The organism is Kitasatospora sp. NPDC059327, from assembly GCF_042752535.1.
GTDB lineage: Bacteria > Actinomycetota > Actinomycetes > Streptomycetales > Streptomycetaceae > Kitasatospora.
Genome location: NZ_JBHYYB010000001.1, coordinates 5,984 through 63,654, shown reverse-complemented (window position 1 = coordinate 63,654; position 57,671 = coordinate 5,984). Strand labels below are relative to the sequence as shown.

Annotated in this window: 22 protein-coding genes and 2 pseudogenes (1 of these 24 cut by a window edge); 11 read left to right on the top strand and 13 right to left on the bottom strand. The window is 74.9% G+C overall.

Translation table 11 applies throughout. From position 1 onward, the window contains the following. The 4 genes and pseudogenes from ACFXHB_RS00135 to ACFXHB_RS00120 all read right to left on the bottom strand — a co-directional run. Positions 1-7,351, bottom strand: the 5' portion of a protein-coding gene (locus tag ACFXHB_RS00135; RefSeq protein WP_380570969.1) for a type I polyketide synthase. Its footprint begins 3,479 nt before the window's first position; the window shows 7,351 of its 10,830 coding nt (coding positions 1-7,351); the start codon lies at positions 7,349-7,351; its stop codon lies beyond the left edge, outside the window. A gap of 36 nt (positions 7,352-7,387) precedes the next feature. After that, a pseudogene (locus ACFXHB_RS00130) lies at positions 7,388-16,870 on the bottom strand (type I polyketide synthase); the annotation flags it as partial. Positions 16,871-17,003: 133 nt separating this feature from the next. Next, positions 17,004-31,283: an SDR family NAD(P)-dependent oxidoreductase gene (locus ACFXHB_RS00125; protein ID WP_380570968.1), complete on the bottom strand. Its 14,280-nt coding sequence runs from the start codon at positions 31,281-31,283 to the stop codon at positions 17,004-17,006. A gap of 288 nt (positions 31,284-31,571) precedes the next feature. Next, positions 31,572-32,555, bottom strand: a complete 984-nt coding sequence (locus tag ACFXHB_RS00120; protein ID WP_380570966.1) for a zinc-binding alcohol dehydrogenase family protein — start codon at positions 32,553-32,555, stop codon at positions 31,572-31,574. 111 nt (positions 32,556-32,666) lie between these two features. Between ACFXHB_RS00120 and ACFXHB_RS00115 the strand changes: the two genes are divergently transcribed. Further along, positions 32,667-33,236 (top strand): TetR/AcrR family transcriptional regulator, encoded by a 570-nt coding sequence (locus ACFXHB_RS00115; RefSeq protein WP_380570964.1) that lies wholly within the window; start codon positions 32,667-32,669, stop codon positions 33,234-33,236. A 27-nt stretch (positions 33,237-33,263) separates the two neighbouring features. Here the strand turns inward: ACFXHB_RS00115 and ACFXHB_RS00110 are convergent, their stop codons facing one another. Next, positions 33,264-33,965, bottom strand: a complete 702-nt coding sequence (locus ACFXHB_RS00110) for an SDR family NAD(P)-dependent oxidoreductase (protein WP_380570963.1) — start codon at positions 33,963-33,965, stop codon at positions 33,264-33,266. A 240-nt stretch (positions 33,966-34,205) separates the two neighbouring features. On the opposite strand from ACFXHB_RS00110, the gene ACFXHB_RS00105 reads away from it, so the two are divergent. Next, positions 34,206-35,249, top strand: coding sequence for a ketoacyl-ACP synthase III family protein (locus ACFXHB_RS00105; RefSeq protein WP_380570962.1), 1,044 nt, complete (start codon positions 34,206-34,208; stop codon positions 35,247-35,249). A gap of 150 nt (positions 35,250-35,399) precedes the next feature. Here ACFXHB_RS00105 and ACFXHB_RS00100 read toward each other — a convergent pair whose 3' ends face one another. Further along, positions 35,400-36,761 carry a LuxR C-terminal-related transcriptional regulator gene (locus ACFXHB_RS00100; RefSeq protein WP_380570961.1) on the bottom strand — a complete coding sequence of 454 codons (1,362 nt, stop codon included), beginning with the start codon at positions 36,759-36,761 and terminating at the stop codon, positions 35,400-35,402. Positions 36,762-37,665: 904 nt separating this feature from the next. On the opposite strand from ACFXHB_RS00100, the gene ACFXHB_RS00095 reads away from it, so the two are divergent. Then, complete coding sequence (locus ACFXHB_RS00095; RefSeq protein ID WP_380570960.1) at positions 37,666-41,007, top strand: tetratricopeptide repeat protein; 3,342 nt, start codon at positions 37,666-37,668, stop codon at positions 41,005-41,007. Here ACFXHB_RS00095 and ACFXHB_RS00090 read toward each other — a convergent pair. Further along, the gene (locus ACFXHB_RS00090; RefSeq protein ID WP_380570959.1) at positions 40,936-42,603 is read right to left on the bottom strand and encodes an FAD-binding oxidoreductase; all 1,668 of its coding nucleotides are present in this window, start codon (positions 42,601-42,603) and stop codon (positions 40,936-40,938) included. The two genes, ACFXHB_RS00095 and ACFXHB_RS00090, sit on opposite strands and share 72 nt — an antisense overlap. A 221-nt stretch (positions 42,604-42,824) precedes the next feature. Here ACFXHB_RS00090 and ACFXHB_RS00085 point away from each other — a divergent pair, with 221 nt between their 5' ends. Continuing rightward, a complete protein-coding gene (locus ACFXHB_RS00085) occupies positions 42,825-43,166 on the top strand; it encodes a hypothetical protein (protein WP_380570958.1) in 342 nt (113 codons plus the stop codon). A 139-nt stretch (positions 43,167-43,305) separates the two neighbouring features. Here ACFXHB_RS00085 and ACFXHB_RS00080 read toward each other — a convergent pair whose 3' ends face one another. Beyond that, entirely contained in the window at positions 43,306-43,896 is a 591-nt protein-coding gene (locus ACFXHB_RS00080; protein WP_380570957.1) for a hypothetical protein, read from the bottom strand. 448 nt (positions 43,897-44,344) lie between these two features. On the opposite strand from ACFXHB_RS00080, the gene ACFXHB_RS00075 reads away from it, so the two are divergent. Continuing rightward, complete coding sequence (locus ACFXHB_RS00075; RefSeq protein WP_380570956.1) at positions 44,345-45,697, top strand: NtaA/DmoA family FMN-dependent monooxygenase; 1,353 nt, start codon at positions 44,345-44,347, stop codon at positions 45,695-45,697. Beyond that, positions 45,694-46,914: an LLM class flavin-dependent oxidoreductase gene (locus ACFXHB_RS00070; RefSeq protein ID WP_380570954.1), complete on the top strand. Its 1,221-nt coding sequence runs from the start codon at positions 45,694-45,696 to the stop codon at positions 46,912-46,914. Before ACFXHB_RS00075 ends, ACFXHB_RS00070 begins: the two co-directional genes overlap by 4 nt. A 169-nt stretch (positions 46,915-47,083) precedes the next feature. On the opposite strand, the pseudogene ACFXHB_RS00065 reads toward ACFXHB_RS00070, so the two are convergent. Both ACFXHB_RS00065 and ACFXHB_RS00060 read right to left on the bottom strand, forming a co-directional pair. Next, positions 47,084-47,542: pseudogene (locus tag ACFXHB_RS00065) on the bottom strand (GNAT family N-acetyltransferase); the annotation flags it as partial. 70 nt (positions 47,543-47,612) lie between these two features. Beyond that, positions 47,613-48,308: a class I SAM-dependent methyltransferase gene (locus ACFXHB_RS00060; RefSeq protein ID WP_380570953.1), complete on the bottom strand. Its 696-nt coding sequence runs from the start codon at positions 48,306-48,308 to the stop codon at positions 47,613-47,615. Between the two features lie 358 nt (positions 48,309-48,666). On the opposite strand from ACFXHB_RS00060, the gene ACFXHB_RS00055 reads away from it, so the two are divergent. Then, positions 48,667-49,845, top strand: coding sequence for an ROK family protein (locus tag ACFXHB_RS00055; RefSeq protein ID WP_380570952.1), 1,179 nt, complete (start codon positions 48,667-48,669; stop codon positions 49,843-49,845). 177 nt (positions 49,846-50,022) lie between these two features. Here the strand turns inward: ACFXHB_RS00055 and ACFXHB_RS00050 are convergent, their stop codons facing one another. Further along, positions 50,023-50,796, bottom strand: a complete 774-nt coding sequence (locus tag ACFXHB_RS00050) for a GntR family transcriptional regulator (protein ID WP_380570951.1) — start codon at positions 50,794-50,796, stop codon at positions 50,023-50,025. Positions 50,797-51,081: 285 nt separating this feature from the next. On the opposite strand from ACFXHB_RS00050, the gene ACFXHB_RS00045 reads away from it, so the two are divergent. From ACFXHB_RS00045 to ACFXHB_RS00030, 4 genes are all read left to right on the top strand, one after another. After that, positions 51,082-51,885 (top strand): exodeoxyribonuclease III, encoded by an 804-nt coding sequence (locus ACFXHB_RS00045; RefSeq protein ID WP_380570950.1) that lies wholly within the window; start codon positions 51,082-51,084, stop codon positions 51,883-51,885. 298 nt (positions 51,886-52,183) lie between these two features. After that, entirely contained in the window at positions 52,184-52,603 is a 420-nt protein-coding gene (locus ACFXHB_RS00040) for an XRE family transcriptional regulator (RefSeq protein ID WP_380570949.1), read from the top strand. A 269-nt stretch (positions 52,604-52,872) separates the two neighbouring features. Continuing rightward, positions 52,873-53,265, top strand: a complete 393-nt coding sequence (locus tag ACFXHB_RS00035) for a hypothetical protein (RefSeq protein ID WP_380570948.1) — start codon at positions 52,873-52,875, stop codon at positions 53,263-53,265. Further along, positions 53,220-53,822 (top strand): DUF6545 domain-containing protein, encoded by a 603-nt coding sequence (locus ACFXHB_RS00030; protein ID WP_380570946.1) that lies wholly within the window; start codon positions 53,220-53,222, stop codon positions 53,820-53,822. Before ACFXHB_RS00035 ends, ACFXHB_RS00030 begins: the two co-directional genes overlap by 46 nt. A gap of 146 nt (positions 53,823-53,968) precedes the next feature. Here the strand turns inward: ACFXHB_RS00030 and ACFXHB_RS00025 are convergent, their stop codons facing one another. Beyond that, positions 53,969-56,209, bottom strand: a complete 2,241-nt coding sequence (locus tag ACFXHB_RS00025) for a tetratricopeptide repeat protein (RefSeq protein ID WP_380570945.1) — start codon at positions 56,207-56,209, stop codon at positions 53,969-53,971. 121 nt (positions 56,210-56,330) lie between these two features. After that, the gene (locus ACFXHB_RS00020) at positions 56,331-57,539 is read right to left on the bottom strand and encodes a hypothetical protein (protein WP_380570944.1); all 1,209 of its coding nucleotides are present in this window, start codon (positions 57,537-57,539) and stop codon (positions 56,331-56,333) included. Between the last annotated feature and the right edge of the window lie 132 nt (positions 57,540-57,671).

The following is a 57,671-nucleotide window of genomic DNA, read 5'->3' as shown; positions in this document are numbered from 1 at the left end:
ACACCAGACGGCACGCGTCCGCCAGATCGAACACCCCCGCCACATGCGCCGCCGCGATCTCCCCCACCGAATGCCCCACCAGCACCTTCGGCGTCACCCCCCACGAGGAGAAGAGACGGAACAGCGCCACCTCCAACGCGAACAACGCCGGCTGCGCCAACCCCGTACGGCCCAAGCCCTCACCCGAGGAGACCGCATCGGAGACCGGCACATCCAGGCCCGCGCACACCTCCTCGAACGCCGCCCGGAACACCGGAAACGCCTCGGACAACTCACGGCCCATGCCCACCCGCTGACCACCCTGGCCCGCGAACAAGAACCCCACACCGGCACGCACCCCACCCGGCGAAGCCACCACCGGCTCGGCGGAAGCGAGTTCGGAACCGTGAGCACCCAACAACACCGCCCGATGCTCGAACACCGACCGCGACGCCACCAACGACCAGCCCACATCCACCGGATCGACGCCACCACCCTCGGGCGCCAGCCCAGCCACCCGCGCCACCTGCGCCACCTGCGCCACCTGCGCCACCTGCGCCACCTGCGCGTCCAACGCCTCCACCGACCTCGCCGACACCACCCACGGCACCACCGGCATCACCGCACGATCACCCGCGACGGCGACGGCCGGATCCCCCTCTTCGAGGATCACGTGCGCGTTCGTGCCACTGATCCCGAAGGACGACACCCCCGCCCGACGCGGCCGCTCACCCGGCAACCACTCCCGGGCCTCACTCAGCAACTCCACCGCACCCGCCGACCAGTCGATGAACGGTGACGGTTCCTCCGCATACAGGCTCCGGGGCAGGACGCCGTGCCGCATCGCCAGCGCCATCTTGATCACACCGGCCATCCCCGCCGCGTGCTGGGTGTGTCCGATGTTGGACTTCACCGACCCGAGGTAGAGCGGCCGGTCCGCGTCACGGTCACGCCCGTACGTCGCCAGCAGGGCCTGGGCCTCGATCGGATCACCCAGCTTCGTCCCCGTCCCGTGCGCCTCCACCGCGTCCACCTCGGACGCCGACAGACCCGCAGCCGCCAACGCCTGCCGGATCACCCGCTCCTGCGAAGGACCGTTCGGCGCCGTCAACCCGTTCGACGCACCGTCCTGGTTGACCGCGCTGCCGCGCAGGACCGCCCAGACCCGGTGCCCGAGCCGCCGCGCGTCCGACAGCCGCTCCAGGAGCAGCACGCCCGCACCCTCCGACCAGCCCGCGCCGTCGGCGGCCGCCGAGAAGGACTTGCACCGGCCGTCCGGCGCCCCGACCCGCTGCCGCGAGAATTCCACGAACAGGGTCGGGGTGGACATCACGATCACACCGCTCGCCAGGGCCAGCGAGCACTCACCGTTGCGCAGCGCCTGCGCCGCCAGGTGGATCGCCACCAGCGAGGAGGAACAGGCGGTGTCGACCGTCAGCGTCGGACCGGTGAAGCCGAAGGTGTAGGCGATCCGGCCGGAGGCGATGGCGCCCGCGCTGCCGGTCAGCAGATAGCCCTCGAACTCGGGGGCCTTGGCGAGGATGCCCGCGTGGTCCTGGCCGCTGATGCCGGCGAAGACGCCGGTCTGACTGCCGCGCAGCGCCTGCGGGTCGATACCGGCGTGCTCGAACACCTCCCAGGTCGTCTCCAGCAGCAGCCGCTGCTGCGGGTCCATGCTGAGCGCCTCGCGCGGGGAGATGCCGAAGAAGCCCGCGTCGAAGCGGTCGACGTCGTCGAGGAACCCGCCTTCGACGGTGTAGGTCTTGCCGGGCGCGTCCGGATCGGCGTCGTACAGGTCCTCGATGCTCCAGCCGCGTTCGGCCGGGAACGGCCGGATGGCGTCGACTCCGTCGGTGACCAACTGCCAGAGGTCCTCGGGCGAACCGACCCCGCCGGGGTAGCGGCAGGCCATGCCGACGATGACGACGGGGTCGTCGTCGACCGGGGAGCCGGCCGGGGCCGCGGCGGCCGCCGGAACCGCCGCGGCCGCGCCGCCGAGTTCGGCGTCGAGATGGGCGGCCAGCGCGGCCACGCTCGGGTAGTCGAAGACCAGGGTGGCGGAGGGCTTCAGGCCCGTCACGTTCCTGAGCCGGTTGCGCAGTTCGACGGCGGTCAGCGAGTCGAAGCCCAGCTCGGTGAACGGCCGGTCCGCCTCGATGGCCGAGGCGTCGCGGTGCCCGAGCACCTCGGCGACCTGGACCCGGACCAGGTCGGCCAGGACGCGGGAGCGCTCGGCGGGGGTGAGCCCGGCCAGCCGGCCGGTCAGCGCGGAGGCGCTCTCGCCCTTGCCGGCGGTGCCGCGGCGCGCGGTGGGCCGGACCAGGCCGCGCAGCAGGGGCGGGAGTTCGGCGCCGAGGCCGCGCAGGACGGGCAGGTCGAGCCGGGTGGGCAGGGTCCAGGGGTGGCCCTCCCGCAACGCGGTGTCGAACAGGGTGAGTCCCTCCGCGTCGGTGAGCGGGCGCATGCCGGCCCGGGCGATGCGGTCGCGGTCGCCGTCGGTCAGTTCGCCGGTCATCGCCCCGCTCGACTCCCACAGCCCCCACGCCAGGGTGGTCACCGGCAGGCCGAGCCGGGCGCGGTGGGCGGCCAGCGCGTCCAGGAAGCCGTTGGCCGCCGCGTAGTTGGCCTGGCCCGCGCCGCCGAAGGTGGCGGCGGCCGAGGAGTAGAGGACGAAGGCCGTCAGGTCGAGGTCACGGGTCAACTCGTGCAGGTGCCAGGCCGCGTCGGCCTTCGGGCGCAGCACGGCGGCGAACCGCTCCGGCGTGAGCGCGGTGACGAGCCCGTCGTCGAGAACGCCGGCGGTGTGCACGACCGCGCGCAGCGGCCGGTCGGCGGGGACGGCGGCGAGCAGCGCGGTGAGCGCGGCCCGGTCGCCGACGTCGCAGGCCGCGACGGTGGCCTCGGCGCCGAGGGCGGCCAGTTCGTCGCGCAGGGCCCGCGCTCCGGGCGCGGCCGGTCCGGAGCGGCTGACCAGCAGCAGGTGGCGCACCCCGTGCTCGCGGACCAGGTGGTGGGCGAGCCGGGTGCCGAGCGCGCCGGTGGCACCCGTGACGAGGACGGTGCCGTCGGGGTCGAACGGGCCCGGGTCGGAGCCGACGCCGGTGTCCGGGCCGGCGTCCGCGCCGGCCGGGGTCGCCGGGCCGGCGGGCGCGTCGGCAGCGGGCGCGTCGGCAGCGGGCACCCGGGCCAGCCGGGGCACCAGGACGGCACCGTCGCGGAGCAGCACCTCGGGCTCGTCGACGCTCAGCGCCGCCGTCCAGAGGTCCGCCGGGGGTGCCGCCGGGCCGCTGTCCGCGTCGACCAGCAGGAAGCGCCCGGGGTGCTCGGTGGCGGCGGCCCGCAGCAGGCCCCGGACGCCCGCGGCGGCGAGGTCGGTGCCGTCGACCGCGCCCCGGGTGACGACGGCGAGCCGGGTGCCGGCCAGCCGCTCGTCGGACAGCCAGGCGGCGAGCAGGGCGGCCGTCCCGGTCACGGCCGCGTGGGTGGCGGCGAGCGGGTCGCCGTCGTCACCCGGCGCCGGGCCGGTCAGGACCAGCTCGGGCGCCGGTGCCCCGTCGTCCAGTGCCCGGCGCAGCGCGGCCAGATCCGGGTACCCGGTGCCGCCGGGGAACACCGCCGACAGGTCCGCGGCGGCGAGCAGGGCGGGCCGCGCGGGCGCCGGCCGGGTGGCGGTGGCCGGGCGCCAGTCGATCCGGAACAGGTCGTCGTGCTCACGGCTCGCGCCGCGCAGGGCCTTCGGGTCGACCTCGCGCCAGGTCAGCGTGGCCACGGTGGCGACGGGCGCGCCGTCGGCGTCGGCGAGGGCCAGCGCGACGGAGTCGGGCCCGGTCGGGGTGAGGCGGACCCTGAGCCGGGTGGCGCCGGCCGCGTGCACCTCGACGCCGCTCCACGCGAACGGCAGCCCGCCGTGCCGGCCGTCGTCGACGACACCGCGCAGCAGTGGGTGCAGGGCGGCGTCGAACAGGGCGGGGTGGAGCACGAACCGGGCCGCTTCGGTGGCCTGCTCGGGGCTGAGCGCGGTCTCGGCGAAGAGTTCGCCGTGCCGCCGCCAGACCCGGCGCAGGCCCTGGAACTGCGGGCCGTAGCCGTGGCCGAGCCCGGCCAGCCGGGCGTAGACGCCGTCCAGGTCCACCTCGACGGCGCCGGGCGGCGGCCAGGCGCCCAGCTCGGCGGGCGGCGTGCCGCCGGGGCCGACCACTCCGGTGGCGTGGCCGGTCCAGACGGGCTCCGGCAGCCCGTCGGCCGGTTCGGGCCGCGAGTGCACGGACGCCTCGCGCTGCCCGTGCTCGTCCGCCGGGCCGACGACGACCTGGATCTGGACGGCGCCCTGGGCGGGCAGCAGCAGCGGCGCGGTCAGGGTGAGGTCCTCGATGCGACCGCAGCCCAGCCGGTCACCCGCCGTGGTGACGAGTTCCAGCAGCCCGGTGCCGGGCAGCAGCACGGTGTCCAGGACGGCGTGGTCGGCCAGCCACGGGTGGCTGCTCAGCGCCAGCCGCCCGGTCAGCACCACGCCGCCGCCGGCCAGTTCGACCGAGGCGCCCAGCAGGGGGTGCCCCGCGAGCCCGAGGCCGGCGGCCGTGACGTCGCCCACCGATCCGTCGGACCGGAGCCAGTAGTCGGTGTGCTGGAAGGCGTAGGTGGGCAGCTCGGCCGGCCGGCGCGGGCCGTCGAACAGGGCCGCCCAGTCGACCGGCACGCCCCGCACGTGCAGCGCGGCCGCGTTGGACAGCAGCTGCTGCAGGCCGCCGTGCCGGCGGCGCAGCGAGCCGACCACGACGGCGTGCCCGGCGCCGTGCTCCTCGGCCGTCTCCCCGATGCCCGGGGTGAGCACCGGGTGCGGGCTGATCTCCACGAAGGTGCTGTGCCCGGAGGCCAGCAGGGCCGCGGTGCCGTCGGCGAAGCGCACCGTGCGGCGCAGGTTCTCGTACCAGTAGTCGGCGTCCATCCCGGCGGTGTCCAGCCACCCGCCGGTCACCGTGGACCAGAGCGGGACGTCGGCCGGACGCGGCGCGAGGTCGCGGAGCTCGGTCAGCAGCCGGTCGCGGATCCCCTCGACGTGCGCGGAGTGCGAGGCGTAGTCCACCGGGATCCGGCGGACCCGGACGTCCTCGGCGGTCAGGGCGGCGAGCAGGTCGTCGAGCGCGCCGGCGGAACCGGAGACGACCACGGCCCGGGGGCCGTTGACGGCCGCCACGGAGAGCTCCGCGCCGTACGCGGTCAGCCGCTCCTCGACCTCGGCGAGGGAGAGCGGGACGGACGCCATGCCGCCGAGTCCGGCCAGTTCGGTCAGGGCGCGGCTGCGCAGCACCACCACGCTGGCCGCGTCGCGCAGGGAGAGCGCGCCGGCCACGCAGGCGGCCGCGATCTCGCCCTGCGAGTGCCCGATCACCGCGGCCGGGGAGACCCCGATCGCCCGCCAGGCCGCCGCCAGCGACACCATGACCGCGAACAGGGCGGGCTGGACGACGTCGACGCGTTCCAGGGAGGACGCGTCCTCGGTCTCGGCCAGCAGGTCGAGGACGGACCAGCCGGTCAGTTCGCCGAGGACCTCGTCGCACTCGGCCATCGCGGCGGCGAACGCCGGGGAGCCGCCGAGCAGTTCGGTGGCCATGCCGAGCCACTGCGAGCCCTGCCCGGGGAACACGAACACCGTGCCGCCGGGCGCGCCGGCCGTACCGGTGACGGCCGCCGGGGCGCCGTCGGCCACGGCGGCCAGCCCGGCCGTCAGCTCCGCGTGGTCCGTGCCGAGCACGACCGCCCGGTGCTCGAAGGCGGTACGGGTGGCGAGCAGTGCCAGGCCCGCGTCGGCGAGGTCGGGGGCGGGCCACGCGGCCAGCCGGGCCGCCTGCGCCCGCAGGGCGGCGGCGCTGCGGGCGGAGAGCACCCAGGGCACCACGGCGGGCGGGGTGCGGTCCGGCCCGGGTGCCTCCTCGGACGCGGGCCCGGGCGCGTGCCCGCCCGCCTCCTCGGGTGCCGTTCCGGGCGCCTCCTCAGGCGCCTCCTCCAGTACGACGTGCGCGTTGGTGCCGCTGATGCCGAACGAGGACACCGCGCCGCGCCGGAGGCGGGCGCCCGGCGCCCAGGCCTGCTCGCGGTCGAGCAACCGGACGGCGCCGGTCTCCCACTCGATGTGCGGCGAGGGGGTGTCCACGTGCAGGGTGCGGGGCAGGACGCCGTTGCGCAGCGCCATGACGAGCTTGATGATGCCGGCCACCCCGGCGGCGGCCTGGGTGTGACCGATGTTGGACTTCACCGACCCCAGGTAGAGCGGCCGGTCGCCCTCCCGCTCGCGCCCGTAGGTGGCCAGCAGCGCCTCGGCCTCGATCGGGTCGCCGAGCCGGGTGCCGGTGCCGTGCGCCTCGACCACGTCCACGTCGGCCGCGGTCAGCCCGGCGTTCGCCAGCGCCTGCCGGATCACCCGCTGCTGCGCCGGGCCATTGGGCGCGGTCAGCCCGTTCGACGCGCCGTCCTGGTTGACCGCCGAGCCGCGCACCACCGCCAGCACCGGGTGCCCGTTGCGCCGGGCGTCCGACAGCCGCTCCACCAGCAGCAGGCCGACGCCCTCCGACCAGCCGACCCCGTCGGCGGCGGCCGAGAAGGACTTGCACCGGCCGTCGGAGGAGAGCCCGCGCTGGCGGGAGAACTCCACGAAGACCGCCGGGGAGGACATCACGGTGACCCCGCCGGCCAGCGCCATCGTGCACTCGCCGGCCCGCAGCGCCCGGATCGCCAGGTGCAGCGCCACCAGGGACGAGGAGCAGGCGGTGTCCACCGTGATCGCGGGACCGGTCAGACCCAGGTTGTAGGCGATCCGCCCGGAGGCGATGCTCGCCGCGCTGCCGTGCCCGAGGTAGCCCTCGAAGCCGTCCGGCGCGGTCAGGAAGCGGGCCCCGTAGTCCGCGTACATCACCCCGGTGAAGACGCCGAGCGGCTGCTCCCGCACGGCGGCCGGATCGATCCCGGCCCGTTCGAGCGTCTCCCAGGCGGTCTCCAGCAGCAGCCGCTGCTGGGCGTCGACGCCCATCGCCTCACGCGGGCTCATGCCGAAGAACTCGGCGTCGAACTCCCCTGCGCCGTGCAGGAATCCACCGTCCGTGCTGTACGTCTTGCCGGTCCGGTCCGGGTCCGGGTCGAACAGGTCCGACGGCCAGCCCCGGTTGGTGGGGAACGGGGTGATCGCGTCACCGCCGTCGGCCAGCAGCCGCCAGAGGTCCTCCGGCGAGGCGACCCCGCCGGGGAACCGGCACCCCATCCCGACGATCGCGATGGGCTCCTGGTCCCGCTCCTCGAACTCCCGCAGCTGGTGCCGGGCCTGGTAGAGGTCCGCGGAGACCTGCTTCAGGTAGTTCAGCAACTTCTCGTCGTTCGCCATGTCTTCCGCCCCGATCGGTGTCGCGTTCGGACGTGCTCAGCTGAGGGAGATCCCGAGCTCCCTGGTGACGAAGTCGTAGACCTCGTCCGCGGAGGCGTCGGCCAGCCTCTCGGTGACCTGGGCCGCCTCGGTGTCGGCCGTCCACCGGGAGAGCAGCGCGCGCAGCCGCTCCACCGCCTGCCCCCGGGTGGACGCGTCGAGGTCGGTGGTGCCCGTGGCGGCCTCCAGCGCCTCCAGGCGGTCCAGCACGGGATGGCCGGCGTCCGGTGCCCGGTCCCGCAGTTCGGCGCGCAGATAGCCCGCCAGCGCGGTCGGGGTCGGATAGTCGAACGCCAGGGTGGCCGGCAGGCGCCGCCCCGCCAGGGCGGTGAGCCGGTTGCGCAGGTCCACCGCGGTCAGCGAGTCGAAGCCCAGCTCCGCGAAGGTCCGGTCCCGGTCGAGACCGTCGGCCCCGGCATGCCCGAGGACGACGGCGATCTCCCGGCCCACCACGTCGTCGATCAGCCGGTCCCGGTCCTGCGGCGCGGTGCGCGCCAGCAGGTCCACCAGGGACTCCGCGGGCGTCCCGGCGGCCGCACCGGCCCGGCGGGGCCGGCCGACCAGGCCGCGCAGCACCGCCGGCAGGGCATCGCCCTGCGCCCGGAGCGCCTTGCTGTCCAGCCGCATCGGCAGCAGCCAGGGCTGCCCCGTCCCCAGGGCCGCGTCGAACAGGTCGAGGCCGGTCGCGTCGTCCAGGGCGATGACCCCGGCCCGCGCGAGCCGCCGCAGGTCCGCCGCGCCCAGCCGGCCGGTGATCCCGCTCTCCCGCGCCCACAGGCCCCAGGACAGGGACAGCGCCGGCAGACCCCGGGCCCGCCGGTACAGGGCCAGCGCGTCGAGGTAGCCGTTGGCGGCCGCGTAGTTGCCCTGCCCGGGCGCCCCGAAGGTGGCCGCGACCGAGGAGAACACGACGAACGCCGACAGGTCCAGGTCGCGGGTGAGCTCGTGCAGGTGCCGGGCGGTGTCCGCCTTGGGCGCGAGCACCTCGGCGACCCGGTGGCGGGTCAGCGACCCGATGACACCGTCGTCGGCGACCCCGGCCAGGTGCAGGACGCCGGTCAGCGGGTGCTCCGCGGGCACGGCGGCCAGCAGACCGGCCAGGGCGGCCCGGTCCGTCACGTCGCAGGCCGGCACGTCCACCTCGGCGCCCGACTCGCGCAGCTCCCGGACCAGTTCGGCGACGCCCGGACCGTCCGGGCCGCGCCGGCCGGCCAGCAGGAGCCGGCGCACCCCGTGGGCGCGCACCAGGTGGCGGGCGACCAGCCCGCCCAGCACGCCGGTGCCGCCGGTGATCAGCGTCGTCCCGGTCGCCGGGAACGACACCGGGGCGCTCTCCCCGGCCGCCGACCGGACCACCCTGGGCACCAGGACGGCGCCCGCCCGCAGGGCCAGCTGCGGCTCCCCCGAGGCCACCGCCCCCGGCAGCAGCGGCACCGCCCGGTCCAGGTCGTCGACGTCGACCAGCACCAGCCGGTCGGGGTGCTCGGTCTGGGCCGACCTCAGCAGGCCCCAGGCGGCCGCCCCGGCGAGATCCGCCGGGTCCGGCCCGGCCGCGCGGGTGGTGACGACGACCAGCCGGGCCCCGCTCAGCCGCTCGTCCGCCAGCCACGCCTGCACCAGCTCCAGCGCGTCACCGACCGTGGCGGACGGATCGGCCGGGTCCCCGGCGGCCAGCGGCGCCAACACCACCGACGGCGGCGGCGCCCCCGCGTCGAGAGCCGCGCCCAGGGCGGCCAGATCGTCGTAGTGGAAGGGGAGTTCGTCCCTCGGTGCGCCGAGCGCCGCCCAGGACGCGGTGCCCCCCGACGCCGGTTCGACCGGCTGCCACTCCACGGCGAACAGGGACTCGTGACCGGTGGACCGGACGGCGTCGGCCGTCACCTCCCGCCAGGTCAGGGAATCGATCCTGGCGACCGTCCGGCCCCCCTCGTCCACCATGTGCAGCGACACCGTGTCCGGACCGACCGGTGCGATCCGCACCCACAGCCGCGATGTCCCCGGCGCGAACACGCTCACCCCGCTCCAGGCGAACGGCAGGCCGGCCGGGCGCTCCTCGTCCACGACGCCCGGCAGCAGGGGGTGCACGACCGCGTCCAGCAGCGCAGGGTGGAGGACGTAGTCACCGGCCGCACCCGGGCGACCCGCCGGCAGCTCGATCTCCGCGACGACCTCGTCCCCGGACTGCCAGAGCCTGCGCAGGCCCTGGAACACCGGACCGTAGTCGTAGCCCCGTTCGGCCAGCCCCTCGTACAGGAAGGTGAGATCACGCTCCGCCGCACCGCCGTCCGGCCGGTCGAAGCCCGCCCCGGGGTCGGCCCCGGCGACGCCCAGCGAACCGGTCACATGGCGGGTCCACTCGGGATCGGCGTCGTCGGCGGCCGGCCGCGAGTACACCGCCACGGCCCGGCTGTCGGACCCGTCCGCCGCCTCGACCACCACCTGGAGCTGGACGGCCCCCGAGCGCGGCAGCACCAGCGGCGCGGAGAGCACCAATTCCTCCAGCCTCGGGCACCCGACCCGCCGGCCGGCCGTCAGCGCCAGCTCCACGAACGCCGCGCCGGGCAGCAGCACCGAACCCAGGACCGTGTGACCGGCCAGCCAGGGGTGGGTGCCGAGCGAGATCCGGCCGGTCAGCACCGTTCCCCCGTCGGGGAGTTCGACCACCGCCGCGAGCAGCGGATGCGCCGCGTCGGTGAGACCGGCGGAGGTCACATCACCCGCGAGGGGCTCCAGCCAGTAGCGCTCGCGTTGGAAGGCGTAGGTCGGCAGCTCGACCCGACGCGGCTCGTGGCCCGCGAACAGCACCGGCCAGTCGACATCCGCACCGTGGACGAAGGCGTGCGCGAGCGCCGCCACCGCCTGCCGTCCCTCCGGCCGGTCCGCGCGCAGCGTCGGGGTGGCGTTGTCGACGAGGCTGGCGAGGACGGCGTCGGGGCCGAGTTCGACCCAACTGTCCACACCGGAAGCGGTGATGGCGTCGGCGAAGCGGACCGTGCGGGCCACGTGCTCGACCCAGTACCCCGGGTCGCACCACTCCCCGTCCACCGGGCCGCCGGTGACCGTGGAGACCGCCGGGAGGCGGGGCGGGTGGAACTCCAACCCCGCCACCACCTCACGGAACTGCGCCAACATCGGCGCCATCAGTGGGGAATGGAAGGCGTGACTCACCTCCAGGCGCTTGCTGCGACGACCCGGCAACGCCTCCAGCACCGTGCGGACCTCGTCCTCCGCGCCGGACACCACCAGCGAGGTCGGCGAGTTGACCGCCGCGATCCCCGTACTCTCCAGGCCTTCGAGGAGCGGGACCACCTCGTGCTCCGCCGCCTCCAGAGCCACCATCACCCCACCCGCCGGCAACGCCTCCATCAACCGAGCCCGAGCCGACACCAGACGGCACGCGTCCGCCAGATCAAGCACCCCGGCCACATGCGCGGCCGCGATCTCCCCCACCGAATGCCCCACCAGCACCTTCGGCGTCACACCCCACGAGGAGAAGAGACGGAACAGCGCCACCTCCAACGCGAACAACGCCGGCTGCGCCAACCCCGTCCTACCCAAGCCCTCACCCGAGGCGATCACCTCGGAGACCGGCACATCCAGGCCCGCGCACACCTCCTCGAACGCCGCCCGGAACACCGGAAACGCCTCGGACAACTCACGGCCCATGCCGATCCGCTGACCACCCTGGCCCGCGAACAAGAACCCCACACCAGAGCGCGCCGCACCCGGCGCGGCCACCACAGCCGGACCCGAACCCAACAGCACGGCCCGGTGCTCGAACACCGCCCGCGACGCCACCAACGACCAGCCCACATCGACCGGATCGACACCACCACCCTCGGGCGCCAGCCCAGCCACCCGCGCCACCTGCGCGTCCAACGCCTCCACCGACCGCGCCGACACCACCCACGGCACCACCGGCATCACCGCACGATCACCCGTGACGGCGACGGCCGAATCCCCCTCCTCCACGATCACGTGCGCGTTCGTGCCACTCGCGCCGAAGGAGGAGATGCCGGCTCGCCGAGGCCGGTCGCCCGGCGCCCAGGCCCGCGCTTCACTCAGCAGCTCGACGGCCCCCTTGGACCAGTCGACATGGGGTGTCGGCTCGTCCAGGTGGAGCGAGCGCGGCAGGACGCCGCTCCGCAGCGCCATCACCATCTTGATCACACCCGCCACACCCGCGGCCGCCTGCGTATGCCCGATGTTCGACTTCACCGACCCCAGATACAGCGGCCGGTCCGCCTCACGATCACGCCCGTACGTCGCCAACAACGCCTCGGCCTCGATCGGATCACCCAGCTTCGTCCCCGTCCCGTGCGCCTCCACCGCGTCCACCTCGGACGCCGACAGACCCGCAGCCGCCAACGCCTGCCGGATCACCCGCTCCTGCGAAGGACCGTTCGGCGCCGTCAACCCGTTCGACGCACCGTCCTGATTCACCGCGCTCCCCCGCACCACCGCCAACACCGCATGGCCGTTGCGACGCGCGTCCGACAACCGCTCCACCAACAACACACCGACACCCTCGGACCACCCCGTCCCGTCCGCACCCGCCGAGAACGACTTGCACCGACCGTCCGCCGCCAACCCCCGCTGCCGCGAGAACTCCACGAACGTCCCCGGCGACGACATCACCGTCACCCCACCCACCACACCCAACGAACACTCACCGTTGCGCAACGCCTGCACCGCCAGATGCAGCGCCACCAGCGACGACGAGCACGCCGTGTCCACCGTCAACGCCGGACCGGTGAAACCGAAGGTGTAGGCGATCCGGCCCGCCAGGACGCTGGCGGCGTTGCCGGTCATGAGGTAGCCGTCGACCCCGGCCGGGACCCGCGTCATGGAGGTCGCGTAGTCCTGGCCGTTGCCGCCGACGAACACCCCGGTCTGGCTGTCGCGCCGCGCCACCGGGTCGATACCGGCGTGCTCGAACGCCTCCCACGCCGTCTCCAGCAGCAGCCGCTGCTGCGGATCCATGCCGATCGCCTCCCGCGGGGAGATGCCGAAGAAGCCGGCGTCGAAGTCGGTCGCTCCCCGGAGGAAGCCGCCTTCGGTGGTGTAGCTCTTCCCCGAGGCCGTGGCGTCCGGGTCGTAGAGGTCCTCGATGTTCCAGCCGCGGTCGGTGGGGAACGGCTCGATCATGTCGGCGCCGTCGGCGACGGCCCGCCACAGGTCGTCGGGTGAGCCGATCCCGCCGGGGAAGCGGCAGGCCATACCGATGATCGCCATCGGTTCGTCGGTGACCGCGGCGGCCGGGGTGACGGCCCGGTCCCCGTCGTCCGCGCCGAGCAGTTCGGACCCCAGATGATCCGCGACCGCCTCGACCGTGGGTCGGTCGAAGGCGAGCGAGACGGGCAGCCGCAGACCGGTCCGCGCGTTCAGACGGTTGCGCAGGTCGACGGCGGTCAGCGAGGTGAGGCCGAGTTCGGTGAAGGCGCGGGCGGTCTCCAACGGCCCGGACTCCGGATAGCCAAGCACCTCGGCGACCTCGGTCCGGACCAGACCGACGAGCGCCCGGCGGCGGTCCGTCTCCGCCAGTGCGGCCAGCCGGTCGCGCAGCGCCCGGGCGTCCGCCCCGAGCAGGGCCCTGACCTCGGGCAGGTCCGCGACGAAGCGGTGGGCGCGTGCCACCGTCGGCGCGGAGACCACCTGCTCCCAGTCGACATCGGCGACGACGGCGTGCTCCCGCCCGGCGCTCAGCAGCCCCAGCGCCTCGCGCAGACCGACCGGGCGGAACCCGAGGGCGCCCTGGCCCTCCTCGTCCGAGCCGACGGCCACGGACAGCCCACGCAGCCCCAGACGCCGGCGGTGCTGGACCACGGCCTCCGCCGCGGCCTGGGTCACGGTGGGCGACGCGGCGCCGCCGATGACGCCGACGGCGGAGAAGAGGATCAGCAGCGTCCCGGCGCCGGCCCACTCGTGCAGCTCCCACAGCTGTTCGGTCCGGCCGGTGACCAGTCGCTGCCACGCCTCGGCCGGCAACGCGCCGGTCTCCCAGCCGGATTCGTCGAGGAGGACGACGGAGCTTCCGGCGAGCTCCGCCCGCGTGGCGGCATTCCACCGGGCGCGCTCGACGCCCTCCGGAAGTGCGGGCGCTCCACCGGCGTCGCCGGCGTCGTCCACCGTGCCGACCAGCACGACGCGGTCGGCGCCGGCGCCGCGCAGCCAGTCCACGAGCACGCCGGTCCTGCTCCCGAGGTCACCGACCACCGCGACCGTTCCGCTCAGGTTCACGGCGCTGCCGCCCGGCCGTGCGGGCCGCAGCCGCCGGGTGAGCACCGTCCCGGCCCGCACGGCCAGTTGGTCGTCGGCGTCCTGGCCCGCGACCAGCACGTCACGCAGCCGGCACCAGTCCTCCTCGCCCGGTGCGGCGGGCAGATCGACGACGCCGCCCCAGCTCGCGGCCCGCTCCCAGGCGAGCACCCGCCCGACCGCCCACGGGCCGACCCCGCCCGGATCCACCGTCGTGTCCTCGGCGTCGACCGCCACGGCGTTGCGCGTGAGGCACCACAGCGGTGTGCTGTCCAGAGCCCGGGCGACCGCCACGAGCGCCCCCGCGCGCGGGCCGAGCAGCGACACCGCGCCCGCGAGGGGTGTCTCACCGACAGCCCGGCGCACCAGACCGGCGACCGCCTGCTCGTCGAGTTCGACGCCGGGCTCGATCGCCAGGCGGATGACGTTCTCGACGACGGCCGCCAGACGCCGCACAACCTCCGCCTGCTGGTCGTCCCGGTCCTGCCCGTCCTGCCCGGACGGTGTGAGGACCAGCCACGTCCCGGGCACGGTGGTGTCGCGGCGCGGAAGGTCGAGCGGCCGCCAACTCACCTCGTGGAGCAGGGAGTCACGGGAGGCCGGGCCGCCGGTTCCGGTGCGGGTCGTCGGCTTCAGCCAGTAGCGCTCGCGTTGGAAGGCGTAGGTCGGCAGCTCGACCCGACGCGGCTCGTGGCCCGCGAACAGCACCGGCCAGTCGACGTCCGCGCCGTGGACGAAGGCGTGCGCGAGCGCCGTCACCGCCTGCCGTCCCTCGGGGCGGTCCGCGCGCAGCGTCGGGGTGGCGTTGTCGACGAGGCCGGCGAGGACGGCGTCGGGGCCGAGTTCGACCCAACTGCCCACACCGGAAGCGGTGATGGCGTCGGCGAAGCGGACCGTGCGGGCCACGTGCTCGACCCAGTACCCCGGGTCGCACCACTCCCCGTCCACCGGGCCGCCGGTGACTGTGGAGATCGCCGGGAGGCGGGGCGGGTGGAACTCCAACCCCGCCACCACACTGTGGAAGTCCGCCAGCATCGGGGCCATCAACGGGGAATGGAAGGCGTGACTCACCTCCAGGCGCTTGCTGCGACGGCCCGGCAGGGCCTCCAACACCTGGGCCACCTCGTCCTCCGCGCCGGAAACCACCAGCGAGGTCGGCGAGTTGACCGCCGCGATCCCCGTACTCTCCAGGCCTTCGAGGAGCGGGACCACCTCGTGCTCCGCCGCCTCCAGAGCCACCATCACCCCACCCGCCGGCAACGCCTCCATCAAACGCGCCCGAGCCGACACCAACCGGCACGCGTCCGCCAGATCGAGCACCCCGGCCACATGGGCCGCCGCGATCTCCCCCACCGAATGTCCGACGAGGACCTTCGGCGTCACACCCCACGAGGAGAAGAGACGGAACAGCGCCACCTCCAGGGCGAACAACGCCGGCTGCGCCAACCCCGTCCTACCCAAGCCCTCACCCGAGGCGATCACCTCGGAGACCGGCACGTCCAGGCCCGCGCACACCTCCTCGAACGCCGCCCGGAACACCGGAAACGCCTCGGACAACTCACGGCCCATGCCGATCCGCTGACCACCCTGGCCCGCGAACAAGAACCCCACACCAGACCGCACCGCACCCGGGGCCGCCACCACCGGATCCGAACCCAGCAACACCGCCCGCTGCTCGAACACCGACCGCGACGACGCCAACGACCAGCCCACATCGACCGGATCGACGCCACGACCCTCGGGCGCCAGCCCAGCCACCCGCGCCACCTGCGCGTCCAACGCCTCCACCGACCGCGCCGACACCACCCACGGCACCACCGGCATCACCGCACGATCACCCGTGACGGCGACGGCCGGATCCCCCTCCTCCACGATCACGTGCGCGTTCGTGCCACTGATCCCGAACGACGACACCCCCGCCCGACGCGGCCGCTCACCCGGCACCCACTCCCGGGCCTCACCCAGCAACTCCACCGCACCCGCCGACCAGTCGATGAACGGTGACGGTTCCTCCGCATACAGGCTCCGGGGCAGGACGCCGTGCCGCATCGCCAGCACCATCTTGATCACACCGGCCATCCCCGCCGCGTGCTGGGTGTGTCCGATGTTGGACTTCACCGACCCGAGGTAGAGCGGCCGGTCCGCGTCACGGTCACGCCCGTACGTCGCCAGCAGGGCCTGAGCCTCGATCGGATCACCCAGCTTCGTCCCCGTCCCGTGCGCCTCCACCGCGTCCACCTCGGACGCCGACAGACCCGCAGCCGCCAACGCCTGCCGGATCACCCGCTCCTGCGAAGGACCGTTCGGCGCCGTCAGCCCGTTCGACGCACCGTCCTGATTCACCGCACTGCCGCGCACCACCGCCAACACCCGGTGCCCGAGCCGCCGCGCGTCCGACAACCGCTCCAGGAGCAGCACGCCCACGCCCTCCGACCAGCCCGCGCCGTCGGCGGCCGCCGAGAAGGACTTGCACCGGCCGTCCGGCGCCCCGACCCGCTGCCGCGAGAACTCCACGAACGTCCGGGGGGTCGACATGATCGTGACCCCGGCGGCCACGGCCAGCGGGCACTCCTCGTTGCGCAGCGCCTGCGCCGCCAGGTGGACGGCCACCAGCGAGGAGGAACAGGCGGTGTCGACCGTCAGCGTCGGACCGGTGAAACCGAAGGTGTAGGCGACCCGGCCCGACATGACGCTGGGAGCGCTGCCGGTGAGGACGAGTCCCTCCACCTCGGCCGGGGTCTCGTCGACGCCGGGGCCGTACTCGTGGCCGCTGGCGCCGACGTAGACGCCGGTGCGGCTGCCGTGCAGCGCCACCGGGTCGATTCCGGCGTGCTCGAACGCCTCCCACGCCGTCTCCAGCAGCAGCCGCTGCTGCGGGTCCATCGCCAGCGCCTCGCGCGGCGAGATCCCGAAGAAGCCCGCGTCGAAGTCGGCCGCGCCGTAGAGGAATCCACCGTCCCGGGCGTAGCTGCGGCCGGCCGCCTCGGGGTCGGGGTCGTAGAGGCGGTCGAGCTCCCACCCACGGTCGGTCGGCAGGCCTCCGACGGCGTCGACGCCGTCGGCGACCAACTGCCACAGGTCCTCCGGCGAGGCGACCCCGCCGGGGAACCGGCAGGCCATGCCGACCACGGCGATGGGCTCGTTCGCCTTGCCCTGGACCTCTTCGAGCTGCCTCCGCACGTCACGCGCGTCGGCGATCGAACGCTTGAGGTATTCGCGGAGCTTGGATTCGTCGGACACGCGAGGTCACTCCCTGGTCGGGTCACATACGGCAGGGCGATGGAACGGCGGGCACTGGAGCAGCGGGAGACAGCGGAGCAGCGGAGCAGCGGAGCAGTGGTAGGGGACGGAGGGCCTACGGCCGGTCCTGGTCGACCAGGGCGAACAGTTCGTCGTCGGTCGCCGCGTCGAGGTCGTCGGTGCCCTCGCCGTCCGTGTCCTGGTCCGGAACCGCGCAGGCGTCGAGCAGTTCCCGCAGGCGGGCGCCGACGCGCCGGCGGGCGTCGGTGTCGGCGCGGAGGCCCGACAGGGCGTCGCCGACCGCCCGGAGGCCGGCCATCACCGGGTCCTCGTCCTCCTCGGGGAGGGCGAGCCTGCCGAGGATGTGGTCGGTGACCCGGGCCGGGCTGGGGTGGTCGAAGACGAGGGTCACGGGGATCCGGAGTCCGCTCAGGGCGGCCAGCCGGTTGCGCAGTTCGACCCCGGTGAGCGAGTCCACGCCGAGTTCCTTGAAGGCGCGCGCGCCCCGCACCTGGGCCGGGTCGGAGTGGCCGAGGACGGCGGCGACCTGGGCGGTGACCAGGTCGAGCAGTGTGTCACGCCGGTCCTGGGCGGACAGCGGGGCCAGCCGCTCGGCGAGGGACTGCCCCCCGTCGCCGCCGACTGCCGCGGTGCGCCGGACCACGGCGGTGCGCACCAGGTCCCGCAGCGGCGCGGGCACCCCGGCGGGCTCGGCCCGCAGGGCGCGGGTGTCGAGCCGGGCCGGGACGACGACGGGTTCGCCGGCGGCGAGCGCGGCGTCGAACAGGTCGAGCCCCTGCGCGGCGGTCATCGGTACCAGCCCGCCGCGGGCCATCCGGGCGCGGTCGGCCTCGGCGAGGTGTCCGGTCATCCCGCTGGCGTCCTCCCAGAGGCCCCAGGCGAGCGAGAGCCCGGCCCGGCCGCTCGCGGCGCGGTGCCCGGCGAGGGCGTCGAGGAAGGTGTTGGCGGCGGCGTAGTTGGCCTGGCCGGCGGCGCCGTTGACGCCGGCGATGGAGGAGTAGAGGACGAAGGCGGCCAGGTCGAGGTCGCGGGTGAGGTCGTGCAGGTGCCAGGCGGCGTCGATCTTCGGCCGCAGGACGCGGTCGACCTGGCCGGCGTCGAGCGAGGTGAGCACGCCGTCGTCGAGGACTCCGGCCGCGTGGACGACGCCGGTCAGCGGGTGCTTCTCCGGGATGCCGGCCAGGAGGTCGGCCAGCGCGGCGCGGTCGGCGATGTCGCAGGCGGCGAGGGTGACATGGGCGCCGGCCTCGCCGAGTTCGGCGGCCAGCCGGCCGGCGCCGTCGGCGGCCGCGCCGCTGCGGCTGGCCAGCACGAGGTGCCGGACGCCGTGGGCCCGGACGAGGTGGCGGGCGATCATCCCGCCGAGCACACCGGTGGCTCCGGTGACCAGGACGGTGCCGTCGGGGTCGAGCGCGGGCGCCACGGTCAGGACGTTCTTGCCCACGTGCCGGGCTTCGCGCAGGTGCCGGAAGGCGTCCTTGGCCCTGCGCACGTCCCAGGCCCGGACCGGGGAGAGGGTCAGCGCTCCGGCCCGGAACAGGTCCAGGACCTCGCGCAGCATCCGCCCGATCCGCTCCGGTCCGGCGTCGACGAGGTCGTAGGCGCGGTAGGTGACGCCGTCGTGGTCGCGCGCGACGTCGGCGGCGGCCCGGATGTCGGTCTTGCCCATCTCGACGAACCGGCCGCCCGGCACCGTGAGCCGCAGTGAGGCGTCGACGTACTCGCGGGCCAGCGAGTTCAGCACCACGTCGACGCCGCGGCCGCCGGTGGCGGTGCGGACGCGGTCCTCGAAGTCGAGCGACCGCGAGGAGGCGCGGTGCGCCTCGTCGACGCCAAGGTCGCGCAGGACCGTCTGCTTGGCGGGGCTGGTGGTGCCGTAGACCTCCGCCCCGAGGTGGCGGGCCAGTTGGACGGCCGCCATCCCCACGCCGCCGGTGGCCGCGTGGATCAGCACCCGCTCCCCGGCGCGCAGCCCGGCGAGGTCGACCAGCCCGTAGTAGGCGGTCAGGTGGACGACCGGCACCGACGCGGCCTGCGCGAACGACCAGCCGGCGGGCATCGGGGCGATCATGCGCCGGTCGGCGACCGCGACCGGGCCGAAGGCGTGGAAGAACATCCCCACCACCCGGTCCCCCGGCACGAACTCGGTGACGTCCGGGGCGACTTCGGTGACGATCCCGGCCCCTTCGCTGCCGAGGACGATCTCGCCCGGGTACATCCCGAGCGCCATCAGGACATCGCGGAAGTTCAGCCCGGCCGCCCGGACGGCGACCCTGACCTGGCCCGGCTCCAGCGGCCGGTCGGCGGTGTCGGCGGGCACCAGCGTCAGGCTGTCCAGCGTGCCGGCCTCCGGGATCTCCAGCCGCCAGGCGGCGGTGTCCGGCACCGGGAGGGCCGGCCTGCTCGCGGCCGGCACCAGCCGGGGGACGAAGGACTCGGCGCCGCGCAGCACCAGTTGCGGCTCGTCGGTGGCCAGTGCGGCGGGCAGGGACCGGGCGGCGGCCTCACCGTCGAGGTCGACGAGCCGGAACCGGCCGGGGTTCTCGGTCTGGGCGGTGGCCAGCAGGCCCCGGACGCCGGCCTGGACCGGGTCGGCGGCGAGGGCGTCGACCGTCACCACGACGAGTTCCGTGCCGTCCAGCCGGTCGTCCGCGAGCCAGGACCGGACCAGGTCGAGCGCCCGGTGGACGGCCCGGCGGGCGCCGCCCGCGACGTCCGCCGCCGGGTCGACCGGGTCCAGCGGGGACGCCGACAGGTCCATCGGGGCCAGGACGACGGTCGGCCGGGGCCCGGGGGCCTGGGCCAGGGCCGCCGGGTCGGGGAACGCGACGGGTGTGCCCAGGTCGGCGGGCCACCAGGAGGGCAGCGCGCCGAGCACGGCCCAGCGGGTGGTGTCGGTGTCCGCCGGCGCGGGCCGCACCGGGACGAGGTCGACCAGGTGCAGGGCGTCGGCCGTCCCCGCGGCGGCGGCGAGCGCCTCCCGGGCCGCCGGCCGCAGCACCAGGGAGTCGACGGTCAGCACCGGCGCGCCGGTGCCGTCGGCGAGTGCCACCGACACCGCGTCGGCGCCGGCCGGGCTGATCCGGGCCCGGACCCGGGTGGCGCCGGAGGCGTGCACGCGCACGCCCCGCCAGGCGAACGGCAGCCCGCCCTCCCGGTCGTCGGCGAACAGCAGGGGGTGCAGCGCACTGTCGAACAGGCCCGGGTGCACGAGGTGCCCCTCGGGCTGTTCGCCGTCCAGCACGGCCTCGGCGTAGAGGTCCGCGCCCAGCCGCCAGAGCCGGCGCAGCCCCCGGAAGCTCGGACCGTACCGGTAGCCGTCGGCGGCGAGCCGCTCGTACACCCCGTCGAGGTCCATCTCGGTGGCGCCGGCGGGGGGCCAGGAGCGCAGCTCGACCGGGAGGCCGCCGGTCGAGCCGAGCACGGCTTCGACGTGGTCCGTCCACGGCGGCGCGGTGTCGTCCGTCCCGGCGCGGGAGTGGACGGTCACCCGGCGGCGGCCCTCCTCGTCGGCCGGCGCGACCACGGCCCGGACCAGGACCGCGCCGTGCTCCGGCACGACCAGCGGGGCGGTCACGGTCACCTCCTCCAGGCAGGGCGAGCCGACCCGGTCGCCGATCGCGGTCAGCAGGTCGGCGAAGGCCGTCCCGGGCACCAGGACGCGGTCGAACACGGTGTGGTCGGCCAGCCAGGGCCGGGTGTCCAGGGCGAGCCGGCCGGTCAGGACCAGCCCGCCGTCCGGGAGGTCGACGGCGGTCCCGACCAGCGGGTGGCCGGTGCCGGTCAGCCCGGCGGCGGTGACATCGGTGTCGGTGGCGACCGGGCCGAGCCAGAACCGCTCCCGTTGGAACGGGTAGGTGGGCAGGTCGACGGGCGGTCCGGCGACGGGCCCGACGACGCGGGTCCAGTCCACCGGGACCCCGCGCACGTACAGTTCGGCCGCGCTGCGCAGGAACTGGTCGAGGCCGCCCCGGTCGCGCCGCAGCGATCCGGTGGCCGCGACGCCGGCCCGGTCACCGCTCTCGGCCCGGTCACGGATCCCGACGGTGAGCACCGGGTGCGGGCTGCACTCCACGAACACGCCGTGCCCGGTCGCCAGCAGTTCGCCGACCACCTCGTCGAGCCGGACGGTGCGGCGGAGGTTCTCGTACCAGTAGCCGGCGTCCAGCTCCGCCGTGTCGACCGGCCCGCCGGTGACGGTGGACCACATCGGCACGGTGCCGGAGACCGGGGCGACCGACCCGAGTTCGGCGAGCAGCCGTTCCCGGAGCGGCTCGACCTGGACGGAGTGCGACCCGTAGTCGACCGGGATCCGGCGCACCTGGACCCCTGCCGCGAGCAGTTCCGCCTCGAAGGCGTCCACCGCGTCGATCCAGCCGGACACCACCGTCGCGCGCGGCCCGTTCACCGCGGCCACCGAGAGCCGGCCGTCGCGCCCGGCCAGGGCCGCCGTCACCTCGGCCGCGGGCAGCGGGACGGACAGCATGCCGCCCGAGCCGGCCAGTTCGGTCAGGGCCCGGCTGCGCAGCACCACGATCCGGGCGGCGTCCGCGAGCGAGAGGCCGCCCGCCACGTGGGCGGCCGCGATCTCGCCCTGCGAGTGCCCGACCACGGCGGCGGGGTGGACGCCCAGGGAGCGCCAGAGCTGCGCCAGCGACACCATCACCGCGAACAGCGCGGGCTGCACCACGTCCACCCGCTCCAGCGGGGGCGCCCCCTCGGCGCCCGTCACGACGTCCAGCACCGACCAGCCGGTGAGTTCGCCGATCACCCGGTCGCAGGCGGCCAGGGCCTGCTCGAACACCGGGGCGGTGGCCGCCAGTTCGCGGGCCATGCCGATCCACTGGGAGCCCTGGCCGGGGAAGACGAAGACCACCCCACCGGGTTCCTCGGTCCGCTCGCCGAGCACCGCCCGGGCGTGCGGTTCACCGGCGGCCAGCGCCCGCAGGGCCGCGTCCAGCTCCTCGGGGCCGGCACCGACCACGACGGCACGGTGCTCGAACGCCGACCGGGTGGCGAGCAGCGCGGCGGCGACCCGCACCGGGTCGTCCGCCGAGCGGCCGGCGAGCCGGGCGGCCTGCGCCCGCAGGGCGGGCAGGCTCCGGGCGGAGAACACCCAGGGCACGACACCGGGGGCCGGGGCGGCGGCCGGAGCGGCGGCCGGAGCGGCCGGTGCCTGCTCGACGATCACATGGGCGTTGGTGCCGCTGATGCCGAACGAGGAGACCGCGCCGCGTCGGGGCGCGCCGTCGGCCGTCCAGGGCCGGCTGCCCGCGAGCAGCTCCACCCCGCCCGCCGTCCAGTCCACGTGCGGTGACGGCTCCTCGGCGTACAGGCTCCGGGGCAGCACCCCGTGCCGCAGCGCCATGACCAGCTTGATGATGCCGGCCACCCCGGCGGCGGCCTGGGTGTGCCCGATGTTGGACTTCACCGACCCCAGGTACAGCGGCCGCTCCCCCGTGCGTTCGCGCCCGTAGGTGGCGAGCAGCGCCTCGGCCTCGATCGGGTCGCCGAGCTTCGTCCCGGTGCCGTGCGCCTCGACCACGTCCACGTCGGCCGCGGTCAGCCCGGCGTTCGCCAGCGCCTGGCGGATCACCCGCTGCTGCGCCGGCCCGTTCGGCGCGGTCAGCCCGTTCGACGCGCCGTCCTGGTTGACCGCCGAGCCGCGCACCACCGCCAGCACGGGGTGCCCGTTGCGCCGGGCGTCCGACAGCCGCTCCAGCACGAGCACGCCGACGCCCTCCGACCAGCCGACGCCGTCGGCGGCGGCCGAGAACGGCTTGGACCGCCCGTCGGGGGCCAGGCCGCGCTGCCGGGCGAACTCGACGAAGGTGCCGGGCGTCGACATCACCGTCACCCCGCCGGCCAGCGCCATCGTGCACTCCCCCGCCCGCAGCGCCTGTGCGGCGAGGTGCACCGCCACCAGGGACGAGGAGCAGGCGGTGTCCACCGTGATCGCGGGACCGGTCAGCCCGAACGCGTAGGACAGCCGGCCGGACAGCACGCTGCCGGTGTTGCCGGTCAGCAGGATGCCTTCGAGGTCCTCGGGCATCCGGTCCACGCTGGGCGCGTAGTCGTGGTACATCTGCCCGGCGAACACGCCGGTCCGGCTGCCGCGCAGGGTGGCCGGGTCGATCCCGGCCCGCTCCAGCGACTCCCACGCCGTCTCCAGCAGCAGGCGCTGCTGCGGGTCCATGCCCAGCGCCTCCCGCGGCGAGATGTCGAAGAACGCGGCGTCGAAGAGCGCCGCCGAGTGCAGGAAGCCGCCGCCGGTGGCGTAGGTGCGGCCGGGGCGCTCCGGGTCCGGGTCGAACAGGTCCGACGGCCAGCCCCGGTCGGTGGGGAAGCCGGACACCACGTCGCGTTCCTCGGCGACGACCCGCCACAGGGCCTCCGGGGAGTCCACCTCGCCCGGGTAGCGGCAGGCCATCGCGACGATGGCGATGGGCTCGTCGGCCCGGGTCGCCGGGCCCGGTGCGGCGACGGCCGCGGGCTCTCCGGTCAGCTCGGCCAGCAGATGGCCGATCACGGCCCGGGGGGTCGGGTAGTCGAAGACCAGCGTGGTCGGCACCCGTGACCCGAGCGCGGCGGCCAGCCCGTTGCGGAGTTCGACGGCGGTCAGCGAGTCCAGTCCGAGGCTCTGGAAGGTCCGGTCCAGGTCGAGGGCGTCGGGGTCGGCGTGGCCGAGCACGGCAGCCGTAGTGTCCCGCACCAGCGCGGCCAGCGCGGCCGCCCGGTCGGCGACCGGCAGCGCCGCCGCTCCGGCGAGCGGCCCGGCTCCCGCGCTCCGCCGACCCTCGGTCCCGGGGCGCAGCAGGCCACGCAGCAACGGCGGCACCGCGACGCCCGGGACGGCGGCGGGGTCGAAGCGCATCGGCACGACGAGCGCGCGGTTCTGCCGCACCGCCAGGTCGAACAGCCGGACCCCGGTGTCGTGCGGCAGCGGCAGCACACCGGTCCGGGCCATCCGGGCCAGGTCGGTGTCCGTCAGGGTGTCGGCCATGCCGCCGGCCTGCGCCCACAGGCCCCACGCCAGGGAGGTGGCCGGCAGACCGGCCCGCACCCGGTGCTCGGCCAGCGCGTCGAGGAAGGCGTTGGCCGCCGCGTAGTTCGCCTGCCCGGCCGCGCCGATCTGGGCGGAGACCGAGGAGTAGAGCACGAAGGCGGTGAGGTCCAGCGCCCGGGTCGCCTCGTGCAGCGCCCACGCGGCGTCGACCTTGGGCCGCAGGACGGCCTCGACCCGCTCCCCGGTCAGGGCGGTGACGATGCCGTCGTCCAGCACACCGGCGGCGTGGACGACCGCCCGCACCGGGTGGGCGGCCGGGACGTCGCGCAGGACGGCGTCGAGTGCCGCCCGGTCGGCGGCGTCGCAGGCGACGACGGTCACCTCGGCACCCAGGGCGGCGAGTTCGTCGCGCAACCGGGCGGCCGACGGAGCCGACGGGCCGCTGCGGCTCAGCACCAGCAGGCGCCGGACCTCGTGCTCGCGGACCAGGTGCCGGGCCAGCGAGGCCCCCAGCTCACCGGTGCCTCCGGTGAGCAGCAGCGTCCCGGCCGGGTCGAACCGGAGTTCCGGTGCGTCGGCCTCGGGCGTGAGCCGGGCCAGCCGGGGCGCCAGGACGACACCGTCGCGCAGCGCCAGCTCCGGCTCCGGCTCCGGCTCTGCGGACCCCGGCACCGGCACCTGAACCGGCACCGGGAGGGCCGCCGGATCGGGCCGGCCGGTCACGGCGACGAGCCGGAAGCGGCCGGGGTGCTCGGTACTCGCCGACCGGATCAGCCCGCGCACCCCGGCGGAGGCCAGATCGCGCTCGTCGAGCACGAACACCAGGCAGGCGTCGGCGAACCGGTCCTGCGCCAACCAGGCCTGGACCAGTCGCAGGGCCCCCCGGGTCAGCGCGTGGGCCGACGCCACGACGTCCTCCCCGCCGGCCGGTACCGACACCGCGACGAGCGCCGGCACCGGATCGGACAGCTCGGCCGGATCGGCGTCCCAGGCCAGCTCGGTGCACGGCTCGGCGTCGGCCCAGCCGGTCCCGACCGGTGTCCAGTCCACCTGGAAGAGGTGCCGGGCCGAGGCATCGGCGCCGCCGCGCGCCTCCCGCCAGGTCAGGGAGTCCACGGTCAGCACCGGGCGGCCGGACGCGTCGGCGAGGTGCAGGGCCACCGCGTCGGGCCCCACCGGGCTGATCCGGACCCGCAGGCGGCCGGCTCCGGTCGCCTGGACCTCCACGCCCTGCCAGGCGAACGGCAGCAGGCGCGGCCCGTCCCCGGTGGCGGCGCCCGGCAGCCACGGGTGCAGGGCGGCGTCGAGCAGCGCGGGGTGGACGACGAAGGCATCCGCGCCGGAGGGGGCGGCCGGCTCGACCTCGGCGCAGAGGTCCGCGCCGACCCGCCAGAGCCGCCGCAGGCCCTGGAAGGCCGGGCCGTAGGCGTAGCCGTGCTCGGCCAGCCGCCGGTAGACGTCCGTCGTGTCGACCTCGGCGGCCTCCGGCGGCGGCCACGCACCGGCGGCGGACGGCCCGACGGCGGACGCCGCGACGGACGGCGTGGCGGACGGCGTGGCGTTCGCGCGGCCGAGCAGGCCGTCGGCGTGGCGTGTCCACTCCTCCTCGGGGTCGCTCCGCGAGTCCACGGTGAGGTCCCTGCGCCCGGCGGCGTCCTCGGCCGACACCGTCACCCGGATCAGCGCGACGCCGTGCTCGGCGAGCGTCAGCGGCGCGGTCACCGTCAGATCCTCGATCCGTGGCGCACCGACCCGGTCACCGGCGGCGACCGCCAGCTCCACGAAGGCCGCACCGGGCAGCAGCAGGCCCCCGGGTACGACATGGTCGGCCAGCCAGGGGTGGGCGCCGAGCGAGATCCGGCCGGTCAGCACCGTTCCCCCGTCGGGGAGTTCGACCACCGCCGCGAGCAGCGGATGCGCCGCGTCGGTGAGACCGGCGGAGGTCACATCACCCGCGAGGGGCTCCAGCCAGTAGCGCTCGCGTTGGAAGGCGTAGGTCGGCAGCTCGACCCGACGCGGCTCCCGGCCCGCGAACAGCACCGGCCAGTCGACATCCGCACCGTGGACGAAGGCGTGCGCGAGCGCCGCCACCGCCTGCCGGCCCTCCGGCCGGTCCGCGCGCAGCGTCGGGGTGGCGTTGTCGACGAGGCCGGCGAGGACGGCGTCGGGGCCGAGTTCGACCCAACTGTCCACGCCCGACGCGGTGACGGCGTCCGCGAAGCGGACCGTGCGGGCCACGTGCTCGACCCAGTACCCCGGGTCGCACCACTCCCCGTCCACCGGGCCGCCGGTCACCGTCGAGACCGCCGGAAGCCGGGGCGGGTGGAACTCCAACCCCGCCACCACGTCCCGGAACTGCGCCAACATCGGGGCCATCAGCGGGGAATGGAAGGCGTGACTCACATCGAGCCGCTTCGTCCGACGACCCGGCAACGCCTCCAGCACCGTGCGGACCTCGTCCTCCGCGCCGGACACCACCAGCGAGGTCGGCGAGTTGACCGCCGCGATCCCCGTGTGGTCCAGGCCTTCGAGGAGCGGGACCACCTCGTGCTCCGCCGCCTCCAGAGCCACCATCACCCCACCCGCCGGCAACGCCTCCATCAAACGCGCCCGAGCCGACACCAGCGTGCAGGCGTCCGCCAGATCGAACACCCCCGCCACATGCGCCGCCGCGACCTCCCCCACCGAATGCCCCACCAGCACCTTCGGCGTCACACCCCACGAGGACAGCAACCGGAACAGCGCCACCTCCAACGCGAACAACGCCGGCTGCGCCAACCCCGTACGGCCCAGCCCCTCACCCGAGGCCACCACCTCCGCCACCGGCGCGTCCAGACCCGCGCACACCTCCTCGAACGCCGCCCGGAACACCGGAAACGCCTCGGACAACTCACGGCCCATATCGACGCGTTGACCACCCTGGCCCGCGAACAGGAACCCCACCCCAGAGCGCGCCGCACCCGGCGCGGCCACCACAGCCGGACCCGAACCCAACAGCACGGCCCGGTGCTCGAACACCGCCCGCGACGACACCAACGACCACCCGACATCCACCGGATCGACGCCACCACCCTCGGGCGCCAGCGCAGCCACCCGCGCCACCTGCGCGTCCAACGCCTCCACCGACCGCGCCGACACCACCCACGGCACCACCGGCATCCCCGCTGTGCCCGCACGATCGACGTCCGCCGCCGGATCCCCCTCTTCGAGGATCACGTGCGCGTTCGTGCCACTGATCCCGAACGACGACACCCCCGCCCGACGCGGCCGCTCACCCGGCACCCACTCCCGGGCCTCACCCAGCAACTCCACCGCACCCGCCGACCAGTCGACATGGCGTGTCGGCTCGTCCAGGTGCAGCGAGCGCGGCAGGACGCCGCTCCGCATCGCCATCACCATCTTGATCACACCCGCCACACCCGCGGCCGCCTGCGTATGCCCGATGTTCGACTTCACCGACCCCAGATACAGCGGCCGGTCCGCCTCACGATCACGCCCGTACGTCGCCAACAACGCCTCGGCCTCGATCGGATCACCCAGCTTCGTCCCCGTCCCGTGCGCCTCCACCGCGTCCACCTCGGACGCCGACAGACCCGCAGCCGCCAACGCCTGCCGGATCACCCGCTCCTGCGAAGGACCGTTCGGCGCCGTCAGACCGTTCGACGCACCGTCCTGGTTGACCGCCGAGCCCCGCACCACCGCCCAGACCCGGTGCCCGAGCCGCCGCGCGTCCGACAACCGCTCCACCAACAACACACCGACACCCTCGGACCACCCCGTCCCGTCCGCACCCGCCGAGAACGACTTGCACCGACCGTCCGCCGCCAACCCCCGCTGCCGCGAGAACTCCACGAACGTCCCCGGCGACGACATCACCGTCACCCCACCCACCACACCCAACGAACACTCACCGTTGCGCAACGCCTGCACCGCCAGATGCAGCGCCACCAGCGACGACGAGCACGCCGTGTCCACCGTCAACGCCGGACCGGTGAAACCGAACGCGTACGCGATCCGGCCGGACATGACGCTCGGTGAGGTGCCGGTCAGCAGGAAGCCGTTCAGGTGGTCGGGGGCCGCGTGCCGCCGAGGTCCGTACTCCTCCGCGGTGGCGCCGACGTAGACGCCGGTGCGGCTGCCGTGCAACGCCACCGGGTCGATACCGGCGTGCTCGAACGCCTCCCACGCCGTCTCCAGCAGCAGCCGCTGCTGCGGATCCATCGCCAGTGCCTCGCGCGGGGAGATCCCGAAGAAGTCGGCGTCGAAGTCGGCGGCACCGGCGAGGAAACCACCGTGGCGGACCGGGCCGGGAGTCCACCCCCGGTCGGCCGGGAAGGCGGAGATGACGTCGCGCTCGCCGGCGACGACGTCCCACAGGTCGGCCGGCGAGGAGACCCCGCCGGGGAACCGGCAGCCGATCCCGACGATGGCGACCGCGTCGTCCTGCTCCGCGACCGGCCCGCCGACGGGCGGGGCCGCCGGGTCGGGGTCGGCAGGGAAGAGCGAGCGGTGCACGTGCGCGGCGAGCCGGCGCGGCGTGGGGTGGTCGAACACCAGGCCGGTGCGCAGCGGGAGTCCGGTCTCGGCGACCAGGGCGTCGCGCAGTTCGACCGAGGTCACCGAGGTGAGGCCGAGGTCCCGGAAGGCGCTGTCGACGTCCAGGGCGGCGGCGTCGCCGCCGAGGACGCGTGCGACGGTCCGGGTGACCAGGTCGGTGGTGGCGGCACCGGGGTCGGGCAGTTCGGCCAGTCGCTGCCGCAGCGCTTCGGCGCGGGTGGGCTCGTAGACGGGGTCGTCTCCGCGCGGGATGCCGAGCCAGTGCCGGTCGCGCTGGAAGGCGTAGCCGGGCAGGGCGATCCTGCGGGCGCCGGTGCCCTCGAACAGTCGCGGCCAGTCGACCGCGACGCCGTGCTCGAAGAGCCGGCCGACGGAGGTCAGCAGCCGCAGCGGTTCGGCCCGGTCGGCCCGGAGTGCGGGCAGCGCGAGGGCGTCGGGCAGGGTGTCGCCGATCGCGCCGGTCAGCGCGGCGTCGGGGCCGACCTCCAGGAAGGCCGTCGCGCCGGAGCGGCGGACCGCGTCGGCGAACCGGACGGGCCGGCGCACGTTGCCGACCCAGTAGTCGGGCGAGGCGGCCTCGGCCGCCGTGAGCGGGGCCCCGGTGACGGTGGAGAGCAGGGGCACGCGCGGCGGCCGGAACCCGAGCCCGGCCACGACCTGCCGGAACTCCGGCAGCATCGGGTCCATCAGGGGCGAGTGGAAGGCATGGCTGACGGTGAGCCGCTTGACCCGCCGGCCTCCGGCGCGCAGCCGCTCGGCGAGTTCCGTGACGACGGGGTCGGCGCCGGACAGCACGACCGAGGTCGGGCCGTTCACGGCGGCGATGTCGACGACGCCGGCCCGGTCGCCGTCGAGGGTGCCGAGCAGGGTGCGGACCTCCTCCTCGGTGGCCTCGACGGCGAGCATGGCCCCGCCGTCGCCGGGCAGCGCCTGCATCAGCGTGGCGCGGGCCGCCACCAGGGCGCAGGCGTCCGGGAGGTCGAGCACCCCGGCCACGTGGGCGGCCGCGATCTCGCCGACGGAGTGGCCGATGACGAGGTCCGGCCGGACTCCCCAGGACGCCAGCAGCGCGGCCAGCGCGACCTCGACCGCGAACAGCGCGGGCTGGGTCCGGCCGGTCCGGTCGAGGCCCTCCCCCGAGTTGATCGTCTCCGCCAGCGAGCCGCCCAGCAGGGCGTCCAGGCGGCCGCACACCTCGTCGAAGACCCGGGCGAACTCCGGGTAGGCGGCCTGGAGTTCGCGTCCCATGCCGAGGCGCTGGGCGCCCTGGCCGGTGAACACGAAGGCGAGCCGGGGGTCGTCCGCCGGGATGCCCGGCCCGGCGACGCCGTCCAGCGCGGCGAGAAGCTCGGCCGTCCCGGCGCCGACCACGACGGCGCGGTGCGCGTGCAGCGGCCGGGTGGTGACGAGGGAGTGACCGACGTCCGCCGGGTCGGCACCGGCCAGTGCGGTGAGCCGGGCCGCCTGGGCGCGCAGGGCCGCCGGGGTGTGCCCGCTGACCACCCACGGCACGGCCGGCATCGGCCCGGCGGCGGGGCGTTCCGGCCGCTCCGGCCCTTCGGTGAGCACCAGGTGGCAGTTGGTGCCGCCCATCCCGAAGGAGCTGACCCCGGCGACCAGCGGCCGGTCCGGCCGGGGCCACGGGCGCAGCTCGCGCGCCACCTCCAGGTGGAGCGCGGCGAGCGGGATGTCGGGGTGGGGCGTCTCGTGGTGCAGGGTGGCGGGGATGGCGCGGTGGCGCACCGCGAGCACCGCCTTGACCAGGCCGGCGATCCCGGCGGCGCCTTCGAGGTGCCCGATGTTCGTCTTGACCGAGCCGACCACCAGCGCCGGCTCGGTCGCGCGCCGGGCGGCGAGCGCCGCGCCCAGCGCGGCGGCCTCGACCGGGTCGCCCACCGGGGTGCCGGTGCCGTGCAGTTCGACGTACTGGAGGTCGGCGGGGGTGACACCGGCGGCCCGGTGCGCCGCGGCGAGCACCGCCTGCTGGGCGTCCACGCTGGGGGTGGCGAGGCTCTCCTCGCCGCCGTGGTTGACCGCGCTGCCGAGGATGGTCGCCAGCACGGTGTCACCGTCGGCGATCGCCGCGGCCAAGGGCTTCAGCAGGACGGCGGCCGCGCCCTCGCCGCGGACGAAGCCGTTGGCGCGGGCGTCGAAGGTGCGGCAGACGCCGTCCGGTGACAGGCCGCCCCAGGCGGCGAGCAGCGCCTCGTTGTCGGCGCCGAGCAGCAGGTTGACGCCGGCGGCGACGGCCAGCTCGGACTCGCCGCGGCGCAGGCTCTCGCAGGCCAGGTGCACGGCGACCAGGGAGGAGGACTGCCCGGTGTCGACGACCAGGCTGGGGCCGCCCGCGCCGAGGACGTGGGAGAGGCGGTTGGCGATGACGCCGCGGTGCACCCCGGTGACGGTGTGCCGGCCGAAGGTGTCGGGGCCGGCCCGGCGGCTCAGCTCGCCGTACTCGTCCCAGATGGCCCCGACGAAGACGCCGAGGCGGCCGGTGTCCGCGGGGCGGACGCCGGCGTTCTCCAGTGCCTCCCAGCCGAGTTCGAGCACCAGGCGCTGCTGCGGGTCGGTCGCGTCGGCCTCCGCCGCGGTCATGCCGAAGAACGCGGCGTCGAAGCGGTCGACGGTGTCGAGGTAGCTGCCCCGGGCCCGGCCGGGCCGCCCGGCGGGGGCGGCGGTGACCGCGTCGGTGCCGGTGCTCAGCAGCTGCCAGAACTCGTCGGCGCCGTGCGCACCGCGGAAGCGGCAGGACATGCCGATGACGGCGATCGCGCCGTCCGTCGCTTCGATCTCACCAACCGAGCCGTTCATGGTCCTGGTTCTCCCACCGTCGATATGTTCGGGACAATGGCCGTGCACAGTCGATCAGATTCCGATGCTAGGCGTGAGAACCGTTCGGGCACTCCCCTGACAAACCCCTACCGGAGGGGTGTCCCTTATCCCGCCCGAATATCGACGGGGGCCGGCGGGAAGTCCGGCACCGGCCGGCGGAAATCATCGCGGCGGGCCGGTGCCGGAAACAGGAATGCGCCCGGTCCGTGAATCGGACCGGGCGCATTCGACAGGGGGTACCACCCGGCGGGGCCGCCGGGCCGGGGACTACGGGACCAGGACGGCCTTGCCGAGGGTGGTGCGCTCCTCGAACGCCCGGTGGGCGGCGGCGGCCTCGGCCAGCGGGAACACCTGGCCGACGACCGGCTTCAGGGTGCCGGCCGCGGCCAGCTCGAAGGCCGTCTGCCGCAGCCGGGCCCCGTACTCGGGCTGCAGGAAGACCCGCGGGCCGAAGCCGGAGACCGAGACCCCGCGGACGTACAGCATCTCCGGGTCGAACTGCGGGGCGGTGCCACCGGCGGTGCCGTAGACGACCAGCCGGCCGAAGCCCATCGCGAGCAGGTCGAACGAGGCCTTGGAAACCTCGCCGCCGACCCCGTCGAAGGCGACCTGGACGCCGGCGGGGGCGACGTCGCGGACCCGCTGCTCCCAGCCCTCCTCGGTGTAGTCGAGGACGTGGTCCGCCCCGAGCTCACGGGCGAGGGCGAGCTTCTTCTCGCCGCGCGCCAGTGCGATCACCTCGGCGCCGGCGTTCTTCGCCAGCTGCACCAGCAGGCTGCCGACGCCGCCCGCGGCGGCCTGGACGAGGACGACGTCCTTCGGCTGGATCGCGGCGACCTCGGCCACGCCGACCGCGACCACTCCCTGGCCGAACAGCGCCAGCGCCTCGTGCTCCCCCAGTCCGTCGGGGATCGGCTGGGCGGCACCGGCGGGCAGGACCGCCAGCTCCGAGTAGCCGCCGGCGGTCGGGGCGGCGCCGACGACCTTGCGGCCGACCCACTCGTCCCCGACCCCGGCGCCGACCCGGACGACCGTGCCCGCGACCTCGAAGCCGGGGGCGTAGGGCAGCGGCGGGTCCGGGAACCAGGCGAACCGCTGCATCAGGCCGGACCGGATCTGGGTCTCGGCGTAGCTGATCCCGGCGGCGCTCACCCGGACCAGCAGCTGCCCCTCGCCCGGCTCCGGGTCCGGGACCTCGTCGACGATGAGGACCTCGGGCGAACCGTACTCGTGGAACCGAACAGAACGCATGGACGCGTCTCCTTGACTCAGCTGCCGTGACATCCACCATAAACGGACCGGCGGTCCGTTTGGTTGCGATAGCGTAGCCATGGATCACGGCAGGATGTCAAGGGAGCTCATGTGGCCGTCAGGGAGCGCGCGGACGCGGCGCACAACCGGCGCAAGATCCTGGTCACGGCTCAACAGCTGTTCCGGGACGGCGGCGTCGACCACGTCTCGATGGAGGACATCGCCGAGGCCGCGGGGGTCGGCAAGGGCACCCTGTTCCGGCGCTTCGGGAACCGCGAGGGCCTCATCGGCGCCCTGTTCGACCAGCTCACGGAGGACTGGCAGTCCGGCGCGCTCGACCGCCTGGCCGACCCGGACACACCCGCCCGGGAGCGCGTGCTGCGCTTCGTCGGCGAGCTGTTCGACGACGTCGTGCTGCCCGGCGGCCCGCTGCTGCGCGCCCTGGAGAACTCCTCCCGCTCGCACGCCAACGTGGGCCGCTACCTGCTCTGGCACGGCGGCCTCGCCCGGGCGATCACCGAGGCGCGGCCGGACGTCGACGCCGAGTTCATGGCCCACGCCATCCTCGGCGTGCCGCGCGCGGAGTTCGTCGACCTGCTGGTCGGCACCGGGATGAGCACGGAGGCCGTCCGCGCCGGTGTGCTGGCCCTCACCGACGCGGTGCTCACCGCCCCGGCCTGAGGGCCCCGGCCGGCCGGGGCCCGGCCCTCACCAAGCCGGCGGAAACGCGTCCACCACCTGGCCGGACACGTGCGAGGACTCGGCGGAGAGCAGGAAGCGGGCCAACGGCAGGTTGTCCCGCACGTCCGGCAGCGCCGGGTACGGGGCCTCGCGCCCGAGCGCGTCCGCCTTGCGGGTGAGGAAGTCGCGGGCCAGCGCCGTCTCCGCGACGATGCCCAGCGCGTTGGCCCGCACGCCCGTCCCGGTGAGCTCCTTGGCGAGCGTGCGCACGTAGTGCTCCAGCGCGGCCTTGGCCGAGGCGTAGGCGCCCAGCATGTCGACGGGCACCCGCGCGCTGTGCGAGCCGAGGGCCAGCACACTGCCCCGCCCGGCCGCCCGCATGGGCGGAACGGCGTACCGCAGGCAGCGGACGAAGCCGAAGAAGGTGGCGTCGAAGACCCGGTGCAGCTCGTCGGCGCCGACCTCCCAGCCGTACCCGACCGCCGAGGCGTCGCCCGCGCTGTAGACCAGGCCGTACGGGGCCGGCGAGACCTCCGCCACGTGGGCGAAGAAGGACGCGACGCTCTCCTCGTCGGTCACGTCGACCTGCCGGTACCGCACCCCGCCACCGGACGGGCGGGCGCTGCGGGCACCCGCGATCACCGTCCGGCCGGTGGCGGCGAGGTCCTCGGCCAGCGCGGCACCGAAGCCGCTGCTCGCCCCCACGATGACGACTGCGGACTCTTCCACGCGGACTCCCCGGCTGCGGTGGTACCCCTGCGGCCGATTCCGTCGAACACGGCCGCTCGCCATTCTTCACCGCACCACCCGCCCTTTCTGCGGGAAATACCGGGCGTAGGGGTTGTTTAGGGGGTGCGACGGCCGCGGAGCCCTGGTTACGCTACCGTCCGGCGCCTTCCGGGAAGGATTGCCCGGCCGGCCCGACATTCTCTGGATTCACCCGTCCGAACCCGCCGGGAGCAGGTTTCCGTGATATTCGAAGAACTTTATCTGGACGGCATCGCCGCCTTCGTCCCGGATCGCGTCACCGTCGCCGAGGCGGTCGCCCGGGGGCTCTGCGACGCGGAGGTGGCGACCGGGACGGGCTGGCTCTCGGTGGCCGTCGCGGGCGACGTCTCCGCCCCCGACATGGCGGTCCGGGCCGGGCGTGACGCGCTGGCGATGTCCCACCACCGAGCGGCGGACATCGCCGTACTGATGCACGCCACCGCGAGCCACCAGGGCCCGGACATCTGGTCGCCGGCGCACTACGTCCAGCGGCACACCATCGGCGGGTACGGCCCCGCGGTGGAGATCCGGCAGGGCTGCAGCGGCATGGTCGCCGCCCTGGAGCTGGCCGGCTGCTACCTCACCGCCGCCCCGGACCGCGACGCCGCCCTCGTCACCACCGCCGACAACTGGACGCACCCGCTCATCGACCGCTGGCGCGGCACGCGGTGGGCCCTGTTCGGCGACGCCGCCACGGCACTCGTCCTCTCCCGCCGGCAGGGCTTCGCCCGAGTGGTGAACGTCTGCGCCTCCTCACTGCCGGACCTGGAAGAGCTCAACCGCGGCGGGGAGGCGCTCTATCCGCCGGGGGCCACGCTCGGACACCAGGTCAGGCTGCGCGAACGCGTCCAGGCCTTCCAGGGCGACCAGTCCGCGATGGCCGGGCTCATCGGCCGGGCCGAGAGCGAGCTCATCCACCGCACCCTCGACGAGGCCGGCCTGAAGCCCCGTGACATCGCCCGGGTCACCCACCAGTCCGCCGGGAGCCGGAGCATCGTCGAGCACATCCTGGAGCCCTTCGACGGCGACCTGCGCCTCGGCATGTGGGAGTTCGGCCGCCGGCTGGGCCACACCGGGGCCGGCGACCAGATCTGCGGGCTGTACCAGCTCCTCGCCGGGCGGGAGGTCCGGCCGGGCGACCACGTCATGCTGCTGGGCACGGGCGTGGGCATGGCGTTCGCCTGCGCGATCGTGCAGGTGCTCGGCGAGCTGCCCGCCGACGCGACCCCGATCGCACTGTCCTGACGCACCCCGCGGACGCGACCCCGGCCGCGCCGTCCTGACGCCACCCCGCCGGGCCGACGCACTTCGGCCGCTCCGCGCGCCCGTCCCGCCGGGGCGGGCGCGCGGGCATGCCCGCCCCGGCGGCGACTCCGCGCCCCCGCGCGGCCCGACTCACCCCAGCTTCCTGCGCAGCTCGCCCCGGCCCGCCACCCGCAGCTTGCGGTAGGTGCGGGTCAGATGCTGTTCCACGGTGCTGACCGTGATCGACAGCGAGCGCGCGATCTGCTGGTTGGTCTCGCCCTGGGCGGCCAGCAGCGCCACCCGCTGCTCCGACGGGCTGAGCTGGTCCAGGTACCCCGCGTACCGGTCGGTCACCTTGTAGCGGGCGACCCGGTGCGGGCCCGTGCCGGGCAGGTCGCCCCACTGCAGGATCCGCAGCGAGGAGAGGAACCCGGGCCGCCCGGAGGTGTCCTGGAGGGTGGCGAAGAGCTCCTCTCGCAGCTCCTGACGGCGCCGGCCGCGGGCCCCCGACCGGCCGAACACCCGCGCCCGGTCACCGGCCGGGGCGCCCCGGTCCAGCTGGGAGTCGACCATGGTGAGCGCGTTGTCGTGGTCGCCGACGCCCAGGTACGCCGCGGCCGCCGCGAGCCGCCACGCGTAGAGGTCCGGGTCCAGTCCCCAGGACGCCAGCAGCCGGCCGCAGCTCATGAAGTCGGCCAGCGCGGAGCGGTGTTCGCCGGCGGCGAGGTGGAAGTGGCCGCGGGCGTAGAGGTAGCCGAGGCAGTGCCTGGTCTCGTAGATCGGCGCGGGCACCGGGCGGCGCACCCACTCCTTCGCGGCGCCGGGCTCCGCCAGGTCGGTGTAGCCGGCGACCAGACAGGAGAGCGGCCCGCCGATCCAGGCGCCCCACCGCTGCGGCGGCACCATGTCCACCACGGCCTCGGCACGGGCCAGCCCGACCAGGACGTCGCCGCGGTGCAGTGAGGCCTCCGCGCGGGCCGCCAGCAGCCGGGGCGCCCAGGTGTCGGCGGCGATCCGCGCCGCGTCGGGCAGCACCGCGTCGCACCAGGAGATCGCGGCCTCCGGCCGGTTGCTGTGCACCAGGGCCGTGATCGCCGCGAGGACGGCCGAGGCGGTCTCCTCGCGGAAGGCGCAGGCGGAGAGGGCGGAGGTCGCGCCGTCCGCGGGGTCCGGCAGGCCCGGATCGCCGAGCAGCCGCCCGGCCAGGGCCCAGGCCGCCCGGTGCCGCACCGACCCGCCCGCCGGCCCGGCAGCGGGGCCGCCGACCGCCCCGCCGCTCGCTGCCGCGGCCGTGACCGGGCCGGCGAGCGGGACGCGCTCCAGGTCCGAGGCCACCGACCGCAGCAGGCTCGGGAACTCGCAGGCGACCAGCAGCCGGTCGGCCGCCGCCTCCAGGCGCCGCTGGTCGTCCTTCGCACTGCTCGTCTCGCTGCGCCGGTCCAGGACGGCCAGCAGGTCCTTCGCCTGCCAGAGCAACTCCGGGGCCGCCGCGGTTGGTTCGACAAGAGTCATCGGTGATTCAGATCCCTCCGGGACCACAGGACACATGGTCCGGTTCTGGCGCGGGCACGGCCGGAGCACAGGCTCGGCCCGGCGCACGGGGCAGGCACGGTGACGTACGGGGTGGGCGGGGTGCCGCACGGAGGGGCTGCCGCCCGGGTGAAGGCATCCGGCGCCGGCGGTCATCCGGCGGTCGGGCCGCCGATCGGGGTGAAGGACACCGGGGAGAACGCTCCCGGGCGGCGGCCGAGGGGCCGTGCCACGGGTGCCGCGGCGCGAACGCCGGGCCGCCGGACAGCCCGTGGGCGGCCGGGAGCGCAGGGAGGAAACGAACGTACGCCGGGCGCGAGCGGCCGGCAGGCGCCGTCCCGGGACTACACCGGGTGACGGCGGGCGGTCACGAGGCCCGTGGACGCGGCGGCGGGTAGCCACCCGAGCGGCCGGTCGGCCGGCCCCCGGCGGTATCGGGCGGTCGTGAAGTCTCGTTCATGTGGCGGCCCCCGTCGTCACTGTCTTCCTCTACCTCTACGGACGCTCATCATGGCCGATGGCATCCTCCGGCCGTCCTCCGGCCGTCCCGGCCCGGTCCTCCCCCGAAGCCGACCGGATCCGACGGTTCGAAGGGAAACTCCGGCGCCGCCCGGCGCGTTGGTCCGAGAGGCCGGCACACCGGCGCCGCCCCTCCGGCCGGACGCCCGGGCCGAGTTCGGTCGTGCCCGAACCAGCCCGGAACCCGGGCCCGACCCGAGGCCGTCGAGCCGAGGCGAATGGCATTCGAAGATGCGTTTGAATCCGAGTAGCATCGTGGCGAACGGCCCGCGAAGCACTGGTGACGATGCGTCAGAATGGGAGGGGTTGAGTGAAGTTCCGCATTCTCGGACCACTCGAAGTACGAGCGAACCACCGCAAGGTGCCCTTGGCCGGTCCCAGGCAGCACCTGGTGCTCGCGCTCCTCCTGCTGAAGGCCAACCAGAGCGTGCCGCTCGGCGAGCTCGTCGACGCCCTCTGGGACGATCCGCCCCGCACCGCCGAGAAGCAGGTCCGCAACGCGGTCTCGATGCTGCGCGGACTGCTCAAGTCCGCCGGGGTCACCACCCTGCCGACCGCCGTCGGCACCAACGGCTACCGCCTCGACCTGCCCGACGACCAGTTGGACACGGCGATGTTCACCCAGGCGCTGGCGGCGGCCCGGCACCGCGCCGCCGCCGGACAGTTCGCCGAGGCGGTCGTCGAGTTCCGCGCCGGGCTCGCCCTGTGGCGCGGCCCGGCACTGGCCGGCCTGGACAGCTCGGCCCTGCAGCCGCACACCTCGCGGCTGGAGGAGCAGCGGCTCACCGCGCTGGAGGAGTGCGTCGACCTCGAACTCGCGCAGGGCCACCACCAGGCCGTGATCCCCGAGCTGACCGACTGGCTCAGCGCGCATCCGCTGCGCGAGAGACTCGCCGGCCAGCTCATGCTCGCCCTCTACCTCTCCGGACGCCAGTCGCACGCACTGACCGTGTACGAGTCCACCCGGCGGCGGCTCGCGGACGCGCTCGGGCTCGAACCCGTGCCGGAACTGCGCGAGTTACGCCAGCGCATCCTGACCAACGACGTGACCCTGGGCCGTCCCCGGACGTTCGCGTTCGCGCCGCTCGCCCCGCACAGCCTGCCCAAGGACATCAGCCACTTCACCGGGCGGGAGCACGAGTTGCGCACCCTGGTCGAGCAGGTGATCGTCCACCGCGACCCGGTGTCGTCCAGCCACATCGTCCTCGCCGCCGTCGACGGCATGGCAGGGGTGGGCAAGACCTCGCTCGCCGTCCACCTGGCCCACCTGATGAGCGACCGCTACCCCGACGCCCAGCTCTACCTCGACCTGCACGCGCACTCCCCCGGACAGGGCCCGCTCGATCCGGGGACCGCCCTGGAGAAGCTGCTGCGCTCGGTGGACGTCACCGGCACCGCCATCCCCGAGGACCTGGAGGAGCGGGCCGCCCTGTGGCGCAGCAGGCTCGCCGGCCTGCGGGCCGTCCTCGTCCTGGACGACGCGGCCAGCTCCGCCCAGATCCGCCCGCTGCTGCCGGGGACGGCCGACTGCCTGATCCTGGTCACCAGCCGCACCCGGCTCACCGACCTGGACGCCACCGCCGTACTCCCGCTGGACCCGCTCCCACCGGCCGACGCCGGCCGGCTGCTCGACCGGATCGTGGGCGACCGGCGGGTGGCCGCCGAACCCAAGGGCGTCGCCGAGTTGCTGAGGCTGTGCGGCTACCTGCCGCTCGCCATCCACATCGCGGCGGCCCGGCTGCGCCACCGGCCCGCCTGGACCATCGCCCACCTGACCTCCCGGCTGCGCAACCACCGGCGCCGGCTCGGCGAGCTGCAGACCGCGGAGAGCGGCGTCACCACGGTCTTCGACCTCTCCTACCGACAGCTCGGTCCCGAACCGCGGCACCTCTTCCGCCTGCTGGGCGTACTGCCGGGGACGGATTTCGACGCGGACGCCGCGGCGGCGGCCGCCGGGGTCGAGCGCCGGGCCACGGACCGGGCGCTGGAGGTACTGCTCGACGCGCACCTGGTCGAGCAGCCGCGCGAGGAGCAGTACCGGCTGCACCCCCTGCTCCGGGCCTACGCGGTGCACCTGGCCGCCACCGAGGCCGCCGGGATCGAGCGGCGGGCGGCGCTGACCCGGCTGTTCGACCACTACCGGCGGACCGCCGCCGCGGCCCTCGACATCGTCTCCCCGCAGTGGCGGCGCGACCACCCGCCGCTGCCCGCTCCCGGCGCGGCGGCGGCCGCACCGGCCACCCTCGACCAGGCCGCCGACTGGCTGGAGGCGCAGTGGCCGAACCTGCTGTCGGCGGCGGAGACGGCCCGGCGCGGCTGGCCGGAGCAGAGCGCCGACCTGTTCGGCGTCCTGCGCCACTACCTCCACCTCCGGGGCCAGCACGCCGAGGCGCTCTCGCTGCACAGCGGAGCCGCCACCGTGGCCCGCGACACCGACGACCGGGAGCTGGAGAACCTCGCCCGGTACGGCCTGGGCCTGGCCAACCAGCGGCTCGGCCGCTACGACACCGCCCTCACGCACTTCCGCCAGGCCCTGGAGGTGGCCCGCGAGCTCGGCGACCACGTGACGCACGCCCGCACGCTCGGCAACATGGGCCTGGTGCTCCACCGGCTCGGCCGCTACGAGAGCGCGCTCACCCACTTCGCCCAGGCACTCGACCTGGCGCGCGACACCGGGACGCCGAGCGCGGAGTGCTACGCGCTGTGCGGGCTGGGCCTCGTCCACGAGCGCCTCGGCCGCTCCACCACGGCCGTCATCCACCTCCGCCAGGCCCTGGTGATCGCCCAGCGGATCGACGACCGCGACATCCAGGGCTACGCGCTCAGCAACCTCGGCCGGGTGCAGTGCGGTCCGGGCAGCTACGAGCAGGCCTGCGACGACCTGCGCCGGGCCCTGGCGCTGGCCCGCGAGACCGGCGCCAGGGACCTCGAAGGCCACACGCTCTGCGGCCTCGCCCTCGTCCACGAACGCCTCGGCGACCACGACACCGCGCAGATCCACCTGCACCAGGCCCTCGCGCTGGCCCGCGAGACCGGCACCCGCGACCTCGAAGGCCACGCCCTGTGCGGCCTCGGGTTCGTCCACGAACGCCTCGGCCACACCGACATCGCCCTGGCCCACCTCCACCAGGCCCTCGTCCTGGCCCGCGACACCAGTACCCGCGACCTCGAAGGCCACGCCCTGTGCGGCCTCGGGATCGTCCACGCGCGCCTCGCCGACCACGACCTCGCGCGGGTCCACCTGCACCAGGCCCTCGCGCTGGCCAGGGAGACCGGCACCCGCGACCTCGAAGGGCAGGCGCTCGGCGCGCTCGGCGAGCTGGCCCGCCGGCTGGGCGATCCGGCCGGGGCGCTGGAGCTGCACGGCCGGGCCCTGGCGATCAGCCGGGAGACCGGGGACCGCCACCGCCAGGGCCGGGCCCACCGCGGCCTCGCCGCCGCCCACCTGGCGCTCGGCGAACCGGACGCCGCCCGCGCGCACGAGCGGCTGGCCGACCAGCTCCGGCAGCGCCCCGGGGCCGGGAGCCCGGTCGACCCGGACCGGCGGCGCGGCCCGGCCGACTGCCCGCCCCCGCGGCCCGATCCGGTCGATCCGGTCGATCCGGCCGGGGGCCGCGCGAGACCGGGCGGGCCGGACCTACTGCGGGCGGACCGACAGGGCGTGGTGGAAGACGTCGCGCGGGTCCCGAGCGGCCTTGATCTGCTGTAGCCGCGCGTAGTTGTCCTTGTAGTAGATCGTCGACCAGGGGGCGGAGGAGGTGTTCCAGGCCGGGTCGGCGAGATCGACGTCGGGCCAGTTGACGTAGGTGCCGTCGGTGACGCCGTTGGGCACCGGCACGCCGCCGGTGGTCGCGTAGACGTCCCGGTACAGCTCCCGAACCCACTGCAGCTGCCGGGTCTCGTCCCCGGCGTCGGACCAGTAGTTGGAGAACGAGGCGAGCAGCACCGAGTCCCGGTGCGGCACCGACGTCGTGGTCGGCGAGAAGGAGTTGACCTTCCCGCCGAAGGAGAAGAGGCCCATCAGACCGGAGGCGTAGCTGTACGACGGGCTGGTCAGGTACCGGTGGACGGTGCGCAGTTGGTCGGGCGCGTAGCCCTTCTTGTGGTACGCGCCCTTGGTCTTCGAACGCAGCAGCAGGCTCGGGATCCCGAACACCCCGGCCACCTCGGAGGCGCTGGTGGTCGTGGTGTAGAGCCACGGCAGGGTGCCTGTCGTGCTCGCCACCGGGGCCGCGGCGACGTTCCGGGTCATCGCGGCGGCGAAGTCCGTGAGCATCTGCTGGGTGCCGGTGACGGTCGGGTCGACCTGGGCCCGGACGATCACGCCGCCCTTGCCCTGGCGGATCGCGATGAGCGAGGCCCAGAGCTGGTTGGCGGCCGTGCCGGGGGCGCTGTTCTGCTCGTGCCAGGTGCCGAAGTTGGTGACGAGCGTGGTGAACGCGGCCTCGTCCAGCTGGGACCAGTCCCAGAACAGCGTGCTGATCATGATGCCGCCCGGGGTCGGGGGCAGCAGCCTGGTCGGATCGGTACCGGTCGCCCCCGGCGAGCGGAGCCAGAACCGGGTGACGATGCCGAAGTTGCCGCCACCGCCGCCCGCGTGGGCCCACCAGAGGTCCCGGTTGGGGTCGCCCGGGGCGGAGGTGGCGATCACCGACCGCGCGAGGCCGAAGGCGTCCACCACGACGACCTCGACGGCGAAGAGGTTGTCCGCCACCAGACCGTACTGGCGGGACAGCACGCCGTAGCCGCCGCCGGTGATGTGGCCGCCGACACCGACACTGGGGCAGGAGCCGCCGGGTATCGTCACGCCCCAACCGAGGTCCAGGGTGCGGTAGACCTGCGAGAGGATCGCGCCGCCCTCGACCGCGAAGGCGTTCATCGTGGGGTCGAAGTACACCGCGCGCATCTCGGACAGGTCGATGACCACCCGGACGTCCGGGTCGTCGACGAAGTTCTCCAGGCAGTGGCCGCCGCCGCGCACGGTGACCCGCTTGCCCGCCGCCACCGCCTCGTTGACGGCCTGCACGACCTGGCTCGTGGAGCCGACCAGCTTCACGGTGTCCGGGTTCCCGGTGAACCGGCGGTTGTAGCCGCGCAACAGCAGATCCGGATAGCGCCGGTCCCCGGGCCCGACGCCGACCGGGCCGAAGGCCGGCCCGCAGAGCAGGCGCGCCTGGTCGGCCCCGGCGTCCGGCACCGGGGCGGCCGCCGCGACCGCGCCGCCGACGAGATCCGTCGCGGCGATCCCGAGTCCGGCCGCGCCCAGGCCGGCCAGTGCAAAGCGTCGACGAGTCAACTCCGCCATGAAATCCCCCTGCTCACACCAGCACGCATCCGAATGGCACGAGAAGGGCGACATCGAATTCCGGCCCGCTCGTTGGCCACATTGATGCCGGGTCCCGGCGGGCGCGTCAACCGGCCCCCTAACAACCCCCTATGTCACGGCCCCGACAGCGGCCGGAGACCGGCCCGTCTGCGAGGCTGCCAACACGGTATACCCGCGCACGGCAAGGGAGTTGGATTGACATGACCACTTACCTCATCACCGTACTGAGCAACGTGCACGAGGGTCGGGAGAACGACTTCCACGACTGGTACGAGAACACCCATATTCCGGAGATTCTCGAAGTACCGGGAGTTCTTTCGATCCGGCGGCTCGTTCTCGACGACGAACAGATCGGCGCCGACAAAGGCCACTCGCAGGCCCACTACCGCCATCTCACACTGATCGAGATAGCGACCGACGACTTCGCCGCCTCGCTCGCCGCGATCAGCACCCTGGACGGCAGCAAGGCCGCCGAACTCCTGGTGCCGGGCCAGGTGCTGGCCTCGCTGTACCGGGACCCGAAGGTGTACACCAGGCCCTGAGCCCCGCCGGCCGCGGCAGCCGCCACGGGGGCCCGCCCACCCGCCGCCGATCACCGGGGCTCGCACCACCCCGGCGACGGGTGACCCGCGCCTCGCCCTACGGTGGCGGGCCCCGCACAGCGGGCGACGTGCCGGAGCCTCAGCCCTTCGGGGCGGGGCCGGACCGGCCGAGCGCGAGTTCGAGGTTGGGCCGCTCGGCCTTGGGCGCGGAGATCCGCAGCGTCGTGTAGTCACCACCGGTCAGACCGCCGAGCGTCACCGTGGCGGGATTCGCGGCCAGACCACCGGCCGCGTTCTGCTCCCACAGCCGCCCCTTGGCGGTGGGGCTCAGCCCGCCCCAGCCCGTCCAGACCAGCCCGTCCAGCTGCGCCGCGCCCTTGCCGCAGGCCAACGGGAAGGACTTGGGCTCGGTGAGCGACCGGCCCTCGCAGCCGTAGATCCTGGCAGGCGCCGGGGCCGGCTCCGACGGCACCGCGTCCGGCGAGGTCGGCTGCGGCGCGGGCGGCACCGGAAGCGTGGGCGAGGCCGGACGCGTGGGCGAGGCCGTCGGCGCCGTCGTGGTCGGGGCCGGGTCCGTGGTCCGCACCTGGGGCGCGGAGGCGGACGGCGCCGCGGCGGTCCCAGCGCTCGAACAGCCGGCGAGCGCGAGCAGCAGCGCGACCGCACCGGCCGCGCCCACGGCCGCGTCGCGCCGTCGCCCCGCCGCCGTTCCTGTGGCCTGGCCTGACATGGTCCCCCCGGGTGGCCGGTGCGGGTGGGTCCGCACTCGAAGAAGTGCGCCCCAGGCTACCCGGAAACCCGCCGGCCGCTCCCCGATTCATCTGATGATCAACGCGTCTGACCGGGCGTCACCTCCTTCCTCGCGGGGGCGCCGAAGCCCGGGGCGCCGCGTGCGACGGTGCGCCGGGCAATCGCCGGAGGCCATCCCGCCCCCCGCGCCCGGGCCATTGCGGTCGCCCCCGCCCCGCGCGCGACGGACCGCCACCGGATCACCACACACCGCCCTCTCCCCCGCCATCACCCCCACCGCGCCCGGACGGCCGACACCCGCCCCGGACTGGAACGACTGTTCGTTTCCGTCCGTGAACAAATCGTGGATTCCGTTGCCCCGCCCACCCGGCCGTGCGCAGGATGGGTCGACCCTCGACCGGGGGGCTGACAGGAGGCGATCAACCGTCGTGCCCGGCAAGCAGATACACCTCGCCGTGTTCTTTCCCGGGATCGGGAGCAACACCGTCTGGTCCGATCCCCGGGCGGGGAGCCAGATCGACTTCGACTCGTTCCGCCATCTCGCCCGGACCGCCGAGCGCGGCAAGTTCGACTTCTTCTTCCTCGCCGAGGGGCTGCGGCTGCGCGAGCACAAGGGCGAGATCCACGATCTCGACGTGGTCGGGCGGCCGGAGGCGCTGACGGTGCTGAGCGCCCTGGCGGCCGTGACCGAGCGGATCGGCCTCGCGGCGACCGTCAACTCGACCTTCAACGAGCCGTACGAGGTCGCGCGGCGGTTCGCGACGCTGGACCACCTGAGCGAGGGCCGGGCGGCCTGGAACGTGGTGACCAGCTGGGACGACTTCACCGGGGAGAACTTCCGCCGGGGCGGCTTCCTCGCGGAATCGGACCGGTACGCCCGGGCGGCCGAGTTCCTCGCCACGGCGAAGGAATTGTGGGACAGCTGGGCATCCGACGAGCTGCCGCCGGACCGGCCGGGCGGGCGGTTCGTCCGGGCCGGGGCGGGCGAGTTCGCCCACCGGGGCGAGCACTTCGACATCGCCGGACGCTTCAACACCCCCCGTCCGCCGCAGGGGCACCCGGTGGTCATCCAGGCCGGCGACTCCCCGCAGGGCCGGGAGTTCGCCGCCTCCGACGCCGACGTGATCTTCAGCCGCTACGGCCGGCTCGACGAGGCGCAGGAGTTCTACCGGGACGTCAAGAGCCGGCTCGCCGCCCACGGCCGCGCCCCGGAGGAGCTGAAGATCCTGCCCTCGGTGACCTACGTCCTCGGCGACACCACCGAGGAGGCGCACGAGCGCGCCGCCGAGATCCGCCGGGCGCAGATCGGCCCGCGGACGGCGATCGCCCATCTGGAGGCGATCTGGGGCCGCGACCTCTCCGACCACGATCCGGACGGCCCGCTGCCGGACATCGAGCCCGACCCGGAGAGCCTGCTGCTCAAGGGACACGCCCAGTTCCGCGGCGACCGCGCGGCGACCGCCCGGAAGTGGCGCGAACTCGCGAAGGAGCGCGGACTGAGCATCCGGGAGCTGGTCACCGAGGTCACCGGGAAGCAGACCTTCATCGGCACCCCGCGCGAAGTCGCCGACGCGATGGACGCGTTCGTCCAGAGCGACGGCTCGGACGGCTTCGTGATCACCACTCACCTCACTCCCGGCGGGCTGGACGAACTGGTCGACCGCGTGGTGCCGCTGCTCCAGGAGAAGGGCGTGTACCGCGCCGACTACTCCGGCACCACGCTCCGCGACCACCTCGGGCTCAAGGCCCCCCGGCGACAGACCCAGGAGACCACCTCGTGACCCGGCAGCACCGGCCCCCGCTCCACCTCGCCGTCGCCCTGGACGGCGCCGGCTGGCACCCCGCCGCCTGGCGCGCCGAGGGCGCCCGGCCGGACGGGCTGTTCACCGCCGACTACTGGACCGACCTGGTCACGGAGGCCGAACGCGGGCTGCTCGACCTGGTGACCTTCGAGGACTCCCTGTCCGTCCAGTCCGCCGACCTCACCGGGCCGGACGGGCGGACCGACCAGGTCCGCGGCCGGCTGGACGCCGTCCTGGTGGCGAGCCGGGTGGCGCCGCTCACCACCCGGATCGGGCTCGTCCCGACCACCAACGTCACCCACACCGAGCCGTTCCACCTCTCCACCGCCATCGCCACCCTCGACTTCGCCAGCCGGGGCCGGGCCGGCTGGCGGCCCCAGCTCTCCTCCCGCGCCGACGACGCGGCCCTCTTCGGGCGCCGCACCACCCCGCGGATCACCGCCGCCGACGTCGGCGTGCCCGGCGGGATCGCCCGACGGCTGCGGCCCCTGTTCGACGAGGCCGCCGACGCCGTCGAGGTGGTGCGGCGGCTCTGGGACAGCTGGGAGGACGACGCCGAGATCCGTGACGCGGCGACCGGCCGGTTCATCGACCGCGACCGGCTGCACCCGGTCGACTTCAGCGGCGAGCACTTCAGCGTCCGCGGCCCCTCCATCACCCCGCGCCCGCCGCAGGGTCAGCCGCTGGTCGCCGTCCTCGCGCACGCCGGAGTCCCGTACGAACTGGCCGCGCGGGGCGCGGACCTGGCCTTCCTCACCCCGCACTCCCGCGAGGGATCGGTCACGGCCCTGGGTGACCTCGAAACGGCGAAGGCCACGGTCGGCCGACCGGCCGGCCTCCCGCTCAGGGTCTTCGCCGACCTGCTGGTGTTCCTGGACGACCGCCCCGGCGCCGCCGCCGAACGCAAGGAGCGGCTGGACGGGCTGAACGGCGCGCCGCTGCGCTCGGACGCCGAGATCTTCACCGGGACGCCGTCCGAACTCGCCGACCTGCTGCTCGACCGGCAGGAGGTCGGGCTGGACGGCTTCCGGCTGCGCCCCGGCGAGCTGCCGCACGACCTCGCGGCCGTCACCCGCGGGCTCGTCCCCGAACTCCAGCGGCGGTCGGCGTTCCGCACCGGCTACACGGCGGACACCCTGCGCGGCCACCTCGGCCTCGCCCGCCCCGCCAACCGGTACGCCGCCGGCCGGGTCTGACGGGGCCCGCGGCGGTCCGCCGTCCACCCGCCACCGGGCTCCCGGGCCCGGTGGCGGGTGGACGGCTCCGGCAGCCCGCCGCACCGGCGCCGCTGCATGCCGGTGTTCCCTTCTTGTACCGGTTCTTGTACCGGCCGCCCCCGTGTACCGGTGCCCCTCGTGTACCCGGTCAGACGTCCAACGGCTTGGCCCAGCGCGTCCACTGCGGCTGCGGCCCGTACCCGGCCGTCTGCCAGGTGCGCTGCCCCTGGGCGTTGTCGTCGAGCACCATCGCGTCGGCGCGGCGCCCGCCGAGAGCGGTGAAGCGGGCCTCGGCGGCCGCGAGCAGCGCCGCGCCGATGCCCCGCCGGCGGTACTCCGGGTCGACGGCGAGACGGTAGAGGTGGCAGCGCCAGCCGTCCCAGCCCGCGATCACGGTGCCGACCACGGTCGTCGGGTCCTCGGCGGGAGTGGCGACGATCAGGCACTGCGGGTCGCGCCCGAGCAGGGCCGCCACCCCGTCGGCGTCGTCCGTGATGCTGGTCCCCTTGGCCGCGCGCGCCCAGAGGGCGAGCAGGGCGGGGATCTCGTCGGGGGTGGCGGTGCGCAAGGTGATGTCGGCGGTCATGACGGCGTGTCTACCAGGGGCCCGACCCGACCGCCGGAAATTTCACGGTACGGAACCCCGGCCCCGGCCCGCCTCACCCGGCCGGCCCGCTTCACCCGGCCGGCGCGGCGAGCTCCCAGACCGTCGTGGTCTTCGACTCGGCGTCCTCCAGGTCCGCCACGACCGGCACCCGGTAGGCGGCCAGCTCCGTGAAGCGCCCGCGCGGCAGATACGCCCGACCCGGGTCGCCGACGAGCACCACCGCGCCGCGCGCCCGGGCCCGTTCCAGGAACGGCAGGAACCGCTCCGCCATCGCGCGCTCGTAGAAGACGTCCCCGGCGAGCACCACGTCGGCCGGGGCGCCGTCCCCGTCCAGCAGGTCCTCCACCGCGGCCGCGACCTGCACGCCGTTGGCCTGCGCGTTGATGCCGATGGCCGCCACCGCGTACGCGTCGATCTCGGCGGCGCGCACCGAACGCGCGCCCCGCATCGCCGCCGCGATCGCCACCAGCCCGGACCCGGCCGCCAGGTCCAGCACCGTCCGCCCGGCCACCACCTCGGGGTGGTCGAGCACGTAGCGCGCCACCCCGACCCCGCCCGCCCAGGCGAAGGCCCAGAACGGCGGCGCCAGCCCCACCTCACCCCGCGCCCGCTCGGTCGTCTCCCAGAGCTCGATGGCGTCGTCGGCCATGTAGAGGCTGATCTCGGGCACGAAGGGCACGGGCGCGGGCTTCGTCTCGCTCCGCACGAAGTCCCGGTCGGACGGCATCGTCAGGCCCGGACGGCCGGTGCCCGTCTCGTTCAACATGCCCGCAGCATAGAGGTTCTCCGGCAGCCGGCCGCGCACCCGAGCAGCGTGGGACCGGGCACCGGCCGATGGTGCCGGCGGGGTCGCAGGAGCATCCCGTGACGCGCTGGAACCCCGGATCACGCACGGCCACCCGGTGCGTACCATTTCGATACCGAAGCCTGGATGAGCTGCGAAGATGCTCGCCCGCCGGCCCCGGGCACGGGTAGCATCCGGCACGAGCCCTCCGGGTCCGGCGCAGGCGGCCCAGCGCTGTCGTGCCGCGTTCCGGGGGCGGACTCTCGCGGGACATTCGGTGGTCACCGCGCACTCGGCACCGCGCGCCAGAGCTGTCGCGCGAACGGCGAAGGGCAGCGTCTTGGCGGATCGGCTCACCGGAGGAGACTCCTCGCTGCTGCGGCGTATCAACGCGGCGGTCACGCTTCGGGCGCTGCGGGCCGGCCACTCGGTGACCCTCACTCAGCTGGTCGGGGACACCGGGTTGTCCCGGCCCACGGTGGAGGGTGTGATCGAGGGGCTGGTCGAGACCGGCCTGGTCGCCGAGGTGGACCAGCCCCAGAACGGCGGCCAGCCCGGCAGTGGCCGGCGGGGCAGACCGGCCCGCTGGTTCCGGTTCCGCGCCGAGGCCGGTCACATCCTCGGCGTCGAGATCGGGGTGCACGACCTGCGGGTCGTCCTGGCCGACCTCACCGGCCAGGTGGTGGGCAGTCACTTCCGCCCGATCGAGGAGACCCTGGACGCGGAGGAACGGCTGAGCGCCGTCCGCACGGCGGTCGCCGAGGTGCTGCGCAAGGCCTGCGTCTCCCGGGACAACCTGTGGGCGGTCGGCGTCGGCACCCCCGGCATCGTCGACCGCGACGGCACCGTCCAGCTCGGCACCGCCATGCCCGGCTGGACCGGCCTGGACCTGGGCGCCCGGCTGCGCCGCTCGTTCCGCTGCCCGGTCATGATCGAGAACGATGCCAACCTGGCCGCCATCGCCGAGCACTGGCAGGGCGCGGCGGTGGGCGCGGACGACGTCGTCTTCGTGATGGCCGGTCTGAGCCCCGGCGCAGGCTCGCTGATCAACGGTCGCCTGCACCGCGGCTTCGGCGGCGCGGCCGGCGAGATCGGCGCGCTGCACCTACTCGGCCAGGAGGTCACCCCCGAGCGGCTGCTCTCCACCACCGGCAAGCCGCTCAACCCGCTGGACGAGGCGGCCGTCGCCCGGGTGCTGAGGCTCGCCCGCGAGGGCGACGAGGTGGCGAAGGTCGCGATGGACCGCTTCCTGACCCGCCTGGTGCAGAGCGTGGCGGCCCTGGTACTGGCGATCGACCCCCAGCTGGTGGTCGTCGGCGGTTGGGCCGCCGGACTCGACGGTGTCCTGGAGCCGCTGCGCGAGCGCCTCGCGGAGTTCACGCTGCGGGCGCCCGAGGTGGCGCTGGCCGCGCTCGGCTCGGAGGTCGTCGCGATGGGCGCCCTGCGGGTGGCGCTCGACCAGGTGGAGGAGCAGCTCTTCGCCGTCGACCCGCCGACCGGCGCGACCGCCCGCGGCTGACCGGCCGGTGCCGCCCGGGGTGGACCCCCGGGCGGCACCGGGCAGCACCGGGCAGCACCGGGCAGCACCGGGCAGCACCGGAACGACTCGGGCCAGGAACTCGGGCCCCGGAACGGCTCAGGCCCGAACGCCTGTGGGGGCGTCCGGGCCTGGGCCTGAGGGTGTGCCGGAAATGGTTCAGGAGGCGGTGCGCACCCCGGTGGCGGCACCGACGGGGGTGACCTCCACCAGGCCGGTCTCGCCGAAGGTGAGCTTGCAGGTGTCGGCGCGGTAGGTGGAGACGGCCAGCGCGACCAGGCGGCCCGCGGCCGCGTACTGGGTGGTCATCACCAGCACCGGCGAGCCCGGCGGTCGCTCCAGCAGGGCGGCCTGCTGGGCCTCGGCGACACCCAGCTCGACCGAGCGGGACTCGCCGTCGACCTCCAGGCGCTCCAGCTGGCGCAGCACCGAGCGGGCCCGGTCGCTCTCGGCCCGGAAGCCGGGCAGGTGCGGCAACGCGGAGGCCGGCACGTGCAGCGACTCGGTCGCCATGTTCTGGCCCTGCACGATGCGGACCCGGCGGACGGTGTGCACGGTGGCGCCCTCGGCGATGCCGAGACCCTTGGCGAGCTGCGGCGTGGCCGGCGCGGTGGTGCAGTCCACCGTGCGCCAGGACTGGCTGCGGGCGGTGCCGGGCCAGCCCTCCTCGTGGCGGCTGACCGGGACGCCGACCCGCGGGGCGGCGACCAGGGTGCCGATGCCCCGGCGACGGACCAGCCGGCCCTCCAGCTCCAGCTGGTCGAGCGCCTGGCGCAGGGTGGCCCGGGCGACCCCGAAGCGGGCGGAGAGCTCGCGCTCGTTGGGGAGGACCTGTCCGGTGGAGAACTCCGTGTCGATCGCGCGGAGCAGCACCGTGCGCAGGTGCCAGTACTTCGGTTCCGGTACCGCCGTGAGCTGCCCTGTCGTTCCCACCGTGGCCTCCACCCTGCTGTGTCCACCCTGCCGAAAGGAGGGCGGACCCGGCCCGCTGCCCGCTGGTTGCGGCAGGTGGGAGAGCGGGCTTTATCCGTCCTTCTTTATTAAAGGTCTTTGCAGTAAGTGACCCTAGGGGCTGTGTCGGGAGATGGTCAAGACCAATGACGGCGCTTGGTGCGGATGTCGCGCGGATTCATGCCGCGTTCACGACAGGTCGACATCCGGACGGTGCCCGACCGCGTCGGTCCGCGGCCCGGACAGCGGGATCGGTAGGCTGCCCGGGTGATCGTGGTGACGAGTGTGAACGTGAACGGAATCCGGGCAGCGGCCAAGAAGGGCTTCATCGAGTGGCTGGCGGCCACCGAGGCGGACGTGATCTGCCTGCAGGAGGTGCGCTCCGAACCCGAGCAGCTGCCCGCGGAGCTGCGCGACCTGGACGGCTGGCACGCGGTCTGGGCGCCGTCGGCCGCCAAGGGACGCGCGGGCGTCGCCGTGCTGTCGCGGCGGGAGCCGGAGCGCACGGCGATCGGATTCGAATCGGCGGAATTCGACAATTCGGGCAGGTATGTCGAAATCGACCTGCCGGGGCTGACCGTGGCCAGCCTCTATCTCCCCTCCGGCGAAGTCGGTACCGAACGCCAGGAGGAGAAGGAACGCTTCATGGCGGAGTTCCTGGTGCACCTCGGCAAACTCCGCACCCGGGCCGCCGCCGAGGGCCGGGAGGTCGTCGTCTGCGGCGACTGGAACATCGCCCACCGCCCGGAGGACCTGAAGAACTGGAAGGCCAACCAGAAGGCCGCCGGCTTCCTCCCCGAGGAGCGCGCCTGGCTCACCCGCGTCTACGACGAGGCCGGCTACGTCGACGTCGTCCGCCGCCTCCACCCCGACCGCACCGGCCCCTACTCCTGGTGGTCCTACCGCGGCCGGGCCTTCGACAACGACTCGGGCTGGCGGATCGACCTGCAGGTCGCCACTCCCGGGCTGGCCGCCAAGGCGACCGACGCCCGCGTCGAACGTGCCGACACCCACGCCGAGCGCTGGAGCGACCACGCGCCGGTGACCGTGGGCTACGACCTGACGCCCTGACCCCGCGCCGACGGCCACGGACGCCGTGGGGCCCCGCTTTCCGGAGCGGGGCCCCACGGCCGTCGGCCGACGGGCCCCGGCTCCCCTCCTCCGCTCCGGCGGACGGCGTCGCCGTCGGTCTTCCCGACGGGGCGGCGACGCCCTCGATCGCCGCTCGGCCCCGGACACCGGGGCGGCGGAGCCGGCCGATGCGCGCGGCCCCCGTCTTCTCGACGGGGCACCTAGAATGAGGGACCATCGCGAGTGGTCGGTCCGCGCACGCACCGACGTGCGCACGGGGTGAGGGAAGAGGTGTGCCGTGCCCGACGCAGGCTCCGTTGCGTCCACGCTCGCGGCGAAGCTGGACCGGCTGTTCGACGTGGTCCGCCGGCCCGATCGCGAGCCGTACACCCACGAGGAGGTCGCCCGGGCCTGTCGGGAGGCGACCGGTGAGAGCTTCTCGGCCACCTACCTCTGGCAGCTGCGGACCGGCCGCCGGGACAATCCGACGAAACGTCACCTCGAAGCACTGGCGCAGTTCTTCCAGGTGCCGCCGATGTACTTCTTCGACGACCGGCAGAGCGCGCGGATCGCCGAGGAGTTGGCACTGCTGGGCGCGCTGCGCGACGCGGGCGTACGGGACGTGGCGTTGCGCGCGGTGGCGCTCTCGCCCGAAGGGCTGGGCACGATCAGCGACATGATCGAGGCCATCGCCCGCCGCGAGGCCGGTGGCAGGTAGCGGCTATCGGTGTCGAATCGGTTCTCCCGCCGCTCCCCCGTCCGTAGGATCACCTCCCGACCGAGGGCGGTCGGACACCAGGGGGTACGGGCGTGGGGAATTCGGGTGGGGTCGATCACGAACTCTGGCGGCGATGTCGGGGGATCGCGGAGTCGATACCGCTTCCCGAACCGTTCGACATCACGGCGCTGACCGAGTCGCTCACGCGGTCGCGCGGCAGACCCATCGAGCTGATCCCCCTCTCCGGCCCGTCCCCCTCACCGTGCGGCGTGCTGATCAGCACCGACCGGGCCGACTACATCGGCTACGCGGTCGACACCACGGCACTGCACCAACAGCACATCGTGCTGCACGAGATCGGCCATCTGCTCTGCGGTCACACCGGGAGCTCGGGGAGCACCGGCGGCCCGGACGGCCCGGGGCTGAGCGTGACGGTGTCGCGCGCCCTGGCGCCCCGACTGCCGGAGGAGCTGGTCCGCCGGGTGCTCGGCCGGTCGGTGTACACGGAGCGGCAGGAGCAGGAGGCGGAACTCTTCGCCTCCCTGGCACTCCACCGCGTGCTGCGACGTCCCCGGTCGGCGGCGTTCGGCCGACTCGGTGACGGGATCGCGCGGTTGTGGCACGCGGTCGGCCGGCCGCGCGACACGGCGCGGCGCGGGTGACCGGGTTGCCGGTACCGGCAACCCGCCGGACCGGTGCGGCCACCCGCCGGCAGGACTGGGGCGGACGGGTACGCGCCCGGCGCGCCCATCACAGGATCGGCCCGCTCTGGTGGGCGCTTCGCTCGGTGGTTCCGGAGATCGAACTCCTCACCCAGGACGAGTACTTCGGGCGGGCGCGGAAGCACCGGCGGGACATCCGGTTCGCCCTCTACCGGCGGATCATCGAGATCCGGGACGGCCAGCTCTCCCTCCGCTCCCATCTGCATCCCCAGGTGCCGGTCTGGGTGGCGGAGGTGATCGGACCGGCCCGCGACGAGGAGTTCGCCGTCGTGGTGGAGGCGGCCGCCATCGCCGCCGTACTGGAGGCGGCCCGGGCCCGGCACCACTTCCCCGCCGGCCCCGGCGAGGGGTTCGTACCGCACCCGCTGGTGGCCGAACTCCGCGAGGAGGCGGCCTGGTTGGTCAGGGTGGCCGCCGCCTACACCGGTTCGCCGGCCGTGTCCCACGTCCGCCGGCGGGTCCGCGAGGAGCTGGCCAGGGCCGCGGTGCCGCACTGACCCGTGGCCACCGGGGGCCCGCCTTCCCACCGGCTTCCACCGGCTTCCACCGGCCCACCCCGCCTTCGCCGGCCCGGCACGCCTGCGCCGGCCCGCCGCACGGGAGGTGGCGGCGGGCCGGCGAGGACAGCGGGGACGCGGGCGGCTCAGGCCCGGGCCAGCTCCGGCATCAGGTCGTACACCTGCTCGGCGGAGTCGGGATCGGCCTCCAGGCAGGCGAGCAGATCGGCCCTGGCGTGGTCCGCCCGGTCGAGTCCGATCAGGCAACGGGCCCGCTGCAGCCGGGCGTCCACGTCCTCGGTGGAGTCGATCACCTCGTCGAGCAACCGGAGGGCCTCGCCGAAACGTCCGGCATCGTGGTGCACCACCGCCAGGTTGAACCGCATGCCGGGCTCCGCGGAGAGTTCGACGGCGCGTGTCAGACTGGCCCCGGCCCCCTCCAGGTCTCCCTCCTGGTAGCGGAGTTCACCGGTCAGCGCCCACGCCTGGGCGCAGTCGGGATCGGCGGCGAGCGCGGCCGCGTAGGCCTCGGCGGCAGCCGCGGTGTCACCCTCGGCGACCAGCAGCTGTCCCTTCAGGCAGAGCAGTCGGGGGTCCTCCGGGTCGCTCGCGAGTCCGGCCCGGACATCCTCCCGGGCGCCCGGGTGCTCGCCCGCTTCGAGCAGCAGGGCGGCCCGGTTCAGGCGGGCGTCGCCGAACTCCGGATCGAGCTGGAGGACGTACCCGAAGTCCGCCACCGCGGCTTCGGTGTCGCCGAGTTCGGCCAGCACGTCGGCGCGGTTGAAGTACGCCTCGGGGAAGGGCGGCGAGAGCCGGATGGCCCGGTCGTAGTCGGCCAGCGCCTCCTCCGGCCGGCCGAGGTCGCGCCAGAGCGCGCCCCGGTCGAAGTAGTACTCGGAGTAGTTGGGGTCGCACGCGATCACGGCGGTGTAGTCGGCGACGGCCTCGGCGTGACGGCGCAGGCCCGCGTACACCTGCGCGCGGTTGTAGCGGAGCACGGAGCGGTGCAGTGCGTGCTCGTGCGGCTCCAGGGTCTCGTCGAGTCGCGCGATGCAGCCGTCGAGCAGCTCCAACGCCGCGTCGAGGCGGCCCTGGTGGACCTCGATCAGCGCGAGCCCGTTGCGGTTGAACACGACGCGCGCCTCCCGCTCCTTCGGGTCCGGGTGCCAACTGGCGAAGGCGATCGCCTGGTTGACCCAGGCACGGGCGAGCTGGTGGTCGCGCCGGGAGGCGTCGAAGTGCCGGGTGTGCAGCATCGCCGTGGCGTATGCGGCCTGCATGTGGACCTCGGGCGAGGCGCTGAGCGCCCGGGCCTCGTCGTACAGCGGCAGCGCCCGCTCGGCCAGGCCGAGGGCGGCGAACGAGGTGGTCATCTTGGTGGTGAAGGCCCACCAGTTGGTCGGGTCGCTCTCGTGGGTGACCAGCCGCCGGCCCCGCTCGCCGATGTCCACGACGGCGTGGTAGAAGCCGAGGTCCATGCAGTGGTCGAGGGCGTGGCGCAGCGTGTCGGCGCCGGCGCCGGTGGGGTCGCTGCCGTGCTCCGCGTGCCAGCCGATGGCGCCCAGCCGCAGGGACGACTCGCCGACCGTCTCCAGTTCGGCCCGCCGGAGGTCGTGCAGCCGGGCGCGTTCGGCGTCCGGCACGGCCAGGTAGGCGGCGAGCTCCTCGGGGTCGTCGCCGACGCCGTCGGCGGCGACGTGGGCGCGGGCGAGCGCGGCGGTGCGGGCCGCCGTCCGGGAGGCGTCCCCGCCCGGGGCGCCGTTCGCCGGCCCGTCCTGCTCCGACGCACCGGCGTCCGGCACGTCGAGCGGCGCGCAGTGGGCGGCGAGCGCGGCCGGCAGCACCTCGGTCCCGGGGCCCGCGGGGTGCTCCAGCGGCTCGGTCCCGGTGGTGACCACCACGGTGAGCAGCTCCGGATCGATCCGCCGCAGCAGGACGGCGAGGAACTCGCCGTCGGTGGGGTCGGCCCGGTGGGCGTCCTCGACGATCAGCGCGCGCGGGCCCGGTCCGGCCGCGCGCAGGTAGGCCTCCAGGAACTCGACCAGGCCGTGGGCGATCCGCAGGGTGCGCAGCGCGGAGTAGAACCTGGTCCGCTCCTTGGGGACCGCCAGCGAGGTCAGCGTCTCGCGGGTCGCGGGCACCAGGCCGTGCAGCTCGGGCGTGGTGGAGAGGATCTCGATGTCGTGCCCGGTGACGGCCTCGGGACAGCGTGCGAGCGCGTCCGGGACGATCGCGCGCAGGATCGAGCCGACCGCCGTGTAGGGCCCGCGCAGGCGGCGGTCGGCGTTCACCACGGCGAGGACGGGCGGCAGGTCGAGCCCCTCGCGGGCGGCGGCGCGGTCGGGGCGCCGGGCGGCGCGGACCCAGTGGTGACGGTGCTCGGCCATGGCGCAGCTGCCTTTCGTACTTTCGTGCGAGGACGGGATGGCGTGGGTGGGCGCGGTAGCGGGGCCCGACGGCGGGCGGTGGATGGCGGGCGGTGGGCGGCGGCCGGTGGCGCGGCCGGGGTCAGGCGACGCGGGCCGCCCGGGCCGCGCGCCGTTCCCGGGCGGCGAGGACGACGACGGCGGCGGTCTGCCCCAGGCTGAGGAGCATCAGGGCGAGCGAGTCGAGGCGGCCCGCCACCGAGGCCTGGCCGCTCAGCCGCATCCACACGTCGTGCAGCAGCCGGTAGGCGGTCGGCACGACGACTCCGGCGAACATCGTGAGGGTGAACGCGTAGCCCACGACCATCAGCCAGGCGTACCAGCGGGCGGCCCTCCGGTCCACCGGGTGGTGGGCGGAGAGGTCCAGCGGCGGCCGCCCGGTCACCCGCCGGACCGCGTTGCGCAGGACGTCGGCCGCGGCGGCGTGGAGGTTGACGCTGCCCAGCAACGTACCGAGCAGGACGTAGAGGTCGGTCCGCAGGTAGAAGAAGCCCTGCCAGGCGAGGCGCAGCACCGTGGCGTAGGCGATCGCGAGGCAGAACGACGCGACTCCGTCGGCGGCGCCGAGCGTGGCGTCGGCGACGAGGGTGAGGACGGCGATCGCCAGCACGTCCGCCAGCATGCCCGCCATGATCGGCAGGTAGCGCTGCCGCCGGGGCACGCTGACCAGTCCGTCGAGCGAGGTCTCCAGGACCAGGTAGACCAGGCGGCGGCCCACGGAGAGCTTCGACCGCAGGCCGAGCCGGCGGCCGGCCAGCGCGTGGAAGGACTCGTGCAGGGCGAGCAGCGGCACCTGGCCGAGGAACAGCACCACCACGACCAGGGTGTAGGACGGGCTGAAGAAGATCTTGTCGATGGTCGGGACCAGTCGGGGGACCCGGATCATCTCGACGACGGCGAGGGCCGTCACGAGCGCGTAGCCGATCAGGGCCGGCCGGCTGAACACCAGGCGGCCCAGCCGCTGCCAGCGCACCGGCGCGGTCTCCTCCGCCGGGGCGTCGGCGGGGCGGACGAGGTCGAGGTCCGCGAGGGCCTCGATCAGGTCGGCGATGTCGACGCTCTCGCCGTGCACGGCCTCGTAGCGCGCGGCGGCCGCGCGCGGCGTGGCGCCGTCGGCGAGCATCCGGACCAGTTCGGCGCCGTCGGCCGGGAACACGGCGTACGTGTCGGTCTCCGGGCTGCCGATGGTGACCTCGTCGGCCTCGGCCAGGTAGACGAGCCGGCGCAGTGGCACCGGGCGGTCCAGGTCGAGACCGGGGGCGTCGGAGCTGCTGTCCACATCGGCGTGCACGGATCCTCCTGCGGGAGGTGGGCGGAGGGCGGGGTGGTGGGGTGGGGGGCCGCCACAGCCAGAAGGGGCGCCCCCCCCCCCCCCCCCCCCCCCCGGCGGGTTATAAAAGCCACAGAGGCGCCCCCCCCATGA

Coding starts and splice junctions, on each gene's coding strand:
- ACFXHB_RS00100 (WP_380570961.1), bottom strand. CDS start 36,761: ATGACTCTTGTCGAACCAACCGCGGCGGCCCCGGAGTTGCTCTGGCAG.
- ACFXHB_RS00025 (WP_380570945.1), bottom strand. CDS start 56,209: ATGGCCGAGCACCGTCACCACTGGGTCCGCGCCGCCCGGCGCCCCGAC.
- ACFXHB_RS00080 (WP_380570957.1), bottom strand. CDS start 43,896: ATGTCAGGCCAGGCCACAGGAACGGCGGCGGGGCGACGGCGCGACGCG.
- ACFXHB_RS00120 (WP_380570966.1), bottom strand. CDS start 32,555: ATGCGTTCTGTTCGGTTCCACGAGTACGGTTCGCCCGAGGTCCTCATC.
- ACFXHB_RS00085 (WP_380570958.1), top strand. CDS start 42,825: ATGACCACTTACCTCATCACCGTACTGAGCAACGTGCACGAGGGTCGG.
- ACFXHB_RS00125 (WP_380570968.1), bottom strand. CDS start 31,283: ATGAACGGCTCGGTTGGTGAGATCGAAGCGACGGACGGCGCGATCGCC.
- ACFXHB_RS00090 (WP_380570959.1), bottom strand. CDS start 42,603: ATGGCGGAGTTGACTCGTCGACGCTTTGCACTGGCCGGCCTGGGCGCG.
- ACFXHB_RS00060 (WP_380570953.1), bottom strand. CDS start 48,308: ATGTTGAACGAGACGGGCACCGGCCGTCCGGGCCTGACGATGCCGTCC.